Genomic DNA, 57,671 nt, shown 5'->3' with positions numbered 1-57,671 from the left:
AGACTCCAGGCCCGAAAAAGCCGGACTGTTACCGCAGTCCACCCGCTTGACGCTCGACTGATGCACCCAACATCACCGCGAAGAAACCTCGACATTCGGCTCATGGATGACTTTGAACGAACGCGCTCACACGGCGCCCCTCGAGTTTCTGCGCACGCTTAGCAAAGAAGAGAGAGTTAATCCGAATATGCCCACCCGCTCGAAGATCATCTATACCTTCACCGACGAAGCTCCCGCCCTCGCCACCTATTCACTGCTGCCTATCGTAGAGGCCTTCACCGCCTCCGCTGATATCGCCGTGGAAACCCGCGATATCTCTCTTGCAGGGCGTATTCTGGCCAGCTTCCCCGAGCAATTGGGTGACAAAGCCGTAGCCGACCACCTCGCCGAACTGGGCGACCTGGCCGTTACGCCTGAAGCCAACATCATCAAGTTGCCGAACATCAGCGCCTCGGTTCCGCAACTGCAAGCCGCGATCAAGGAACTGCAAGCCCAGGGCTTCGCACTGCCTGACTACCCGGAAACCGTAACCACCGACGCCGACAAGCTCGCCAAATCGCGTTACGACAAGATCAAGGGCAGCGCCGTGAACCCGGTTCTGCGCGAAGGCAACTCTGATCGTCGTGCACCGCTTTCGGTCAAGAACTACGCGCGCAAGCACCCGCACAAAATGGGCGCCTGGGCTGCGGACTCCAAGTCTCACGTCGCGCACATGAGCACCGGCGATTTCTACGGCAGCGAAAAAGCTGCCCTGATCGACGCCGCTGACGCCGTCAAAATCGAACTGATCGCTCAAGACGGCACCGCCACCGTCCTGAAAGAAAAAACCACCGTGCAAGCCGGTGAGATCCTCGATTGCGCGGTCATGAGCAAAAACGCACTGCGCAGCTTCATCGCTGCCGAGATCGAAGACGCCAAGCAAAAAGGCGTGCTGCTGTCGGTTCACCTCAAAGCCACCATGATGAAGGTCTCCGACCCGATCATGTTCGGCCAGATCGTTGCCGAGTTCTATAAAGACGCACTGGCCAAGCACGCTGACGTGCTGGCGCAGATCGGCTTCAACCTGAACAACGGCATCGGCGACCTGTATGCTCGCATCAAGGCCTTGCCGGCCGAGCAACAAGCGCAGATCGAAGCGGACATCCAGGCGGTCTACGCCGTTCGTCCGTCGTTGGCCATGGTCAACTCCGACAAAGGCATCACCAACCTGCACGTGCCGAGCGACGTTATCGTCGACGCCTCGATGCCGGCGATGATCCGTGACTCCGGCAAAATGTGGGGCACTGACGGTCAGTTGCACGACACCAAGGCTGTGATCCCGGATCGCTGCTACGCCACCATCTACCAGGCGGTGATCGAAGACTGCAAGGCTAACGGGGCTTTCGATCCGACTACCATGGGCAGCGTGCCAAACGTTGGCCTGATGGCGAAGAAAGCCGAAGAGTACGGCTCGCACGACAAGACTTTCCAGATCAAGGCCAACGGCGTTGTCCGCGTTACCGACAGCAAAGGCAGCCTGCTGCTGGAGCAATCGGTTGAAGCCGGCGACATCTTCCGCATGTGCCAGACCAAAGACGCGCCGATCCAGGACTGGGTCAAACTGGCCGTCAACCGCGCTCGCGCAAGCGCCACGCCAGCGATTTTCTGGCTGGACCCGATGCGCGCCCACGACGGCGTAGTGATCGAGAAAGTTCAGGCTTACCTGAAGGATCACGACACCTCCGGCCTGGACATCCGCATCATGTCGCCAGTCGACGCGATGGCGTTCACCCTGGGTCGCACCCGCGAAGGCAAGGACACCATCTCGGTGACCGGCAACGTACTGCGCGACTACCTGACCGACCTGTTCCCGATCATGGAACTGGGCACCAGCGCCAAGATGCTGTCGATCGTTCCACTGATGAACGGCGGCGGTCTGTTCGAAACCGGCGCTGGCGGTTCTGCACCGAAGCACGTTCAGCAACTGCTGGAAGAGAACTTCCTGCGCTGGGATTCCCTGGGCGAGTTCCTGGCCCTGGCCGCTTCCCTTGAGCACCTGGGTGTGACGTACAACAACCCTAAAGCTCTGGTTCTGGCCAAGACTCTAGATCAGGCCACCGGCCAGTTCTTGGACAACAACAAGTCGCCATCGCGTAAAGTCGGCAACATCGACAACCGCGGCAGCCACTTCTACCTGGCGCTGTACTGGGCTCAAGCCCTGGCGGCCCAGACCGAAGACACTGCACTGCAAGCGCAGTTTGGCCAACTGGCCAAGACCCTGACCGAGAACGAAGCAACCATCGTTACCGAGCTCAACGCTGTTCAGGGCAAGCCAGTGGACATCGGCGGTTACTACCACGCCAATGCCGAGCTGATCAGCAAGGCCATGCGCCCGAGCAACACCTTCAACGCCGCGATCGCTGCGCTGGTTTAAGGTTGTAAGGATGCAAAGAAGCCCCGGCCCTGTGCCGGGGTTTCTGTTTGTGGGCTTCACACCAATCAAATGTGGGAGCGGGCTTGCTCGCGAATGCGGTTTATCATTCAACATCTTCATTGGCTGACCCACTGCTTTCGCGAGCAAGCCCGCTCCCACATTAAACCGTGCTCCAACCTTCAAAATCGAGGAAGCGTCATGGACTGGAAACCCCACATCACCGTCGCCACCATCGTCGAAGACAACGGCCGCTTCCTGATGGTCGAAGAAACCAAGCACGGACGAACGGTGCTCAACCAGCCCGCCGGCCACCTCGACCCGGATGAAACCCTGATCGAAGCCGCGGTGCGCGAAACCCTGGAAGAAACCGGCTGGGACGTCGAGCCGACGGGCGTGGTGGGCATTTACCTCTACACCGCCCCGAGCAACGGTGTGACTTATCAGCGAGTCTGCTTCACCGCAAAACCCCTCAAGCATCACCCCGATTACCCACTGGACGACGGGATCGTCGGCGCAAAATGGCTGACACGTGACGAACTGCTGGAACAGCGCGCAAACTGGCGCAGTGAGCTGATCATCCGCTGTATCGATGATTATCTGGACGGCAAACACTTCAGTCTCGAACTGATCCGCCCTTCTCTTTAGCCTTGCGGGCTTCGGCCTGCTAGAATCGCGTCCTTTTTCAAGACACTCATTGAATCCCTATGCGTGATCCAGCCCCTTCTGACACACAAAAGAAGCGCGTCATTGTCGGCATGTCCGGCGGCGTGGACTCTTCCGTTTCCGCTCTTCTGCTGATCGAGCAGGGTTATGAGGTGGAAGGCCTGTTCATGAAGAACTGGGAAGAAGACGATGGAACGGAATACTGCACCGCCATGGATGACTTGGCGGACGCTCAAGCCGTGTGCGACAAGATTGGCATCAAGCTGCACACCGCCAACTTCGCCGCCGAGTACTGGGACAACGTGTTCGAGCACTTCCTGGCCGAATACAAGGCCGGTCGCACGCCGAACCCGGACATCCTCTGCAACCGCGAAATCAAGTTCAAGGCGTTCCTCGACTACGCCATGATGCTCGGCGCCGACCTGATCGCCACCGGTCACTACGTGCGCCGCCGTGATATCGAGGGTCGCACCGAACTGCTCAAGGGCCTGGACCCGAACAAGGACCAGAGCTACTTCCTGCACGCCGTCGGCGGTGAACAGATCGCCAAGACCCTGTTCCCGGTCGGCGAGCTGGAAAAACCCGAAGTGCGCGCGATTGCCGAGAAACACGACCTGGCCACCGCGAAGAAAAAGGATTCCACGGGGATCTGCTTTATTGGCGAGCGCCGTTTCAGCGACTTCCTCAAGCAGTACCTGCCGGCCCAGCCGGGCGAGATCAAGACCACCGAAGGTGAAGTCATCGGCCGTCACCACGGCTTGATGTATCACACCATCGGTCAGCGTCAGGGCCTGGGCATCGGCGGCCTGAAAGACGCCGGCGATGAGCCGTGGTATGTGCTGATCAAGGACCTGGAGCACAACGAGCTGATCGTTGGCCAAGGCAATGACCACCCTTACCTGTTCTCCCGCGCCCTGCTCGCTTCGGACATTTATTGGGTCAACCCGATCGACCTGACCGAGCCACGCAAGCTGACCGCCAAAGTACGTTATCGCCAAAGCGATCAGCCGTGCACGCTGGAAAAAACCGCTACCGGCTACCGCGCAACCTTTGATGACCCGCAGCGCGCGGTCACCCCGGGCCAGTCCGTGGTGTTCTATGACGGCGAAATCTGCCTCGGCGGCGGCGTGATTGAAGTCGCAGAGCCATGGAGCAGCAAGGCATGAGCCCCACTCAGGAGCAACTGACGGCACTGGGCGGCGTGTTTCTCGCCGCCGTCCTCGTCGACAAGATTGCCAAGACCGGCCAGACCACCGAAGCCGGCCTGACCTGCATGCTCGGCAGTTTGCTGATCCGCGACCCCAAGGACACCCTGGAAGTGTACGGCGGCGACGACATCAATCTGCGCGAAGGTTATCGCGCATTGATCGGCGCCCTGGAACGCGATCCGAGCACACTGCAGCGCGAACCGCTGCGCTACGCACTGGCGATGCTCGGTCTGGAACGTCAACTGGCCAAACGCGACGACATGCTCGACGTGATCGGCAAGCGTTTGCCGCAGATTCAATCCCAGGTCGAGCACTTCGGCCCGGCGCACGAAAACGTGATCGCGGCCTGCGGTGCGTTGTACCAGGACACCTTGAGCACCTTGCGCCAACGCATTCAGGTCCATGGCGACATGCGCAACCTGCAACAACCGAGCAACGCGTCGAAAATCCGCGCCCTGTTGCTGGCCGGTATTCGATCGGCGCGCCTGTGGCGGCAGTTGGGCGGTCATCGCTGGCAGCTGGTGATCAGCCGTCGCAAGTTGCTGAAAGAGCTTTACCCGCTGATGCGCAGCAGCTGAACCGCGCCCGCAAGACCTTTTGTAATTTGTAACGCGTAAGACGCTGGTCAGTTGGCAACGGACCTGCGGATTTTTTCATGTATGATACGCGCCCCATTTCGTTGCCCGACTGTCCGAGAACACCCCATGCAGCTTTCTTCGCTCACTGCGGTTTCCCCTGTTGACGGCCGCTACGCCGGCAAAACCCAGGCCCTGCGCCCAATTTTCAGCGAGTACGGCTTGATCCGTGCTCGCGTTCTGGTTGAAGTGCGCTGGCTCCAGCGTCTGGCCGCTCACCCTGGCATCAGCGAAGTGCCGGCGTTCTCCGCCGAAGCCAACGCGGTGCTGAACACCCTGGCGGACAACTTCGCTCTGGAGCACGCCGAGCGTGTCAAAGAGATCGAGCGCACCACCAACCACGACGTAAAAGCCATTGAGTACCTGCTCAAAGAGCAAGCGGCCAAGCTGCCGGAACTGGCCAAGGTCAGCGAGTTCATCCACTTTGCCTGCACCAGCGAGGACATCAACAACCTGTCCCACGCCCTGATGCTGCGCGAAGGCCGTGATGATGTGATGCTGCCGCTGATGCGCCAGACTGCCGAAGCCATCCGCGAACTGGCGATTCGTTTCGCTGACGTGCCGATGCTGTCGCGCACCCACGGTCAACCGGCCTCGCCGACCACCCTGGGCAAAGAGCTGGCGAACGTGGTTTACCGTCTGGAGCGTCAAATCGCCCAAGTCGCTGCCGTTCCGCTGCTGGGCAAGATCAACGGCGCTGTCGGCAACTACAACGCTCACCTCTCGGCCTACCCTGAGATCGATTGGGAAGAGAACGCTCGCGCCTTCATCGAAGACGAGCTGGGTCTGGGTTTCAACCCGTACACCACGCAGATCGAACCGCACGACTACATCGCCGAGCTGTTCGACGCGATCGCGCGCTTCAACACCATCCTGATCGACTTCGACCGCGACATCTGGGGCTACATTTCCCTGGGTTATTTCAAACAGCGCACCATCGCTGGCGAAATCGGTTCGTCGACCATGCCGCACAAGGTCAACCCGATCGACTTCGAAAACTCCGAAGGCAACTTGGGTATCGCCAACGCGCTGTTCCAGCACCTGGCGAGCAAGCTGCCGATTTCCCGCTGGCAGCGTGACCTGACCGACTCCACCGTGCTGCGCAACCTCGGTGTCGGCTTCGCCCACAGCGTGATCGCGTACGAAGCAAGCCTCAAAGGCATCAGCAAACTGGAGCTCAACGCTCAGAAAATCGCTGCTGACCTGGATGCGTGCTGGGAAGTATTGGCTGAGCCGATCCAGACCGTCATGCGTCGCTACAACATCGAAAACCCGTACGAAAAACTGAAAGAGTTGACCCGTGGCAAGGGCATCAGCCCTGAAGCGCTGCAAACTTTCATCGACGGTCTGGACATGCCAGCCGCAGCCAAGGCCGAGCTGAAACTGCTCACCCCGGCGAACTACATCGGTAACGCTGTAGAGCAAGCCAAGCGCATCTGATTGACCGCTTTACCCGTTTGAGACGCCCGGCAGCGCCGGGCGTTTTTATTCCCGTCTGAAAAGTGCTTTTTTTCAATAGGTTACACATGAATCCTGACATTCCTCTTCAACTTCTGGGCGGCATCACGGCGCGCGAATTCCTGCGCGACTACTGGCAGAAAAAACCCCTGCTGATCCGTCAGGCGATTCCTGAATTCGAAAGCCCGATCGACGCCGACGAACTGGCCGGCCTGGCGCTGGAAGAAGAAGTCGAATCGCGCCTGGTGATCGAGCACGGCGAGCGCCCTTGGGAATTGCGCCGCGGCCCGTTCGCCGAAGACGAATTCAGCAAACTGCCGGAGCGTGACTGGACCCTGCTGGTGCAAGCCGTTGACCAGTTCGTACCGGAAGTCTCTGAACTGCTGGAAAACTTCCGCTTCCTGCCTAGCTGGCGCGTCGATGACGTGATGATCAGCTATGCCGCGCCGGGTGGCAGCGTCGGTCCGCACTTCGACAACTACGACGTGTTCCTGCTGCAGGGCCACGGCAAGCGCAACTGGAAAATCGGCCAGATGTGCGACTCCGAGAGCGCGCTGCTGCCACATGCCGACCTGCGCATCCTCGCCGACTTCCAAGCCACCGACGAGTGGGTGCTGGAACCGGGCGACATGCTTTACCTGCCGCCGCGCCTGGCCCACTGCGGCGTGGCCGTCGATGACTGCCTGACGTACTCGGTCGGTTTCCGCGCACCGAGCGCCGCTGAAGTGCTGACCCACTTCACCGACTTCCTCAGCCAGTTCCTGACGGACGAAGAGCGTTACACCGACGCCGACGCCCTGCCTGCGGCTGATCCGCATCAGATCCAGCACGACGCCCTTGATCGCTTGAAAAGCCTGCTGGCCGAGCACATGAGCGACGAGCGCCTGCTGCTGACCTGGTTCGGCCAGTACATGACTGAACCGCGTTACCCGGAGCTGGTGGTGGGTCCGGAAGAGATCGAAGAAGACGACTTTCTCGCCAGCCTGGAACAAGGCGCGATACTGATCCGCAACCCGAGCGCACGCTTGGCCTGGTCCGAAGTCGATGATGACCTGCTGCTGTTCGCCAGCGGCCAGAGCCGTTACCTGCCGGGCAAGCTGCGTGAGCTGCTGAAACTGATCTGCGCTGCCGACTCGCTGCACACCGACAACCTGGGCGACTGGTTGAACGATGAAGACGGTCGCGGCCTGCTGTGCGAACTGATCAAGCAAGGCAGCCTGGGGTTTGCCGATGAATAAAATTCACGTACGTGTCGCAGACTGGCAGAAGGACATCGCCGAGATCCGGCGCATTCGTGAGACGGTGTTCATTGCCGAGCAATGCGTTCCACCCGAGCTGGAATGGGACGCCGATGACGCTACGGCGGTGCATTTCCTGGCCTTCGAAGGCGACTTTCCGATTGGCACCGCGCGCCTGCTGCCCGATGGTCACGTCGGTCGGGTGTCGGTACTGAAAGACTGGCGCGGCTTGAAGGTTGGCGATGCGCTGATGCACGCGGTGATCGGTGAAGCCGAGACGCGCGGGCTGAAGCAGCAGATGCTGAGCGCACAGGTGCAGGCCACGGCGTTCTATGAGCGCCTGGGCTTCAGCCTGGTCAGTGAGGAATTCCTGGAAGCCGGGATTCCACATGTGGACATGGTGCGTCATTCGGCTTGATTTCCTGTGGTGAGGGGATTTATCCCCGTTCGGCTGCGAAGCATTCGCCGAGACATGCGGTGCACCTGATGCACTGTGATTGATGTTTTGGGGTCGCTTCGCGACCCAACTGGGCGGTGCGACGTTTCGCTAAACCCCCTCGCCACAAGGCCCTGAAGAACACCACAAAACGCCCCGCCATCCTTGGATGCCGGGGCGTTTTGTTGTCTGCGATTCAACTTGCCCCACGCCGGGCCGACAAACTGGCAATATCAACACTTCAAGATGTCGGAGATAACGGATATGTCCCTACGCACCCTGCTCACCACGCTGTTGCTGACTTGCAGTTTTTCAGCCATGGCAGCCACCGAGATTGTGCCACTGAACTACCACACCAGCGCCGATATGCTGCCGATGGCACAGGATTTCATCGGCAAGGACGGCCAGGTCAGCGCCTACGGCAACCAACTTATCGTCAATGCCGATCAGCGCAAGATCGACGAACTTAAAGCCCTGATTTCGCAACTCGATACCCAACCCAAACGCCTGCTGATCACCGTCGACACCAACGAAAACAACTTCCAGGGCGACCAGGGTTACTCGGTGAACGGTGCCAAACCGAGCCAGACGCGCATCATCAATCGCAGCACCGACAGCCGCGATGGCGGCATCCAGCAGATTCAGGCCAGCGAAGGCGCACCGGCACTGATTCAGGTCGGCCAAAGCGTGCCGCTCACCAGCAGTCAAACCGACTCCTACGGTGATCTGCGCAGCCAAACTGAATACCGCAACGTTACCCAGGGTTTCTACGTCACTGCCAGCGTCACCGGCGACATCGTTCACCTGTCGATCAGTACCAACCGTGACCGCATCAGCCAGGAACGTCCCGATGTAGTGAATGTGCAAAGCACCGACACAACTGTCACCGGGCGACTGGGTGAGTGGATCACTCTGGCCGGCGTAAACCGCCAGACTCAGGCCGACAAACAGAGCCTGACCCACAGCTACTCGACTCAGGGCCGGGATGACATGACCCTGCGGGTGAAAGTCGATACTTTGGACTAAACCACCGAAAACTGACTGATTAGTCTTATTAGACCAAAGATGTAGTGCCTGAAAAAAAGCACTACAAAACGTTTGACGATCGAAAAAAGCAAAGGCATGATGGCCTCGCTCCCGCTAATCAGGGGCCCTGGCAAGGGCCTTCGAGGCGCTGCTCGCATCTACCCCGCGAGCCGTTTCGTGTCTGTACCGCCCACAAGGTGTGTTTGACGAGGTTGCCGACTGGAACGAAGTTGTCCCGAGGGACGGAAGCGTAATTAGGTAACCCGGCTCCACACTGAAGTTCGTATAAAGGCCCACGACGCCCGAATCCGCTCGCCAGTTCGCCCTTACCTGCTCACTTCCCCTCGAGCCCATCGTTCATCCCGTCGCCATCCCCGCCAAATCCGACTTGACCACCTAAGCTTCTGGTCAGCGAGCAGCCTTTTATGCCCTTTTACGCGTAACTGGCACGCAGGAATTGTCCACCCAGAACCACTTTCGATTAAAGACGCGACGAGGTTTATCTCCATGGCACTGACACGCGAACAGCAAATTGCAGCCCTCGAAAAAGATTGGGCTGAAAACCCACGCTGGAAAGGCGTGACACGCGCTTACTCCGCTGCTGACGTCGTCCGCCTGCGCGGTTCGGTTCAACCTGAGCACACCTTTGCAAAACTGGGCGCCGAGAAGCTGTGGAACCTGGTCACCCAGGGCGCCAAGCCATCCTTCCGCCCTGATAAAGATTTCGTCAACTGCATGGGCGCCCTGACCGGTGGCCAGGCTGTACAACAAGTCAAAGCCGGCATCCAGGCGATCTACCTGTCGGGCTGGCAGGTTGCTGCGGACAACAACTCCGCCGAATCGATGTACCCGGACCAATCGCTGTACCCGGTGGACTCGGTTCCAACCGTGGTCAAGCGCATCAACAACTCGTTCCGTCGTGCTGACCAGATCCAGTGGAAAGCCGGCAAAGGCCCGGGCGACGAAGGTTACATCGACTACTTCGCGCCGATCGTGGCTGACGCTGAAGCCGGTTTCGGCGGCGTTCTGAACGCTTACGAGCTGATGAAGAGCATGATCGAAGCAGGCGCCGCCGGCGTTCACTTCGAAGACCAACTGGCTTCGGTGAAAAAATGCGGCCACATGGGCGGCAAGGTACTGGTTCCTACCCAGGAAGCTGTACAGAAGCTGACCGCTGCTCGCTTGGCTGCTGACGTTGCCGGTACTCCGACCATCATTCTGGCCCGTACCGACGCTAACGCGGCTGACCTGCTGACTTCCGATTGCGACCCGTACGACAAAGAGTTCGTGACTGGCGAACGTACTCAGGAAGGTTTCTACAAAGTGCGCGCTGGTCTCGACCAGGCAATCTCCCGCGGCCTGGCCTACGCGCCGTACGCCGATCTGATCTGGTGCGAAACCGCCAAGCCGGATCTGGACGAGGCGCGTCGCTTCGCCGAAGCGATCAAAAAGGAATACCCGGACCAACTGCTGTCGTACAACTGCTCGCCTTCCTTCAACTGGAAGAAAAACCTGGACGACGCGACCATCGCCAAGTTCCAGCGCGAACTGTCCGCCATGGGTTACAAGCACCAGTTCATCACCTTGGCCGGCATTCACAACATGTGGCACAGCATGTTCAACCTGGCGCACGACTACGCCCGTAACGACATGACTGCCTACGTGAAGCTGCAAGAGCAAGAGTTCGCTGACGCTGCCAAGGGTTACACCTTCGTGGCTCACCAGCAGGAAGTGGGCACCGGCTACTTCGACGACATGACCACTGTGATTCAAGGTGGCTCGTCCTCGGTAACCGCACTGACCGGTTCGACGGAAGAAGAGCAGTTCCACTGATCTGATTCGCCTGAGCAAACGGCCGTTGCGGACCGAATAGAAAGCTAACCGCAACGTCGCACAACTGACGCCCCGACTGGTTCGGGGCGTTTTTTTGCCCGCGATTTAGTGAACACCACCACCCCGTAGGAGCGAGGCTTGCCCGCGAAGAATGCGCCGCGGTGCCACAGGGATACCGCGTCATCGTTCTTCGCGGGCAAGCCTCGCTCCTACGGGGTGGGCTGCGCGCTCAAAAAACATTGATCCAGAGCGGCATCACGATCAGAAAAAAGCGGTAAAACGTGCGTCGCCGCTACTTGCAATAACAGCTATATAAGACAACTTCCCGCTCACCCGCCCGTTAAACAGTTTAAAAACCATCGCAAACAATATTGATTATCATTTAGCCGCAACTATGTTCGTTACATTCCCTACAAAACAATATTGATGAAATCCCGGCTAATGCCCGCAACGCATGGGCTGCGAGGCTTTGGAGGTGCGCTATGTCCTTATTCCTATAAATAATTTCGCTATAGGAATTTTACTTGCACGGTGATGTGCCATAAAATCAGCGGGATTGATTGCTGCGACATATCGTCACTGCTTTGTTTCTTTTCAAGCTCAGAGACCTTTGCTCTCTGTTAAGGATTACCAGCATGCCCGAAGCGACAGGACTCATGGCCCACAACTGGGGCTTTGCTATTTTCCTTTTGGGCGTCGTCGGCCTTTGTGCCTTCATGCTCGGCGTCTCCAGCCTCCTCGGGTCAAAAGCCTGGGGCCGCAGCAAAAACGAACCGTTCGAGTCCGGCATGCTACCTACAGGTGGCGCCCGCTTGCGGCTCTCAGCCAAATTCTATCTGGTCGCGATGCTCTTCGTGATCTTCGATATCGAAGCCCTCTTTCTCTTTGCCTGGTCTGTGTCCGTCCGCGAAAGCGGCTGGACCGGATTCGTCGAAGCTCTCGTTTTCATAGCAATTCTGTTGGCAGGTCTTGTCTACCTGTTCCGAGTGGGCGCCCTTGACTGGGCTCCGGAAGCTCGTCGCAAGCGGCAGGCGAAGCTGAAACAATGAGGCTTTGGCAATGCAATACAATCTCACCAGGATCGACCCCGATGCTCCTAACGAGCAGTATCCGATTGGCGAACGGGAAACCGTTTCCGATCCGTTAGAAGATCAAGTTCACAAAAACATTTTCATGGGCAAGCTCGAAGACGTGCTTAACGGCACGATCAACTGGGGGCGCAAGAACTCCCTGTGGCCGTATAACTTCGGTCTTTCGTGCTGCTACGTGGAAATGACCACCGCCTTCACGGCGCCCCACGACATCGCGCGCTTTGGCGCCGAGGTTATCCGGGCATCGCCGCGTCAGGCGGATTTCATGGTTATCGCCGGTACCTGCTTCATCAAGATGGCGCCGATCATTCAGCGTCTCTACGAGCAAATGCTCGAACCTAAATGGGTTATCTCCATGGGTTCGTGCGCCAACTCCGGTGGCATGTACGACATCTACTCCGTCGTTCAAGGGGTGGACAAGTTCCTGCCCGTGGACGTCTACGTGCCTGGCTGCCCGCCCCGCCCTGAAGCTTTTCTGCAAGGCTTGATGCTCTTGCAAGAGTCGATTGGACAGGAGCGTCGTCCGCTTTCCTGGGTCGTCGGCGATCAAGGCGTGTACCGCGCCGAGATGCCTTCGCAAAAGGAACAGCGCCGCGAACAGCGAATCGCAGTCACCAACCTGCGCAGCCCCGACGAAGTCTGATCCAGATCTGCTTCTTTTATAGAACGAGACACTGGCTTCATTCTTTACGTTGACCGAAAGCGATAAATAACCATGACTACAGGCAGTGCTCTGTACATCCCGCCTTATAAGGCAGACGACCAGGATGTGGTCGTCGAACTGAATAACCGTTTTGGCCCCGAGGCGTTCACCGCCCAGCCTACCCGCACCGGCATGCCGGTGCTTTGGGTTGCCCGTGCCAAACTCGTCGAAGTCCTGACCTTCCTGCGCAACCTGCCCAAGCCGTACGTCATGCTCTATGACCTGCACGGCGTGGACGAGCGTCTGCGCACCAAGCGTCAAGGGCTGCCAAGCGGCGCCGACTTCACAGTGTTCTATCACTTGATGTCGATCGAACGTAATAGTGACGTAATGATCAAGGTCGCCTTGTCCGAGAGCGACCTGAGCGTGCCGACCGTGACCGGTATCTGGCCGAACGCCAACTGGTACGAGCGTGAAGTGTGGGACATGTACGGCATCGACTTTGCCGGCCACCCGCACCTGACCCGCATCATGATGCCGCCGACCTGGGAAGGTCACCCGCTGCGCAAGGACTTCCCGGCCCGTGCCACCGAGTTCGACCCGTTCAGCCTGACGCTGGCCAAACAACAGCTTGAGGAAGAAGCCGCGCGCTTCAAGCCTGAAGACTGGGGCATGAAGCGTTCCGGTGCGAACGAGGACTACATGTTCCTCAACCTCGGTCCTAACCACCCTTCCGCGCACGGTGCGTTCCGCATCATCCTGCAACTTGACGGTGAAGAGATCGTCGACTGCGTGCCGGACGTCGGTTACCACCACCGTGGTGCCGAGAAGATGGCCGAGCGTCAGTCCTGGCACAGCTTCATTCCGTACACCGACCGTATCGACTACCTCGGCGGCGTGATGAACAACCTGCCGTACGTGCTCTCTGTCGAGAAGCTGGCCGGCATCAAAGTGCCCGAGAAGGTCGACGTCATCCGCATCATGATGGCCGAGTTCTTCCGGATCACCAGCCACCTGCTGTTCCTGGGGACTTACATCCAGGACGTCGGCGCCATGACCCCGGTGTTCTTCACGTTCACCGACCGTCAAAAGGCGTACACGGTGATCGAAGCCATTACCGGTTTCCGTCTGCACCCGGCCTGGTACCGCATCGGTGGCGTCGCCCACGACCTGCCACGCGGCTGGGAAAAGCTGGTGAAAGACTTCATCGAGTGGATGCCGAAGCGTCTGGACGAATACCAGAAAGCCGCATTGGACAACAGCATCCTGCGTGGCCGGACCATCGGCGTCGCGGCCTACAACACCAAAGAGGCCCTGGAATGGGGCGTCACCGGTTCTGGCCTGCGTTCGACCGGTTGCGACTTCGACCTGCGTAAAGCTCGCCCGTACTCCGGCTACGAGAACTTCGAATTCGAAGTCCCGCTGGCGGCCAATGGCGATGCCTATGACCGTTGCATCGTACGTGTCGAAGAAATGCGCCAGAGCTTGAAGATCATCGAGCAGTGCATGCGCAACATGCCGGAAGGCCCGTACAAGGCGGATCACCCGCTGACCACGCCGCCGCCGAAAGAGCGCACGCTGCAGCACATCGAGACCCTGATCACGCACTTCCTGCAAGTTTCGTGGGGCCCGGTCATGCCGGCCAACGAATCCTTCCAGATGATCGAAGCGACCAAGGGCATCAACAGTTATTACCTGACGAGCGATGGCGGCACCATGAGCTACCGCACCCGGATTCGCACCCCAAGCTTCCCGCACCTGCAGCAGATCCCTTCGGTGATCAAAGGCAGCATGGTCGCGGACTTGATTGCGTACCTGGGTAGTATCGATTTCGTTATGGCCGACGTGGACCGCTAAGCATGAACAGCACGCTTATCCAGACAGACCGTTTCACCTTGAGTGAAACCGAGCGCTCGGCCATCGAGCACGAGCTGCATCACTACGAAGACCCGCGCGCGGCGTCGATCGAAGCCCTGAAAATCGTCCAGAAGGAACGTGGTTGGGTGCCTGATGGCGCGCTCTACGCCATTGGCGAGATCCTCGGCATTCCGGCCAGCGACGTTGAAGGGGTGGCTACTTTCTATAGCCAGATCTTCCGTCAGCCGGTTGGCCGTCACATCATCCGTGTCTGCGACAGCATGGTTTGCTACATCGGCGGCCACGAATCGGTTGTCAGCGAAATCCAGAGCAATCTGGGCATCGGCCTGGGTCAGACCACCGCAGACGGTCGTTTCACCCTGCTGCCGGTCTGCTGCCTCGGCAACTGCGACAAGGCGCCGGCGTTGATGATCGACGATGACACTTTCGGTGATGTGCAGCCTGCCGGCGTTGCCAAATTGCTCGAGGGCTACGTATGACCCTGACTTCCTTCGGTCCTGCCAACCGCATCAAGCGGTCGGCCGAGACTCACCCGCTGACCTGGCGTTTGCGTGACGACGGCGAAGCCGTGTGGCTCGACGAGTACCAAGCCAAGAACGGCTACGCGGCTGCGCGCAAAGCCTTCGCCGACATGGCCCAGGACGACATCGTCCAGACCGTGAAAGACGCCGGCCTTAAAGGTCGCGGCGGTGCAGGCTTCCCCACGGGCGTTAAGTGGGGCCTGATGCCGAAAGACGAATCCATCAACATCCGCTACTTGCTGTGCAACGCGGACGAGATGGAACCGAACACCTGGAAAGACCGCATGCTGATGGAGCAACTGCCTCATCTGCTGATTGAAGGCATGCTGATCAGTGCTCGCGCGCTGAAAACCTACCGTGCCTACATCTTCCTGCGTGGCGAATACACCACCGCCGCCAAGCACCTGAACCGTGCCGTGGAAGAAGCCAAGGCAGCCGGTCTGCTGGGTAAAAACATCCTGGGCAGCGGCTTCGATTTCGAGCTGTTCGTCCACACCGGCGCCGGGCGTTACATCTGCGGTGAAGAAACCGCACTGATCAACTCCCTTGAAGGCCGCCGCGCCAACCCGCGCTCCAAGCCGCCTTTCCCTGCCGCCGTTGGCGTGTGGGGCAAGCCGACCTGCGTGAACAACGTTGAAACCCTGTGCAACGTGCCGGCGATCATTGCCGACGGCGTGGACTGGTACAAATCGTTGGCACGTGAAGGCAGTGAAGACATGGGCACCAAGCTCATGGGCTTCTCCGGCAAGGTCAAGAACCCGGGCCTGTGGGAGTTGCCGTTCGGCGTCACCGGTCGCGAGTTGTTCGAAGACTACGCCGGCGGCATGCGCGACGGTTACACGCTCAAGTGCTGGCAGCCAGGCGGCGCCGGTACCGGTTTCCTGTTGCCGGAACACCTGGACGCACAAATGTACGCCGGCGGCATCGCCAAAGTGGGCACCCGTATGGGTACCGGCCTGGCCATGGCGGTGGACGACAGCGTCAACATGGTTTCCCTGCTGCGCAACATGGAAGAGTTCTTCTCCCGCGAATCCTGCGGCTTCTGCACCCCGTGCCGTGACGGCTTGCCGTGGAGCGTCAAGCTTCTGCGCGCCATCGAGAACGGTGAAGGGCAAGCCGGCGATATCGAGACCCTGCTGGGTCTGGTCGGTTTCCTCGGCCCTGGCAAGACCTTCTGTGCTCACGCACCGGGCGCCGTGGAACCGTTGGGCAGCGCAATCAAATACTTCCGCCATGAGTTCGAAGCCGGCATCGCGCCTACCAGCGCCGTCGTCCCCCCTCTGGCAAGGCCGATCGTAGTCGGCGCTTAACGCTTAAAAAAAAGCGAACGGTCCGTGCCGTTCGCTTTTCGCGCGATGACGCCTTTAACGGCTGTTTTGATTCGCGCGGATAACAAGATTCCATTAGCCACGCCCGCTGACACCGGGCCAACGAAGAACTTTGAACCATGGCCACTATCCACGTAGACGGCAAAGAGCTCGAAGTCGATGGGGCAGACAACCTGTTACAGGCATGTCTGTCGCTAGGCCTCGATATCCCCTATTTCTGCTGGCACCCAGCCCTAGGCAGCATAGGCGCTTGCCGCCAGTGCGCGGTCAAGCAGTACACCGACGAGAACGACAAGCGTGGTCGGATCGTCATGTCGTGCATGACGCCAGCTACCGACGGCAGCTGGATCTCCATCGACGACGAAGAAGCGAAAGTGTTTCGCGCCAGCGTCGTTGAATGGCTGATGACCAACCACCCTCACGACTGCCCGGTCTGTGAAGAAGGCGGTCACTGCCACCTGCAAGACATGACCGTGATGACCGGCCACAACGAGCGCCGTTATCGCTTCACCAAACGCACTCACCAGAACCAGCAACTGGGCCCGTTCATTTCCCACGAAATGAACCGCTGCATCGCTTGCTACCGCTGCGTGCGCTTCTATAAGGACTACGCCGGCGGCACCGACCTCGGCGTATTCGGCGCCCACGACAACGTGTACTTCGGTCGCGTTGAAGACGGCACCCTGGAAAGCGAGTTCTCAGGCAACCTCACCGAGGTCTGCCCGACCGGTGTGTTCACCGACAAGACTCACTCCGAGCGCTACAACCGCAAGTGGGACATGCAGTTCTCGCCGAGCATCTGCCATGGCTGCTCCAGCGGTTGCAACATCTCCCCGGGCGAGCGCTACGGTGAACTGCGTCGTATTGAAAACCGCTTCAACGGCTCGGTAAACCAGTACTTCCTGTGCGACCGTGGCCGTTTCGGCTACGGCTACGTCAACCGCGAAGATCGCCCGCGTCAGCCAAAGCTGGCCAACGGCGCCAAGCTGACGCTCGACGAAGCGCTGGATAAAGCCGCTGACCTGCTGCGTGGTCGCAACATCGTCGGTATCGGTTCGCCCCGTGCCAGCCTCGAAAGCAACTACGCGTTGCGCGAACTGGTCGGCGCCGAGCACTTCTACTCCGGTATCGAAGCTGCTGAGCTGGAACGCGTTCGTCTGGTGATGCAGGTGTTGAAAGACAGCCCGCTGCCGATCCCGAACATGCGCGACATCGAAGATCACGATGCGATCTTCGTTCTTGGCGAAGACTTGACCCAGACCGCTGCCCGTGTGGCGCTGTCCCTGCGTCAATCGGTCAAAGGCAAAGCCGAAGACATGGCCGATGCCATGCGCGTTCAGCCTTGGCTCGACGCTGCCGTGAAGAACATCGGTCAAAACGCGCTGAACCCGCTGTTCATCGCCAGCCTGGCTGAAACCAAGCTCGACGACATCGCTGAAGAATGCGTTCACGCCGCTCCAGACGATCTGGCGCGCATCGGTTTCGCCGTGGCTCACGCCCTCGACGCCAGCGCTCCAGCGGTTGAAGGCCTGGATACCGAAGCACTGGATCTCGCCAAGCGTATTGCCGACGCCCTGCTCGCAGCCAAGCGTCCGCTGATCATTGCCGGTACTTCCCTGGGCTCCAAAGCCCTGATCGAAGCCGCCGCCAACATCGCCAAAGCCCTGAAGCTGCGCGAGAAGAACGGTTCCATCAGCCTGATCGTGCCAGAGGCCAACAGCCTTGGCCTGGCCATGCTCGGTGGCAACTCGGTCGACGAAGCGCTGCAAGCCGTGATCGATGGCAAGGCCGACGCCATCGTCGTGCTGGAAAACGATCTGTACATCCGTACCGACAAAGCACTTGTCGATGCTGCCCTGAGCGCCGCGAAAGTGGTGATCGTGGCGGATCATCAGAAAACCGCTACCAGCGATCGCGCGCACCTGGTCCTGCCAGCCGCCAGCTTCGCTGAAGGCGACGGTACGCTGGTCAGCCAGGAAGGTCGCGCCCAGCGCTTCTTCCAGGTGTTCGACCCGACTTACCTTGACGCGAGCATCCTGGTTCACGAAGGTTGGCGCTGGCTGCATGCCCTGCGCGCAACCCTGTTGAACCAGCCGATCGACTGGACCCAACTGGACCACGTCACCGCCGCCTGCGCCGCCAGCACGCCACAACTGGCGCGCATCGTCGACGCGGCACCGTCCGCCGCGTTCCGCATCAAAGGCCTGAAACTGGCGCGCGAACCGCTGCGTTACTCCGGTCGCACCGCCATGCGCGCCGACATCAGCGTGCACGAACCGCGTACTTCCCAGGATAACGACACCGCGTTCTCGTTCTCCATGGAAGGTTACTCGGGCTCGGTCGAACCGCGTCAGCAAGTGCCATTCGCCTGGTCTCCGGGTTGGAACTCGCCGCAAGCCTGGAACAAGTTCCAGGACGAAGTCGGTGGTCACATCCGCGCTGGCGACCCGGGCACCCGCCTGATCGAAAGCACTGGTGACTCGCTGAACTGGTTCGCCAGTGTTCCGCGCGCGTTCAACCCGGCTCAAGGCACCTGGCAGGTTGTGCCGTTCTTCCACCTGTTCGGCAGCGAAGAGAACTCTTCCAAAGCCGCACCGGTTCAGGAACGCATCCCGGCCGCTTACGTCGCTTTGGCCAAATCCGAAGCCGACCGCCTGGGTGTCAATGACGGCGCCCTGCTCAGCTTGAACGTGGCCGGCCAGACCTTGCGTCTGCCGCTGCGCATCAACGAAGAGCTGGGTGCCGGCCTGGTCGCCTTGCCGGCCGGTATCGCCGGCATTCCGCCAGCGATTTTCGGCAAATCCGTTGACGGTCTGCAGGAGGCAGCTCAATGACCTGGTTCACGCCTGAAGTGATTGACGTGATCATCGCGGTCCTCAAGGCCATCGTGATTCTGCTCGCCGTGGTGGTGTGCGGCGCGCTGCTGAGCTGGGTCGAGCGTCGTCTGCTCGCCCTCTGGCAGGACCGTTACGGTCCTAACCGCGTCGGCCCGTTCGGCGCGTTCCAGATTGCGGCCGACATGATCAAGATGTTCTTCAAGGAAGACTGGACGCCGCCGTTCGCCGACAAAGTGATCTTCACGTTGGCGCCGGTCGTGGCCATGAGCTCGTTGCTGATTGCCTTTGCGATCATCCCGATCACCCCGACCTGGGGTGTGGCGGATATCAACATCGGTATCCTGTTCTTCTTCGCCATGGCCGGTCTGTCGGTTTATGCGGTGTTGTTCGCCGGCTGGTCGAGTAACAACAAGTTCGCCCTGTTGGGCAGCTTGCGGGCCTCGGCGCAAACCGTGTCGTACGAAGTGTTCATGGGCCTGTCGCTGATGGGCATCGTGATCCAGGTCGGCTCGTTCAACATGCGCGACATCGTTGAGTATCAAGCGCAGAACCTGTGGTTCGTGATTCCGCAGATTTTCGGTTTCCTGACCTTCTTCATTGCCGGCGTCGCCGTGACTCACCGTCACCCGTTCGACCAGCCGGAAGCGGAACAGGAACTGGCCGACGGTTACCACATTGAATACGCCGGCATGAAATGGGGCATGTTCTTCGTCGGCGAGTACATCGGCATCGTGTTGATTTCGGCGCTGCTGGTGACCTTGTTCTTCGGTGGCTGGCACGGTCCGTTCGGTATTCTGCCGCAGATCCCGTTCATCTGGTTCGCGCTGAAAACCGCGTTCTTCATCATGTTCTTCATCCTGCTGCGCGCCTCGATCCCGCGCCCACGGTATGACCAAGTGATGGATTTCAGCTGGAAGTTCTGCCTGCCGCTGACCCTCGTCAACATGCTGGTGACCGCTGCGATCGTGTTGCTCAACACGCCCGCCGTCGCGGCTCAGTGAGGATAGAGAATCATGAAGTACATTTTTGACATCGTGCATGGCTTCTTCACCCAGCTTCGCAGCCTGGTGATGATCTTCGGCCATGCCTTCCGCAAGCGCGACACGCTGCAGTACCCGGAAGAAGCCGTGTACCTGCCGCCGCGCTTTCGTGGGCGTATCGTCCTGACCCGCGACCCTGATGGCGAAGAGCGTTGTGTAGCCTGCAACCTGTGCGCCGTGGCATGCCCGGTCGGTTGCATCTCGCTGCAGAAAGCTGAAACCGAAGACGGTCGCTGGTACCCGGAGTTTTTCCGTATCAACTTCTCGCGCTGCATTTTCTGCGGCCTCTGCGAGGAAGCCTGCCCGACCACCGCGATCCAGCTGACACCGGATTTCGAGATGGCCGAGTTCAAACGTCAGGACCTGGTGTACGAGAAAGAAGATCTGCTGATCTCCGGCCCCGGCAAAAACCCTGATTACAACTTCTATCGCGTTGCAGGTATGGCGATTGCCGGGAAGCCGAAAGGCTCCGCGCAGAATGAAGCCCAGCCGATCAACGTGAAGAGCTTGCTGCCTTAAGGAAGAAAGATGGAATTCGCTTTCTATTTCGCATCGGGTATCGCTGTTGTGTCCACGCTTCGCGTGATCACCAACACCAACCCTGTGCACGCCCTGCTCTACCTGATCATTTCGCTGATTGCCGTGGCGATGACGTTCTTCGCCCTCGGCGCACCGTTTGCCGGTGTTCTGGAAGTGATCGCCTACGCTGGCGCCATCATGGTGCTGTTCGTGTTCGTGGTGATGATGCTGAACCTGGGCCCGGCCTCGGTTCAGCAAGAGCGCGTCTGGCTCAAGCCCGGCATCTGGCTCGGCCCGGTCGCCCTCGGCACCCTGCTGCTGGTTGAACTGCTGTACGTGCTGTTCAGCGACGCCAGCGGTCAGGCCATCGGCCACACCACTGTAGACGCCAAGGCCGTGGGCATCAGCCTGTTCGGTCCTTATCTGCTGGTGGTCGAACTCGCCTCGATGCTGCTGCTTGCCGCAGCCGTCACGGCGTTCCACCTGGGCCGCAACGAAGCCAAGGAGCAATGACGATGCCTGCTATCCCTCTCGAGCATGGACTCGCCGTTGCCGGCATCCTGTTCTGCCTCGGTCTGGTCGGCCTGATGGTCCGCCGCAACATTCTCTTCGTGCTGATGAGCCTGGAGATCATGATGAATGCCTCCGCACTGGCGTTCATCGTTGCCGGTAGCCGCTGGGGTCAGCCGGATGGACAGATCATGTTCATCCTGGTGATCAGCCTGGCAGCCGCCGAGGCCAGTATTGGCCTGGCGATTCTGTTGCAGCTGTATCGCCGCTTCCACACTCTCGATATCGACGCTGCCAGCGAGATGCGCGGATGAATCTTCTCTATCTGACTTTCGTATTCCCTCTCATAGGTTTCCTGCTGCTGTCGTTCTCACGCGGCCGCTTTTCGGAAAACCTGTCGGCGCTGATTGGCGTCGGCTCCATTGGCTTGTCTGCCATCGTCACGGCTTATGTGATCTGGCAATTCAACGTTGCGCCACCTGAAGGCGGTCACTACACCCAGGTGTTGTGGCAGTGGATGGCGGTGGAAGGCTTTACGCCGAACTTCGCGCTGTACCTGGATGGTCTTTCCCTGACCATGCTCGGTGTAGTCGTCGGCGTCGGCTTCCTGATCCACCTGTTCGCGTCCTGGTACATGCGCGGTGAAGCCGGTTACTCGCGCTTCTTCGCCTACACCAACCTGTTTATCGCCAGCATGCTGTTCCTGGTGCTGGGCGATAACCTGTTGTTCCTGTACTTCGGCTGGGAAGGCGTGGGCCTGTGCTCGTACCTGTTGATCGGTTTCTACTACAGCAACCGCAACAACGGTAACGCGGCACTGAAAGCCTTCATCGTCACCCGTATCGGCGACGTGTTCATGGCCATCGGCCTGTTCATCCTGTTCGCACAACTGGGCACGCTGAATATCCAGGAACTGCTGGTGCTGGCACCGCAGAAATTCCAGGCCGGCGACTTCTGGATGGTCATGGCCACCCTGATGCTGCTGGGCGGCGCTGTCGGTAAATCCGCACAACTGCCGCTGCAAACCTGGCTGGCGGATGCGATGGCCGGTCCTACTCCGGTTTCGGCACTGATCCACGCCGCAACCATGGTGACCGCCGGTGTTTACCTGATCGCCCGTACTCACGGTCTGTTTGCGTTGGCGCCGGACATCCTGCACCTCGTTGGCGTTGTGGGTGGTGTGACCCTGGTGCTGGCCGGTTTTGCCGCACTGGTGCAGACCGACATCAAACGTATCCTCGCCTACTCGACCATGAGCCAGATCGGCTACATGTTCCTGGCGCTGGGCGTTGGCGCGTGGGATGGCGCGATCTTCCACCTGATGACCCACGCCTTCTTCAAAGCGCTGCTGTTCCTTGCGTCCGGCGCGGTGATCGTTGCCTGCCACCACGAGCAGAACATCTTCAAGATGGGCGGCCTGTGGAAGAAACTGCCATTGGCTTACGCCAGCTTCATCGTCGGCGGCGCGGCGTTGTCTGCCCTTCCTCTGGTGACCGCAGGCTTCTACTCCAAGGACGAAATCCTCTGGGAAGCGTTCGCCAGCGGCAACCACGGTCTGCTTTACGCAGGTCTGGTCGGCGCGTTCATGACGTCGCTGTACACCTTCCGCCTGATCTTCATCGCGTTCCACGGTGAAGCGAAGACCGAAGCACACGCCGGTCACGGCATCGCTCACTGGCTGCCACTGTCGGTGCTGATCGTCCTGTCGACCTTCGTCGGCGCGATGATCGTTCCGCCACTGCACGGTGTGCTGCCACAAAGCGTTGGCCATGCCGGCGGCGAAGCCAAGCACAGTCTGGAAATCGCTTCGGGCGCCATCGCCCTGGCCGGTATCCTGCTGGCCGCGCTGCTGTTCCTCGGCAAGCGTCGTTTCGTCACTGCAATCGCCAACAGCGGCATCGGCCGCTTCCTTTCGGCCTGGTGGTTCGCTGCCTGGGGCTTCGACTGGATCTACGACAAACTGTTCGTCAAGCCCTACCTTGCGATCACCCACGGACTGCGCAAAGACCCGCTCGACCAGACTATCGGTCTGATCCCGCGTATGGCCAAAGGCGGCCACACCGCCCTGAGCCGTACCGAAACCGGTCAACTGCGTTGGTACGCGGCATCCATGGCTGCCGGCTCCGTGCTGGTCATCGGCGCCATCGTGCTGGTAGCGGTCTGATATGAACCTTGCGAACTTGCGAAAGGAATTGAGCCCGTCATGATTCTGCCTTGGCTAATCCTGATCCCCTTCATCGGCGGCCTGCTGTGCTGGATGGGTGAGCGCTTCGGCGCTACCCTCCCCCGCTGGATTGCGCTGTTGACCATGACCCTGGAACTCGCTCTCGGCCTCTGGCTGTGGGCCCACGGTGATTATTCATTTGCACCGGCACCTGGCGCCGATCCGACCTGGGTGCTTGAGTTCAAGCACCTCTGGATCGAGCGCTTCGGCATCAGCGTGCACCTGGCCCTCGACGGCCTGTCGCTGTTGATGATCCTGCTGACCGGTCTGCTGGGTATCCTCTCGGTACTCTGCTCGTGGAAAGAGATCCAGCGTCACGTTGGCTTCTTCCACTTGAACCTGATGTGGATCCTGGGCGGTGTCGTCGGCGTGTTCCTCGCCCTCGACCTGTTCATGTTCTTCTTCTTCTGGGAAATGATGCTGGTGCCGATGTACTTCCTCATCGCGCTCTGGGGTCACAGTTCTTCGGACGGCAAGAAAACCCGGATCTACGCGGCGACCAAGTTCTTCATCTTCACTCAGGCTTCCGGCCTGATCATGTTGGTGGCGATCCTGGGTCTGGTACTGGTCAACTTCAACGACACCGGCGTGATTACGTTCAACTACGCCGATCTGTTGAAAACCAAGATGTCGCTGACCACCGAGTACATCCTGATGCTCGGCTTCTTCATCGCCTTCGCGGTCAAGTTGCCAGTCGTGCCGTTCCACTCCTGGTTGCCTGATGCTCACGCCCAGGCGCCGACGGCGGGTTCGGTCGACCTGGCCGGTATCTTGTTGAAAACGGCGGCTTACGGTCTGCTGCGTTTCGCCCTGCCGCTGTTCCCGAATGCCTCGGCCGAGTTTGCGCCGATCGCCATGACCCTGGGTCTGATCGGGATCTTCTACGGTGCGTTCCTGGCCTTTGCACAAACCGACATCAAGCGTCTGATTGCCTACTCCTCCGTTTCCCACATGGGTTTCGTGTTGATCGGCATCTACTCCGGCAGCCAACTGGCGCTGCAGGGCGCAGTGATGCAGATGCTGGCGCACGGTCTGTCGGCCGCGGCACTCTTTATCCTCAGTGGTCAGTTGTACGAGCGCACCCACACCCGCGACATGCGTGAAATGGGTGGCCTGTGGTCGAAGATCGCTTACCTGCCGGCCATCAGCCTGTTCTTCGCAGCCGCGTCCCTGGGCTTGCCGGGTACCGGTAACTTCGTCGGTGAGTTCCTGATCCTGATCGGCTCGTTCCCGAGCGCCCCATGGATCACTATCATCGCGACGTCCGGTCTGGTGTTCGGTTCGGTCTACTCGCTGATCATGATCCACCGTGCCTACTTCGGCCCATCCAAATCGGACGCGGTGTTGCATGGCATGGATGGTCGCGAACTGATCATGGTGGTCGGTCTGGCGGCATTGCTGATTTACATCGGCGTGTACCCGCAACCGTTCCTCGATACCTCTGCTGCGACGATGCATGGCGTGCAGCAATGGCTCGGCACCGCCTTCACTCAACTCGCTTCGGCCCGGTAAGAGCGCTATGGAATTCACGACTCAACACTTTATCGCGCTTGCGCCGTTGTTGATCACCAGCGCCACGATCATCGTGGTGATGCTGGCGATTGCCTGGCGCCGCAACCACTCGCAGACCTTCCTGATTTCCGTGGCGGGTTTGAACCTGGCATTGCTGTCGATCCTGCCAGCCCTGAAAGTCGCGCCTCTGGCCGTGACCCCGTTGCTGCAGATCGACACCTTCGCTTGCCTGTACATGGCGCTGATCCTGGTCGCCACCCTCGCTTGTGTGACCCTCGCCCACGCCTACCTCGGCGATGGCGGTTCGGGTTATCCGGGCAACCGTGAAGAACTTTACCTGCTGATTCTGATGGCCGCCGCCGGTGGCCTGGTGCTGGTCAGCGCGCAGCACCTGGCCGGGTTGTTCATCGGTCTGGAACTGCTCTCGGTACCGGTTTACGGTCTGGTGGCTTACGCCTTCTTCAACAAGCGTTCGCTGGAAGCCGGTATCAAGTACATGGTGCTGTCGGCCGCCGGTTCCGCGTTCCTGTTGTTCGGTATGGCCCTGCTGTATGCCGACTCCGGCAGCCTGAGCTTCGTCGGTATCGGTCAAGCGCTTGCGGCTACTGGCCTGCCAAGTTCGCTGGCGCAACTGGGCCTGGGCATGATGCTGATCGGTCTGGCGTTCAAGCTGTCGCTGGTACCGTTCCACCTCTGGACCCCTGACGTTTACGAAGGTGCTCCGGCACCGGTGGCGGCGTTCCTGGCTACCGCTTCGAAAGTGGCCGTGTTCGCGGTCATGGTGCGTCTGTTCCAGATCTCACCAGCGGCGAGCAGCGGTGTACTGAGCGACGTGCTGACCATCATCGCCATCGCGTCGATCCTGTTCGGTAACCTGCTGGCACTGACCCAAAGCAACCTCAAGCGTCTGTTGGGTTACTCGTCCATCGCTCACTTCGGTTACCTGCTGATCGCCCTGGTGGCGAGCAAGGGTCTGGCCGTGGAAGCCATCGGCGTGTACCTGGTCACCTACGTGATCACCAGCCTCGGCGCGTTCGGCGTGATCACGCTGATGTCCTCGCCGTACAACGGCCGTGATGCGGACGCCCTGTACGAATACCGCGGCCTGTTCTGGCGCCGCCCGTACCTGACCGCCGTACTGACCGTGATGATGCTGTCCCTGGCCGGCATCCCGCTCACCGCAGGCTTCATCGGCAAGTTCTACATCATCGCCACCGGTGTCGAGTCGCACCAATGGTGGCTGGTCGGTTCCCTGGTACTGGGCAGCGCCATCGGCGTCTTCTACTACCTGCGTGTGATGGTCACCCTGTTCCTGATCGAGCCGAACCTGCGTCGCCACGATGCGCAACTGCACTGGGAACAACGTGCAGGCGGTGTGATGCTGCTGGCCATCGCCGCACTGGCGTTCTTCCTCGGGCTGTATCCGCAGCCGTTGCTGAATCTGGTTCAGCAGGCGGGGTTGGCGGGTTGATCGCTTAAGCGATACTCGGCAGAAAACAGAAACGGCACCTTCGGGTGCCGTTTTTGCGTTTGTGGGATTTGTTACTGCTGCCCTGCCCTTCTTCTGCAATCTCCGATGCTCTCGCCGAATTGTCCGCTTCGTCCTACAGCTTTATTGCCTAACCTGTGGCGCGCGGATAAATCGGATTTCCCCTACGCCTAAAACAGAATCACCCGGCATTCAAACTTGAGGCTGCTCGCCAAAGTCCCCCGTTTTACGGATCGGGACACGAACGTGACCAGACTCATCCCCAAAAGTGAACTCCATGGCCAACGCGACCAAGAACTCGACACCTCCCAAGCCATGGAAGACTTCCGACAGGCACTGAACCGCCCGGACGATCTGCCAGGCTTCGACGAACTGCTAAACGCAGTGGGCCTCAATCGCTCCAACTACATGCAAGGGGCCAACCAGCGAAAACTCATCGATGCCGTCAGTAACGGTGACTGGGCAATGGTGAAGCCGCGCGTCGCTGCGGATAACGGCGGAGCCTCCTGGAACGCCTTCAAACCTAAACCCGAGCCAGCACCGGCAGAGCATCTGGTGGAAGAACACGCCTTCACCCTGCCCAAACCGGCAGAGTCCGGCTTCCACATCGTCGAGACACCCATGACCCTCGAAGCGCTGGAACGCGCGCTGTACGAAATCACACCCAGCGATGTGCTGCGCCGCGAGTTCCGCTCGCTCAATCGCCATCTCGGTGAACGGGTAAGCCAGGGCAAATGGTTATCTTCAGCGAATCGCGCAACTACATGTGCCGTCGCGAAGAAGCGCAAATGATGGCGGCGGCGGAGAAAGTGAATGAAGCGCTTAAGGATCTGACGGATGAAGAGGCTTCGTTCATGGTTGAGCACCATGAGGTGATTGAGCCGTTTGTCGAAGTATCGGCAGGCTCACTGGGCGTTGCTTCTTATATGGTTGCACAGCATCTGGAAGGTTTGAAAAAAGCCCTACGAGATATGGAGGAACTGCACCAACAGCAATACCGCCAGCACGGGCATCTTCACTCTCCAGAATTTTTTGCACGGCGCAAACGTATTTTTGCGAAGCTTGGTAGCGGTCTTGGATCGCTGATACGCAGAGGAACCGGAATTGCGGATCATCCTAAACTCAAGCGAGCTCTGGGATTGTCGAGTCGCAGAACAATTCACCACTGGGACAAGGCAGGAGCGCCGACACAACTACCCGGGTATGCCTCCAACATCGCAGGTGTCTCACGGGCAGCAAAATTTATGCAGGCCGGAGGTTATGTAGGAATCGGCTTGGCAACGGGCGCCGCAGGCATGCGAATCAACGAAGTGTGCCGAACAGGAACAGACGAACAGTGCCAGAAAGTTAAATTCATTGAGGGGAGCAAACTGGCGGGCAATGTTGGAGTCACTGCAGCAGCAACCACCTACACCGCCCCCATTACCATGGAGTATTGCGCTGGCGTTGCTTTGAGAACACGAGGAATCGGCGGTGCGATTTGTGTATTGATCATAAGTGGCGCGACGGCCTCTATTGCAGGTAATACAGGATCAAAACTTGGCGATTCTGTAGGTGAGATTCTTTACGAAGCAAATACCCATGATTGACATGAAACTTTTGTTCGCTGCCATCGCAATTGCTTTAATGACAATGCTCCTGTCCAACTTCGTGATGATGTTGTACGTCATTCTTTTCAAGTTGGCAGAAATTGAGTCCCATCTCAAAAACTGTCACCTCGTTCAAAGTAACAGCCGGAATAGAGGAGACGGCTTTTGGGGGCGTCGGTACAGACTGACTCTGATCACTGCGATCCTGCGCAAGCGGCCCTCTCGACTTTTGCTGGATGATCCTCGCGCGATTGAAGATGTCAGGAAACTCCCAGCACATCTGCGACGGTGGATCGAGATCCCTTACCGGATGAATGCATGCTTCCTGATCGGCATTCTGGCTCTCTATGGATGGGCCGAATTTGCAGGTCTGGTTTAGTTGACTCCTCGGAAACATGTTCTCGGCCTATCTAAAAAAAAATGCGGCACTTCGTAGAGCCGCGTTTTTTGCCTCTTTGCGATCCGTCGTGGCGACTTACCCTGCCGGCTCAACGTTATCCAACGCCTGATTCACCGCCAACTCTCCCAGCATCACCACTTGCGCAATGCCCAGCAGGGTCTTGCGATGGGTGCCCTCCAGTAGCGCGGCGAAGTCACCGAGCATGACCGTAGCCGAGGACAATGACTCGCTGGCATTGGCCAGCAGGGATTCGGTGTCGGTTTTGGAGTTGGCGAAAAACATCTGATTGGGGGTGTAGGGCGTGGCCATGATTTCGGCAGCGGGATTGAGGTAGTCATCGAGCACGCGTTCGGCGGCGTCGGGGCGTTTTTGGGTGTCGATGGAGGCGTCGGGGGACGTTGCGTCGGCTTCTGTTTCGGGAGGGTTGGGTGTTGGTTTTTTCATGGTGAAACTCCACTGAAAAGTTGGAGCTGCCCCATTCGGTTTCCGGACGAAGAGGTGGCAGCTGTACGCAGGTTGGAAACCCGGGCAGCGGCGACCCGGTCGACCCGAAGGTCTCCCACGCACAGCCGCCATAACGGAGTGCACACATTCAAGGTGCGCAAGGATACGTTATGAAAGGCGTGTTGGCGCCACTGTTACTAATCGGGGTTTCCAGTCCCGGTCGCTGAATTGGCAGCGACGTGCACAGGCTAGAGACCGGACGTCCGACGGACAACCTGAAAACATTGTGGGAAGGTTCTGTATTTCCAACTCAACTTTTAAACATTCCGAATTGAAATACGCATTGTGTAGATACCGTTTTGAACCTCCCCGATATCCAGAATCGCCTCGCGGGTGAATCAGCCGCGTCCTACATCCCGATCCTGCCTTCGACTTTAACGTAATGGCTTGACCGAATTGGGCAGGCACAGAAGCCTTGACCTATTCGATTCTTGTGATAGAAATATACGCAGGTAACGTACAGAACATGGACGCTCTTTTTATCGAATTAACCGTATTTCAAAAGCATCGAAGTGACTACCTGGATGATGATCTGTTTCACCGGTTCCAGCAGGAGTTGCTGCAAAACCCGGAAGCGGGAGATGTCGTCGAAGGCACCGGAGGTCTGCGCAAAATTCGAGTGGTGGATGAGCGGCGAAACAAGGGCAAGCGCGGTGGGCTGAGGGTGATTTATTACTGGTGGTCCGGTTTCGACCAATTCTGGCTCTTTACCTTGTATGGCAAGAACGAGCAGGACGATTTGACGCCACAACAGAAAAAACTGCTTAAAGAAATGCTTTATCGAGAAATCAAAGCGAGAACGAGCGATGAAACGTGACATTTTTTCCGAGCTGGTAGAGGGTTTTGAAGCCTTGGCCGATGAGCGCCAAGGTAAAGTCACTCTACGCACGCACAAAGTAAAACTGGCCAAACTGGCTCCGATTACGGCAGAGGAAGTGATTGGCATCCGCCAGCAACTGAATCTCTCCCGGCCGGTGTTTGCGATGTACTTGCGCACCAACACCCGGACGCTGGAGAACTGGGAGCAAGGACGGGCGAAACCTAATGCCCAGGCGACAACGCTTATCCGGCTGGTTGAGCGCTTTCCGGAGACGGTTCAACAACTGGCGGCGTTGACTTAGGTTCAGGTGGTTTTTTCAGAATCAAAAGATCGCAGCCTTCGGCAGCTCCTACATAGATTTCGTATTCCCTGTAGGAGCTGCCGAAGGCTGCGATCTTTTGATCTTCATCTATAGAGACCGGCACAAATAAGAACGGCACCTTTCGGTGCCGTTTGCCTCACACAAACCCGCGATTACTTACGCGCCGCCTCCCACGATTTAAGCAGTTCGGCATAGCTCACGGTTTCGCCTTTAGGCTTCTCGTTCGCCAGTTTTGCTTTCGGCGCACCCGGCTGATCGAACCAGTACTGCGCATCCCGCTCCGGATTCATTTTCGGCCCGCAGGTCGGTTGTACCTTGGAGCGTTCCAGACGGGTCATGATCGCATCCTGATCCTTGGCCAGACCATCCAGTGCCTGTTGTGGCGTTTTCTCTCCACTGGCCGCTTCGGCGATGTGGCTCCACCACAGTTGCGCCAAGCGCGGATAGTCCGGCACGTTGGTCCCGGTCGGGGTCCATTGCACGCGGGCCGGGCTGCGGTAGAACTCCACCAGCCCACCGAGTTTCGGCGCCAGGTCGGTCATGGCTTGCGAGTTGATGTCCGACTCGCGGATCGGGGTCAGGCCGACGATGGTTTTCTTCAGCGACACGGTTTTCGAGGTCACGAACTGCGCGTACAGCCAGGCCGCCAGTTTTTGCTTCTCGGGCGTGGATTTGAGGAAGGTCCAGGAACCGGCGTCCTGATAACCGAGCTTCATCCCCTCTTCCCAGTACGGGCCTTTTGGCGACGGCGCCATCCGCCATTTCGGCGTACCGTCGGTATTCATCACCGGCAAGCCCGGTTTGGTCATGTCGGCGGTAAACGCGGTGTACCAGAAGATCTGCTGGGCGATGTTGCCCTGGGACGGTACCGGGCCAGACTCGGAGAAGGTCATGCCCGCCGCTTCCGGTGGCGCATATTTTTTCATCCAGTCAACGTATTTGGTGGTCGCATACACCGCCGCCGGACCGTTGGTGTCGCCGCCGCGGGTCACGCTGGAACCGACCGGGTGGCAGTCCTCGACGCGGATGCCCCACTCGTCCACCGGCAAACCATTGGGGATGCCTTTGTCGCCGGCTCCGGCCATGGAGAACCAGGCATCTGTGAAGCGCCAGCCTAGAGACGGGTCTTTCTTGCCGTAGTCCATGTGACCGTAAACGCGTTTGCCGTCGATTTCCTTGACGTCTTCGCTGAAGAACTTGGCGATGTCTTCATAGGCCGACCAGTTCACCGGTACGCCCAACTCGTAGCCGTACTTTTCCTTGAACTTGGCTTTCAGGTCCGCGCGTTCAAACCAGTCGGCGCGGAACCAGTAGAGGTTGGCGAACTGCTGGTCGGGCAACTGATAGATCTTGCCGTCCGGCGCGGTAGTGAACGAGATGCCAATGAAGTCTTTAATGTCCAGCGTCGGCGAGGTGTAAGCCTTGCCTTCGTTAGCCATCAGGTCGGTGATCGATTCGGTCTTGCCGTAGCGAAAGTGCGTACCGATCAGGTCTGAGTCGTTGACCCAGCCGTCATAGATGTTCTTGTCCGATTGCATCTGGGTTTGCAGCTTTTCCACCACGTCGCCTTCCTGCAGCAGGTCGTGGGTCAGCTTGATCCCGGTGATTTCGGTGAAGGCCTTGGCCAGCGTTTTGGATTCATATTCGTGGGTCGCGATGGTTTCCGAAACCACCTTGATGCTCATCCCGCGAAACGGCTCGGCGGCCTTGATAAACCACTTCAGCTCTTCGAGCTGCTGCTCTGGCGTGAGGGTGGACGGTTTGAACTCGCTGCCAATCCATTTCTTGGCGGCGTCTTCATAGGCATCGGCCCAGGCCGCAGCGCTCAACCCGCTGAGTGCCAGCATGGCTGCCAATGAAACGCTATGTCGCAGCTTATTGTTTTTGTCGAACATAGAGACCTCCTGTTTGAGTTTCGGAGCAACATTGCCGATCGATTTCGACTAGCCCCAACGCATCACAGCCAACAGCCACACCAGGGACAACGCGAACGCAACCCAGATGCTCCAGTCGGTGACGCCGATTACCAGCAAATGCAGGTAGGCGCTGCCGAGAAGACCGATAAACAGCCGATCGCCACGGGTGGTGGCAATCGGCAGAAAACCACGCCGAGGGACACTCGGCGAACGTAATTCCCAAGTCGTCATGCCCGCCAGAATCAGGCCAATGGCGATGAAAAACGCCGCTGTGGGGACAGTCCAGCTCATCCATTCCATCATCAGCTCCTCAGACCCGGCCCAGGGCAAAGCCCTTGGCCACATGGTTGCGAACAAACCAGATCACCAGCATGCCTGGCAGGATAGTCAACACCCCCGCCGCCGCCAGCACGCCCCAGTCGATGCCAGACGCCGAGACTGTTCGGGTCATCACCGCCGCGATGGGTTTGGCGTTCACCGATGTCAACGTTCGCGCCAGCAGCAGTTCGACCCAGGAAAACATGAAGCAGAAAAATGCCGTCACACCGATCCCGGAGCCAATCAGCGGAACGAAAATCTTCACGAAGAACTTGGGGAAACTGTAGCCGTCAATGTAGGCGGTTTCGTCGATTTCCTTCGGAACGCCAGACATGAACCCTTCCAGAATCCACACCGCCAACGGCACGTTAAACAGGCAATGAGCCAGCGCCACCGCAATGTGGGTGTCGAACAGACCAATCGAGGAATACAGCTGGAAGAACGGCAGCAAAAACACTGCCGGCGGCGCCATGCGGTTGGTCAGCAGCCAGAAAAACAGGTGCTTGTCACCGAGAAAGCGGTAACGCGAGAACGCATAAGCCGCTGGCAACGCCACGCTCAGGGAAATGATCGTGTTCAGGCTCACGTAATACAGCGAATTGAGGTAACCGGTGTACCAGGCCGGATCGGTGAAGATCACCTTGTAGTTGGCGAAGGTGAAATCCTGCGGAAACAGCGTCAGGCCGCTGAGGATTTCGGTGTTGCTCTTGAAGGACATGTTCAGCAGCCAGTAGATCGGCACCAGCAGGAACAGGATGTAGATCAGCAACGGAATAAGCTTTCTTTTACTCATGGCAGACCTCAGCGGTTGGCGTCAGAGTGAGTCATGGCGGTGTAGAACAGCCAGGACACCAACAGGATGATCAGGAAGTACACCAGCGAGAAAGCCGCCGCGGGGCCGAGGTCGAACTGCCCGATGGCCATTTGCGTCAGGGTCTGGCTGAGGAACGTCGTGGCATTCCCCGGACCACCGCCCGTGAGCACGAATGGCTCGGTGTAGATCATGAAACTGTCCATGAACCGCAACATCACCGCGATCAGCAACACGCTCTTGAGCTTGGGCAACTGGATATGTCGGAAAACCGCCCAGGCCGACGCGCGATCAATCCGTGCCGCCTGGTAATAGACGTCCGGAATCGCCCGCAACCCGGAGAAACACAACAGCGCCACCAACGACGTCCAGTGCCAGACGTCCATCACCAGCACCGTGACCCAGGCATCCATGGTGTTTGCCGCATAGTTATAGCTGATGCCCATCGCGTTGAGGCTCGAACCCAGCAGGCCGATGTCGGCCCGACCGAAGATCTGCCAAATGGTCCCGACCACGTTCCACGGGATCAGCAGCGGAATCGCCAGGATAATCAGCACCAGCGACGACCAGCGGCCCTTGGTCGGCATGGTCAGGGCGATGCCGATGCCCAGCGGGATTTCGATCAGCAAGACGCAGGCGGAATAGATGAATTGCCGCAGCAGCGAGTCGTGCAGGCGGGGATCAAGCAGCACCTGCTTGTACCAGTCGGCGCCGACGAAGTAGCGGCTGGACTGGTCGAAGATGTCCTGCACCGAGTAATTGACCACGGTCATCATCGGGATCACCGCACTGAACGCCACCAGCAGAAACACCGGCAGGACCAGCCACCAGGCCTTGTTGTTCTGCACCTTGTTCATGGCTGCGTCTCCAGCAGGTAATCGTCGGCATAGACCATCAACCACTGTGCCGGGAAGTTGATGTAGGCGATTCCCTCAGGCACTGGCTTGTCTTCGGCCAGGCGCACTTTCAGCGGGGCGCCATCAAGGTTCAGGGTCATGATCTTGTAGGTGCCGAGGTCCTCGACGTGTATGACGTGTGCCTGCATCGCGTCATCGAGCGGCTCGTCCCACACATGCACGAACTCGGGACGGATGCCGACCTTCAGGGTTTTCCATTGCGACTCGGCGATGCGTTTCTGTTGCGCGTCAGACAAAGGCAGAAGCGTCGACGCAAACCCTACGCCGCCCGGTTGTGGCTGCACCTCGATCAGGTTCATCCCCGGACTGCCAATGAAATAGCCGACAAAGGTGTGGGTCGGACGCTCGAACAACTCGCGCGGGGTGCCGAATTGCACGATCTGCCCGCCGTACATCACCGCAATTTTGTCGGCGAAGGTCGAGGCTTCGAGCTGATCGTGGGTGACGTAGACCATGGTGATGTTGAACTGCTCGTGGATCTGCTTGAGCTTGCGCCGCAGTTTCCACTTCAGGTGCGGGTCGATCACGGTCAGCGGTTCATCAAACAGGATCGCCGAGACGTCGTCGCGCACCAGCCCACGGCCCATGGAGACTTTCTGTTTTTCGTCGGCGGTGAGGTTGCGCGCCTTTTTGCTCAGCAGCGCCTGAAGGTCGAGGACCTCGGCGATTTCCTGCACCTTGCTGTGAATTGTCGCCTCGGCCATGCCCTGATTGCGCAGCGGGAAGGCCAGGTTGTCGAACACCGTCATGGTGTCGTAGACCACCGGAAACTGGAAAACCTGAGCGATGTTGCGCTTCTCGGGAGTCAGGTCGTTGACCGCTTTGCCATCGAACAGGACATGGCCCTGGGACGGGCTGAGTAACCCGGAAATGATGTTGAGCAACGTCGACTTACCGCAGCCCGAAGGCCCGAGCAAGGCATAAGCACCGCCCTGCTCCCAGACGTGGTCCATTTCGCGGATCGCGTAATCCTCGGGGCCGGTGGGCGTGCTGGTGTAGCTGTGGGCGAGGTTCTGCAAACGGATTTCGGCCATCAGGCAACCCTCGCGATGCGGCGACCGGGCGCCTGGACCAGCCGCCCCTGCGCATCGAACACAAACAGTTTATGGGTCGGGATATAGATGCGAATCGGCGCATCGACGTCGTATTCGTGGACCCCGGGCAAGTGCAGTACCAACAGGAAATGCTCGTTGCGCACGTGCAGGAAAGTTTCCGAACCGCTGATCTCGGCCACCTCGACAGTCACGGCGAGTTCGAGGTCATCGTCGTTGCTCGGCACCAGGGAGATATGGCTCGGGCGCACGCCGAAGCGGAACTCGCCCTCGCCGACCGGGCGCAAATCAACGTTTAATGGAAAGTGCACGAAATTGGCGAAGCTCACTTCGTTGCCGGCGATACGGCCCGGCATCAGGTTGATCGGCGGCTCGGAGAACAGCTCCGCCGCCAGCACCGTTTGCGGCTGGTGATAGACCTCGGAGGACTTGCCGCTCTGGACCACTCGGCCTTCGTGAAGAATGGTGGTGGTGCCGCCCAAGGCCAGCGCTTCATTGGGTTCGGTGGTGGCGTAAATCGCAATCGTGTGCCGGGCCTTGAAAAGCTCGCGCATTTCCTGACGCAGTTCTTCGCGCAACTTGTAGTCGAGGTTCACCAGCGGCTCATCGAACAGGATCAGCTCGGCATCCTTGACCAACGCCCGGGCCATCGCGGTGCGCTGTTGCTGGCCGCCCGAGAGTTCCAGCGGATAGCGCTGGAGGAATTTCTCGATGCGCAGCATCTTGGCGGTTTCCAGCACTTTGCTCTGGATCAGCTCATTGGAGACACCGCCCTGGCGCAAGGGCGAGGCGATGTTCTCGAACACGGTCATGGTCGGGAAATTGATGAACTGCTGATAGACCATCGACACATTGCGCAGACGTACCGGGCGCTGCGTGACGTCGACGCCGTTCATCAGGATGCGGCCGCTGTCGGGCTTGTCCAGGCCGGCCATCAGGCGCATGAGACTGGTTTTGCCGGACAGCGTGCGCCCGAGCAAAACGTTGAAGGATCCGGGTTCAAAACTAAGGCACGCATCGTCGATCCAGGTCTGGCCCTCGACGGTACGGCTGACGTGCTCCAGGGTTAATGACATGGCTCGGCCTTTTTATTATTTGGAGTCAAGCGACCGGAGCAGTAGAGCGAGTTTCATGCCAGAAATTGCAAGCTGTTGATCTGGTTTGAAAATCCTTCAATCAAATGAAAAACCGGGTTCGTTGCTGAACAGAAATGAACAACTGCGACTGAACAATTGAACAATCCAGCCGTTGACAATGAACAATAGTGAACAACACTCTATAAACACTTTTCAGCCGCACATTGCCCCTGTAGGAGCCAGGCTTGCCGGCGAAGGCAATTTCAAGGACGCCTTCGCCGGCAAGCCTGGCTCCTACAGTTATCTGGCGTTTGAACGAGATGCAAAACCCATAAAAACAATAAAAGCTTGCTCAGAGATCGACTGCCATGGCCGTACCCGCCTCGCCGCTCTCCCACGACGCCATCATCCAGGACTCCTGGTCCCGCTGCCGAGCGTTCGGCCTCAATCATCAAAGCGCACCAGCGTTCGATCAGTTGCCGGCCGAGGGCATCGCCCAGTTGCTGGAGAGCCAGCATTCCCTGGTGCAAACCACGCATCAGGAAGTCCTGCCGTATTACGAAAACATCCTGAGCAATTCCAACTGCCTGATCATGCTGGCCGACAATCAGGGCCAGGTGCTGACGTCCTGGGGTACCCAGCGTTTCATCGAACCGAGTCTGACCCGCGGTTTCAGCGCTGGCGCCAGCTGGATGGAGCGTTGCAGCGGCACTAACGCCATTGGCACCGCGCTGGCCTGCGAGCAAGCGGTGCACATCGAGCACGATGAACATTTCCTCAAGGCCAACCGCTTCATGACCGGTTCTGCCGCGCCGATATTCGATGCCGAGCGCAAGGTGATCGCGGTGCTGGACGTGTCCAGCGACAGCTACCTGCCGCCGTCCCACACCCTCGGCATGGTCAAGATGATGAGCCAGACCGTGGAAAACCGGCTGATCCTCAACCTCTTTCACGGCCAGCATTTCCAACTGACCTTCAACACCGGACTGAACAACCTCGACAGCCAATGGGCCGGTTTGCTGATCTTCGATGAAACCGGTCAGGTGCTGTCGGCTAATCGCCGGGCCGATAATTTGTTGGGTATCAGCCTGTCGCGTATCAGTGTCGAGAGCCTGTTCAAGGTCTCGTTGCTGGAACTGCTGAACCAGCCGGATGACCTGCCGTTCGCCCTTCAAGCCTCTGGACGCAACCGCTTTCAATGCCTGTTGAAACGGCCGAAACAGGTGCCGATTCAGGCCCGAGTCTTTGCGGAACCAGCGGTTATCGCCCCCACTGCGATCAGCCTCAACACCCTGCATTTCGGCGACAGTCGCGTGGAAAAAGCCGTGCGCCAGGCCGAACGCTTGCTGGAAAAAGACATTCCGCTGTTGATCCACGGGGAAACCGGGGTTGGCAAGGAAGTCTTCGTCAAAGCCTTGCATCAGGCCAGTTCCCGGAGCAAACAGTCATTCATCGCCGTCAACTGTGCAGCGATCCCCGCCGAACTGGTGGAGTCCGAGCTGTTTGGCTACGAGAAAGGCGCGTTCACCGGCGCCAACCAGAAAGGCAGCATCGGGCTGATCCGCAAGGCGGACAAAGGCACCCTGTTCCTTGATGAAATAGGTGATATGCCGTTGCCGACCCAAGCGCGGTTGCTGCGGGTGTTGCAGGAACGTTGCGTGCAACCGGTGGGCAGTAGCGAGTTGTTCCCGGTGGACATTCGCATCATCTCGGCGACCAACCGCTCGTTGCGTGAGCAAGTACAGTTGGGCCGGTTTCGCGAGGATCTTTATTACCGGATCGGTGGCTTGACCCTGGAATTGCCGCCGCTCAGGGAACGCAGCGACAAACAGGCGCTGTTCGAGCGCCTGTGGGAACAGCATCGCGAGCCATCGCAGTGGGCCGGGTTAAGTCGGGAGGTATTGGAGTTATTCGGCCGCCACCCGTGGCCGGGGAATTTAAGGCAGGTCAGCAGCGTGATGCAGGTGGCACTGGCCATGGCCGAGGAACAACCGGTGCGGCCGGAGCACTTGCCGGATGATTTTTTTGTGGACTTGGAGATGGAACCGGTGGATTCGCCAGAGCCACTGGCGGTGGATTTGAATGATGTGGAGGATTTGAATCGGCAGTTGCAGGCGGCTGGGGGGAATATCTCGCACCTGGCCCGCAGGCTTGGGGTTAGTCGCAATACCCTTTACAAGCGATTGCGCCAGGCTGAGTGACAGGTGAACCGCACCGTCGGTGTTCGGCTTGAGACCATCGCGAGCAGGCTCGCTCCTACAGGGGAATGGTGTCGAGCACAGAACTCAAACCTGGCGAAGACCCAATGTAGGAGCGAGCCTGCTCGCGAGGCGCCAGTCTAGGCGCCACCAGACTTGCAGCTGCCCAAAAACAAAAACCCGCACAAGGCGGGTTTTGTTTTGCAGCAAACACAGCAATCAGTCAGCCAATCGCCAGGTCGTACCACCCTTCCCGTCTTCCAGCACCACGCCCATCGCGGTCAGCTGGTCGCGGATACGGTCGGACTCAGCCCAGTCTTTACCGGCACGAGCCGCCAGACGCGCAGCAATCAATGCATCAACTTCAGCCGCATCAACTCGCCCTTCAGCGCCGGCCTGCAAGAAGTCATCCGCCTCAAGCTGCAACACGCCCAGCACACTGGCCAGTTCCTTCAAGCGAGCCGCCAGACCCGCCGCCGCATCGAGATCAGTCTCGCGCAGACGGTTGATCTCGCGAACCATCTCGAACAGCACCGCGCAGGCTTCCGGCGTACCGAAGTCGTCGTTCATCACCTGGGTGAAACGCTCGACGAACGCTTCGCCACCGGCCGGCGCCACCTTCGGCAGGCCTTTCAGCGCGTGGTAGAAACGCTCGAGTGCGCCTTTGGCGTCCTTGAGGTTGTCTTCCGAATAGTTGATCGCGCTGCGGTAATGGCTCGACACCAGCAGGTAACGCACGACTTCCGGGTGGTACTTTTCCAGCACGTCGCGAATGGTGAAGAAGTTGTTCAAGGACTTGGACATCTTCTCGCCATTGATGCGAATCATGCCGCAATGCATCCACGCGTTGGCGTAGGTCTTGCCGGTGGCCGCTTCGCTCTGGGCGATTTCGTTTTCATGGTGCGGGAACTCGAGGTCGCTGCCGCCGCCATGAATATCGAAGGTCTCGCCCAGGCAGCAGGTGGACATCACCGAGCACTCGATGTGCCAGCCCGGACGACCGTCGCCCCAAGGCGAAGGCCAGCTCGGCTCGCCCGGCTTGGCGCCCTTCCACAGCACGAAGTCCAGCGGATCCTGCTTGGATTCGTCGACTTCGATCCGCGCGCCGATGCGCAGGTCTTCGATCTTCTTGCGCGACAGCTTGCCGTAGCCCATGAACTTGGCGACGCGGTAGTAGACGTCGCCATTGCCCGGGGCGTAGGCGTAACCCTTGTCGATCAGGGTCTGGATCATCGCGTGCATGCCGGGAATATACCCGGTGGCGCGCGGTTCCATGTCCGGCTTCTTGATGTTCAGGCGCGCTTCGTCTTCGTGCATCGCCGCGATCATGCGCTCGGTCAAGGCTTCGAACGACTCGCCGTTCTCATTGGCCCGATTGATGATCTTGTCGTCGATGTCGGTGATGTTGCGCACGTAAGTCAGGTCGTAGCCGCTGAACCGCAACCAGCGGGTCACCAGGTCGAACGCGACCATGCTGCGGCCATGGCCCAGGTGGCAATAGTCGTACACGGTCATCCCGCAGACGTACATGCGCACCTTGTTGCCATCCAAGGGTTTGAAGACTTCTTTGCTCTTGGTGAGCGTGTTGTAGATAGAAAGCACGTTAGGTTCCTTGAATCACTGGCCCCACGAATCACGCAAGGTCACGGTACGGTTGAATACCGGAGCACCTGGTTTCGAGTCCTTGATATCCGCGCAGAAGTAACCTTCGCGCTCGAACTGGAAACGGTCTTCCGGCTGTGCATTGCCCAGCGAGGGTTCAGCACGACAACCGGTGAGCACTTGCAGCGAATCAGGGTTGATATTGTCCAGGAAACTGGCGCTGTCTTCGGCCTTCTCAGGGTTGGCCGAACGGAACAGGCGATCGTACAGACGCACTTCGCACTCGACGCTGGCAGCGGCCGGCACCCAGTGCACGACGCCTTTGACCTTGCGGCCTTCAGGGTTCTTGCCGAGTGTTTCCGGATCGTAGGAGCAACGCAGTTCGACGATGTTGCCATCGGCGTCCTTGATCGCTTCGTCGGCACGGATCACATAACTGCCGCGCAGGCGCACTTCGCCATTCGGCTCCAGGCGTTTGTAGCCTTTTGGCGGCTCTTCCATGAAGTCTTCACGGTCGATGTAGAGCTCACGGGCGAACGGCAGAACGCGCACGCCCATGTCTTCTTTCGGGTGGCATGGCAGTTCGAGGTTCTCGACCTGGCCTTCCGGGTAGTTGGTGATCACAACTTTCAGCGGACGCAGCACGCACATGGCACGCGGGGCGCTGTGGTCGAGGTCGTCACGGATGCTGAATTCGAGCATGCCGAAGTCGACCACGCCGTCGGAACGGTTAGTGCCGATCATGTCGCAGAAGTTGCGGATCGATTTCGGCGTGTAGCCACGGCGGCGGAAGCCGGACAGCGTGGACATGCGCGGATCATCCCAACCGAGAACGTGCTTTTCATCGACCAGTTGCTTGAGCTTGCGCTTGCTGGTGATCGTGTAGTTCAGGTTCAGACGGCTGAACTCGTACTGACGCGGTTGCGCCGGCACGGGCAGGTTCTCGAGGAACCATTCGTACAGCGGACGGTGGCTTTCGAACTCCAGGGTGCAGATCGAGTGGGTGATGCCTTCGATGGCGTCCGACTGACCGTGGGTGAAGTCGTAGTTCGGGTAGATGCACCACTTGTCGCCGGTCTGGTGGTGGTGAGCGTGACGGATGCGATACATGATCGGGTCGCGCAGGTTCATGTTCGGCGAGGCCATGTCGATCTTCGCCCGCAACACGCGTGCGCCATCCTTGAATTCACCGGCCTTCATGCGGGCAAACCAGTCCAGGTTCTCTTCCACGGAGCGATCACGGAACGGGCTGTTCTTGCCCGGCTCGGTCAGGCTGCCACGGTATTCCTTGGCCTGCTCAGGGCTCAGGTCGTCGACGTAGGCCTTACCGGCCTTGATCAATTCAACGGCCCAGTCGTGCAACTGGTCAAAATACTGCGAGGCATAGCGCACTTCGCCGGACCATTCGAAGCCCAGCCATTTGACGTCGCTTTCGATCGCGTCGATGTATTCCTGGTCTTCCTTGGCAGGGTTGGTGTCGTCGAAACGCAGGTGCGTGACGCCGCCAAACTCCTGGGCCAGGCCGAAGTTCACACAGATCGACTTGGCGTGACCGATGTGCAGGTAGCCGTTGGGCTCAGGCGGGAAACGGGTGACGATCTGCGTGTGCTTACCCGAGTCCAGGTCCGCCTGGATGATCGGGCGCAGGAAATTGACCGGCACGGCAGGGCCGGTCTTGGAATTCGAGGTAGGGTCGACAGTGGGCTTGCTCATAGGATCCTTGAACGTACAAGTGCGCGGCCAGTTGGCCAAATCAAAGCGGCTGTTAAAACAAAGGGGCTTATCATAGCCGATGCCGTCAAGTCGCTGACAGAGCAGGCCCGAAAACGGTTGCATTTAATCGGATGCAAATGAAAAACAGCCTCGAAATTCGCGCCCGGCACGCTAAACTGCGCATCTTGGCCAAAATTGGCCGGACCGGTTGAGGGCTGCAAAGCCCCGAAACCCACGAATTCATTGAAAGAGTACCGATCATGACCCAAGTCAAACTGACCACCAACCATGGCGACATCGTCCTGGAACTGAACGCTGAAAAGGCACCGCTGACCGTTGCCAACTTCATCGAGTACGTCAACGCCGGTCACTACGAAAACACTGTTTTCCACCGCGTCATCGGTAACTTCATGATCCAGGGCGGCGGTTTCGAGCCAGGCATGAAAGAAAAGAAAGACAAGCGCCCTAGCATCCAGAACGAAGCCGACAACGGCCTGCCGAACGAGAAGTACACCGTGGCCATGGCTCGCACCATGGAACCGCATTCGGCTTCCGCCCAGTTCTTCATCAACGTGGCTGACAACAGCTTCCTGAACCACAGCGCCAAGACCACTCAGGGCTGGGGCTACGCGGTATTCGCCAAAGTCGTTGCAGGCACCGACGTCGTCGACAAGATCAAAGGTGTTTCCACCACCATGAAGTCCGGCCACCAGGACGTACCTGCAGAAGACGTGATCATCGAGAAAGCCGAGATCATTGAGTGATACTGCTGATTTCAGACTTACATCTGGAAGAGGAGCGCCCGGACATCACCCGGGCGTTTCTGGATTTGCTCGCCGGACGCGCCCGCTCGGCGAGTGCGTTGTACATCCTGGGCGACTTTTTCGAGGCGTGGATTGGCGACGATGCCATGACGCCCTTTCAGCGTTCCATCTGCCAGGCCCTGCGCACCCTCAGCGACAGCGGCACGGCCATTTTTCTGATGCACGGCAATCGCGACTTCATGCTCGGCCAGGCCTTTTGCAAACAGGCCGGCTGCACGTTGCTGAAAGATCCGAGTGTCGTGCAGTTCAACGGCGAGCCGGTGCTATTGATGCACGGCGACAGCCTCTGCACCCGCGACGAGGCTTACATGAAGCTGCGTCGCTACCTGCGAAACCCGATCACCTTGTTTATCCTGCGGCACTTGCCGTTGCGCACTCGCCATAAACTGGCGCGCAAACTGCGCAGTGAAAGCCGTGCGCAGACGCGGATGAAGGCCAATGACATTGTGGATGTCACGCCGGAAGAAGTGCCGCGGATCATGCAGGAATATGGCGTGAAAACGTTGATCCACGGGCACACCCATCGCCCGGCCATTCACAAGTTGCAGGTTGGCGAGCAGGCGGCCAAGCGGATTGTGCTGGGGGATTGGGATCGTCAGGGGTGGGCGTTGCAGGTGGATGAGCAAGGGTTTGCGCTGGCGCCGTTTGATTTTATGCCGCCGCCGCAACTGGCATTACCCGGCAACTAACTACCGAACACAGAACCCATGTGGGAGCGGGCTTGCTCGCGAATACGGTTTTTCATTCAACATTAATGTCGACTGATCTACCGCCTTCGCGAGCAAGCCCGCTCCCACATTATTGACCGCGTTGTGCTTAGTGCCCTGCCGAAGCAGGCCCCGCCTTCGCCGCAAACGGCGGTTTCGCCAGCCACACCAGCACAATCAAGCCCATGAATGCCCACCCCAGCAACGTGAAGTAATCCACGGTGGAGAGCATGTACGCCTGACTGGTCAGCACATGATCCAATTGCGCATACGCCGGATTGCTCGCCCCGCCCAAGCTGTTCAGGGCCTCACGGGTCGCCGGCTCATAGGTGCTGATGCTTTCGCTCATATAGGCGTGGTGCTGATCGGCCCGGCGAATCCAGATCCACGTCGTCAATGACGCCGCAAAACTACCGCCCAAGGTCCGCAGGAACGTCGCCAGGCCCGCGCCGTCGGCGATCTGGCTCGGCGGCAGGTCCGACATCAGAATACTCAAGGTCGGCATGAAGAACAGCGCCACGCCAATGCCCATGAACAGCTGCACCAGCGCGATGTGCTGGAAGTCCACTTCGTTGGTAAACCCAGCGCGCATGAAGCAACTCAGGCCGATCGCCAGAAACGCCAACCCAGCCAGCAGCCGCAGATCAAACTTGTGCGCGTACTTGCCGACAAACGGCGACATCAGCACCGGCAGAATCCCGATCGGCGCAACCGCCAGCCCCGCCCAGGTCGCCGTGTAACCCATTTGGGTTTGCAGCCATTGCGGCAGGATCAGGTTGATCCCGAAGAACCCGGCGTAACCCAGCACCAACACAATGGTCCCGATGCGGAAGTTGCGGTAAGCGAACAGCCGCAGATTGACCACTGGGTGTTTGTCGGTCATTTCCCAGATCACGAACACCGCCAGTGCAATCACGGAAATGGCCGCGCCAATGAGGATGAAGTTCGACTCGAACCAGTCCAGGTCGTTGCCCTTGTCGAGGATCACCTGCAACGCGCCGACGCCAATGATCAGCGTGATCAAACCGACGTAATCCATCGGCTGGTAGCTGGTTTCCACCGGCCGCGCCTTGAGTTGCTGGCGCACCACCATCACCGCAAAGATGCCGATCGGCACGTTGATGAAGAAGATCCACGGCCAGCTGTAACTGTCGGTAATCCAGCCGCCGAGGATGGGACCTGCAATCGGTGCGACCACCGTGACCATCGCCAGCAATGCCAGGGCCATGCCACGCCTGGCCGGCGGATAGACCGCGATCAGCAGCGTCTGGGTCATCGGGTACAACGGACCGGCCACCAGGCCTTGCAGCACCCGGAAGCCAATCAGCTCGGGCATCGAGGTCGAGATACCGCAGAGAAACGAGGCCAGTACAAACAGAACAGTCGCCCAGAGAAACAGCTTCACTTCACCGAAGCGCCGGCTGAGCCAACCGGTCAGCGGTAGCGCGATGGCGTTGCTCACCGCAAACGAAGTGATCACCCAGGTGCCCTGCTCCGAACTCACGCCCAGGTTGCCGGAAATCGTCGGCAGCGCCACGTTGGCGATGGTGGTGTCGAGCACTTGCATAAAGGTCGCCAGCGACAGGCCGATGGTGGCGAGCAGCAGGCTGGGCGGCGTGAAAGACGCGTTATTGCTCATCGCAAATCCTTTGGAACCTGATTGGCGCAGCGCCTGTTACAGACGCAGCTGACCTTGTAGGAGTGAGCCTTTGTGGTGAGGGGATTTATCCCCGTTGGGTCGCGAAGCGGCCCCAGCACTTCAAAGTCCAATCGCATTAATGAGCTGACGTCTGCTTCGCAGCCGAACGGGGTGGTGCGGCATTCCGATAAATCCCCTCACCACAAAGGCTCGCTCCCACAGGGTCGGTGGTGTCAGCGCTGCACGGTTTTGCTGACCGCAGCGCTGTTGTCGTGGATCAACTGAGTGATCATCGCGTCGGCCTCGGCCAACTGACGGTCGTAGACGTTGGTGCTGAACGACGCCTTTTGCGGCGGCTGTTGCGCCAGCACCGGGCCGCTCTGGTCATGCAGATTCACGTCGACCTGGGTCGACAGCCCCACCCGCAACGGATGCTTGGCCAGTTCTTCGGCGTTGATGTGAATCCGAACCGGCACCCGCTGCACGATCTTGATCCAGTTACCGGTGGCGTTCTGCGCCGGCAGCAGGGCAAATGCGCTGCCGGTACCGGCGCCGAGGCTATCGATGGTGCCGCTGAATTTCACGTCGCTGCCGTAAAGATCGGCCTCGATGTCCACCGGCTGACCGATGCGCATGTCACGCAGCTGGGTTTCCTTGAAGTTGGCGTCGATCCACAGCTGATCCAGCGGAATGACCGCCATCAGCGCCGTACCCGGCTGGACGCGCTGGCCCAGTTGCACGGAGCGTTTGGCGACGTAACCGGTGACCGGCGCAATCAAGGTGCTGCGGGAGTTATTCAAGTAGGCCTGACGCAATTGCGCGGCAGCCGACATCACGTCCGGATGCGACGAGACCACGGTGTCATCCACCAGCGCGCTGGTGGTTTTCAGTTGCTGCTTGGCGTTGGCCAGGGCGTTTTGCGCCGAGGTCAGGTCGTCGCGGGCGTGGGACAGCTCTTCCTGGGAGATCGCGCCGCCAGCGGCGAGGTTCTTCCGGCGATTGAAGTTGTCCTGGGCCTTCTGTACTTCGGCTTGCTGGGCGTTGACCTGGGCTTTCATGCCGTCGACGTTGCTGTACAAGCCGCGAACCTGGCGCACGGTGCGGGCCAGGTTGGCCTGGGCACTTTGCAGAACGACTTGGGCGTCATTCGGGTCGAAATTGATCAGCACCTGGCCTTCATGGACCAGGTCACCATCATCGGCTCCGATGCTGACCACAGTGCCGGTGACCAACGGAGTGATTTCCACCACGTTGCCGTTCACATAGGCATCGTCGGTGCTTTCATTCCAGCGCCCGTAGAACTCGTGATAACCCCAGACGCCGACACCGGCGAGGATCACCACAATCGCCAGCACCACCAGCATGATTTTGCGTTTGCGCGGGTTGCTGGTGTCTGGTGCGTTGTCAGGGGTTTGTGTTGTCGTTTCGGCAGTGGCCATGACAAATACCTTGAATTAGTTGTGCTGCGTGGCTGGGAGTGCGTTGGCTGCGGTCAAGGTTTCGCCCTGGAAGCCGCCACCCAGCGCCTGCATCAGTTGGATCGTCAGGTCGATCTGCTCGGCATTCAGGTTGGCCAGCTGACGCTGGGCCTGGAGCAATTGCTGCTCGATGCTGAGCACGTCCAGGTAGTTACCGATGCCGGAACCGTAGCGCTGGACCACGGTGTTGTAAGAATCCTGGGCAATGTCGGTGGCGCGCTGCTGGGCGCCGAGCTGCCGGCCGATATCGCGCAGCTGGTTGATGGTGTCGCTGACATCACCCAGCGCTTTCACCAGGCTTTTGTTGTACTGCGCCACGGCGAGGTCGTAATCGGCGTCGCGGGAATCGAGGTCGGCGCGCAGGCGGCCGCCGTCGAAAATCGGCACGGAGATCGTTGGCGCTACGTTGAAGAAACGGCTCGCCGAACCAAACATCGCATCCCCCAGCAACGACTCGGCACCGGCCGCGGCACTCAGGTTGAGGTTGGGGTAGAACTGGGTTTTGCCGGCGGCGATGTTCTTGCTCGCAGCCTCGACTCGCCAGCGTGCGGCCACCAGGTCTGGTCGACGACCCAGCAACTCGGCCGGCAATACCGATGGCAACGCCACGGCGCTGGCTTGGAGGATCTTCGGCCGGGCGATTTCATTGCCGCGATCCGGGCCTTTGCCGAGCAGCACGGCCAACGCGATTTTCGCGCTTTGCAGGCGTTTTTCGGCGTCGATCAGGCTCGCTTCGGAGCTGGCTTCCAGGCTTTCGGTTTGCTGGAACTGGTACTGGCTGTCGATCCCCGAGCTCAGGCGACGCTGGCTCAGGTCGAGCATCTGCCTGGTGCGCTTGAGGTCTTCGTTGGCCAGGTCGTAGACGATGTGCGCCTGACCCAGGTCGCTGTAGGCGCGAGCAACGTCGGCGGACAAGGTCAACTGTGCGGCTTGCTGATCGACTTCGGCAGCACGGGCCTCGCCCAACGCGGCTTCCCAGGCATCCCGCTGACCGCCCCAGAGGTCGAAGTTGTAATTGAAACTGGCACCGATGTTACGCACGGTGGAATACGTGCCGCCCTGCCCGCTCGGGTCCTGGTCGCGGGCCAGACGCGAACGGCTGACGCCAGCGCTGGCATCGAGGGTCGGCATGCGCGCGGCGTCGGCGGCATACGCGGCGGCGCTGGCCTGGTGGGCGCGAGCGTCGGCGATTTGCATGTCGGGGCTGTCGTGCAGGGCTTCGCGGATCAGGCCATCCAGTTGCGGGTCGCCGAGGCTTTTCCACCAATCACTTTTCGGCCAGGCCGCGGGCGAGAGGGTCACGCCATTGAGCGATTGCCCGGCCTTGAGGTTTTTCGCATCGAGGCTGACGCCTTCGGTGGTCAGGCCGCTGTAACTGGCGCAACCGGCCAGGGTCATGGCCGCCAGCACCAGGCTCAGTCCGGTCCGCGGGGTTTTGCTGCTCATTTGTCACCTACCCGCAGCAACGTGATCGAGTCACCGGCCGCTACCAGGATTTTCTTGAGGATCTGTTCCAGGGTTTTCAATTCTTCCGGGGTGATCGCGCCGGCCAGTTCATTCATGGCGTCGGCGCCGATCTCCGGGAGGCGGTCAGCCAGTTGCTGGCCTAATTCAGTCAGCACCAGTTGAACCTGACGCCGATCCGCCTCGGAACGTTGGCGGGCGAGGAAACCTTTCTGTTCCAGACGATCGAGCATGCGGGTCATCGAACCGCTGTCCAGCGACAGGTGACGGCACAGCTCGGCCGGGGTATCGACGCCGAACTGGGCCATGATGATCAACACTTTGAACTGCGCCGCGGTGATGCCGTGGGGTTCCATGTGCGTGTCGATGATCCGGTCCTTGAGCAGCGCAGCACGCCCGAGCAGGAGGCCGAGATGGCAATTGTGGAATGCGTCTGGGGTGAAATGTTTCATCTGATCACCAAATAGCTGCCTAGGCAGAGAATGTGTGACGAGATGTTACTGCTTAGGCAGAGAATGTCAACGCAATAGTTAGGTTGCTTTCTATTTAGCTGATAAATGGCGCGGATTTTGTGGCGAGCACACTGACGCCTTCGCGGGCAAGCCTCGCTCCTACAGGGGTTACACCAAACCTGTAGGAGCGAGGCTTGCTCGCGAAGGCAGCGACTCGGTTCAGGAAGGAACGGGGATTTAGAAATCCCGCTTGTAGAAGATGTCCAGCGAACTGGCTACGCCGCCGGCGGCTTCGAGGTAGACCTTTTTGCTCAGCTTGTAGCGCAAGGCAATGGTGTTGGCCGGCTCGAACACGCCAACGCCGTAACGCAGGCTGAGTTTTTCCGACAGGTTGCCGCTGGCCACGACGCTGGTGGTGTTGCCGCTGCCCTGGGTGTCGAGCTGGAAATCCTGAATCCCCAGATCGTTGGCCAGTTTGCCGGTCACCCCGGAACTGCCCATCAAGCCCAACCCGAGCGCCGCCTGGGCCAGCATGTTGTTGTCTTCACCGTTGGTGCTCAGCGGACGCCCCAGCACCAGATAAGACAAGGCCTGTTCCTGGCTCATCGCCGGCTCGGAGAAAATCTGCGTGGTCGGCTGTTCGGCGCTGCCGCTGAGGCGAATGCCGGCGATCACGTCGTCGGTCTGGCGAATGGCTTCGATGTCCAGATACGGCTGGTCAATCGGGCCGGCGAACAGCAGCCGCGCACGCCGTACCGTCAGTCGCTGACCGTATGCCCGATAACGCCCATCGTTGAGCCAGAGCTCGCCACGGGTGTCCATGTTGTCGCCGATGTGCACATGCCCTTGCAGGTTGGCGGTCAGGCCAAACCCGGCAAAACTGAGTTTGTCCTCACCCACCACCACGTCGATGTCCATCTTCATGGCCAGCGGCGGCTTGCCCTCTTCGGTCTGCTGGCCGACGATCACCGTGTCATCGGAGACCTTGACCGTCGACGGCGGCAACTCGCGCACGGTGATTTCACCCTTGGGCACCAACACTTTGCCGGTGATCGCCAGTTTGTCGTCCTTCATCGAGATCTTCAGGTCCGGTGCCACTTCGAGCTTGGCATACGGTTCGACGGTGACGGGTAACTGCGTGCCCTTGAGCGTCAGATCCACCACCAGCGCCTGGCCCCAGGCGATGTTGCCGTTGAGACTGCCCTGCCCGCTTTTGCCGCTTTTCCAGCCACCGTTCAATTGCACGGTTTCGCCGGCGATCTGCGCTTGAAGCTGCAAGCCCTGCAACTCCATCGGCAATTCGGGTCCGGACACTTCCCCGTCAGTGAGTAGCAGGTTGCCGTTGACCAGCGGCGCCAGCAGATCGCCGGAGAGCGTGCCACTGCCGTTCAAACGCCCGGTGAGTTTCTCGACCATCGGCACAAACGGCCGCGCCACCGACAGATCCAGGCCACTGAGACGGAACGACCCCGTGAGCGGTTTGTTTTTCGGCAGCGGATTGATTTGCGCCTGCACCATCAGCTCGCCGAGCTTGCCGCCGACAAAGTTGAGGTCGGTGTCGATGCGTTTGGGCGTGAGTTTGCTGGTGAGCTTCAGGGTCTGGTACGGGAAGTCCAGCCACTGATCCTTTTCCTTCATGCGCAACGTGCCACCGCTGGCATCGACGCTGACCTGGCCGTTCGGGCCGCTGGCCGGCAGGTCCAGTTGCAGGTCGGCGTTAAGTTTGCCCTTCCAGGCGAAATCTTTCGGCAACCATTGCGCCAGGCTTTCGATCGGGAATTGCTTGAGGTGATAACGCAGCTTGGGTTCCGGCATCAAACGCTGGTCTTCGCCACACAGACTGGCCGGGCCGGAGATCCAGCAATGGGCGCCGAAGTTGATCTTGCCGTCCGCCAGCCGTTCAAGTTTCGCCGGGGCTTGCAGCTTCCAGTCCTGACCGCCGGCCTGGATATCACCGCTGGCCAGGCGTCCGCGCCAGTTGCCCTTGTCCAGCGAACCGTCAAGGCCGAGCGCCAGTTTCAGCTTCGGCCCTTGCAGATCGAGGGCAAGTTTCTGGTTTTTGATATCGCCCTGGCCGCTGGCCGTCAGTGTGCCCAGCGAGGTGTCGCCGGCCTGAATGCCGCTGCCCTTGAGGTCGACTTTCGCCCGTTGCGCGCCGTCGAGGGTCGCGTCCAGGTTCAGGCTTTGCAGGCGATTGTCCTCGAAGGCCAGTTGCGTGCCTTGCAGCTCGAGCTTGCCTTGCGGCGCCTTCAGCGTACCGGCGACATCGACGCGACCGTTAAGCTGTCCGCGCAGTTGCGGCCAGAGTTGAGCCAGCCGTGGCAGCTTGATGTCGATCTGGCCGGTGAGCTTCTGTTGCAGGCTGCCCTTGCCGTTGATGCTGTTGTCACCGAGGCGAATTTGCAGTGCGTTGAGGCTCCATTGCTCACCGCCACCATCGGCCTTGGCCTGGATCACCGCCGGTTGACCGCGCAGTTTGCCTTTCAAATCGAGGTCGGCGCTCAGGCTGAGTTTTTCATTCTTCATCTCGCCTTTGCTGCGCAACGGCCCGGCCAGGTTACCCGGCAACTCCGCGACCCAATACGCAGGGTTGATCGCCGACAGGTCAAGCGCGGTGTCCCAGGCAATGCCATCGGCAAATTGCAGGTTCAGATGCCCGACGGCCTTGCCCTGCCCGGCTTCGAGTTGAATCTGTTGCAGATAGATTTTCGTCAGATCGCCGCTGAACGGGCTCTCGAGGCTGAACGCACCTGCCGGGCCATCGAGGGCCGATTTGAAGTGGCCGATGTACTTTCCGTCGGTGTAGGAGACTTCACCGTTGAAACTGCGCAGCGCCACTTCGGGCTCGTCGATCAGCGGGTAGAGACGGTGCCAGGGGAAATCCAGCCAGTCGATCTTCGCGTCGGCGCTCAGGCCTTTGCTCCAGTCGAGGTTGCCGGTGAGCTTGAGGGTTTGCTTGTCGTTGGCGGTCAGGTCGAGGCCGGCAATCTGCGCACCGTTGGCGTCGACCTTGCCTTGCAGCAACAGGGCGACCGGGCCGAGCTCTGCGGGCAACGTGGCTTTGCCGAGCAACTGGTAACCGTTTTTCAGGTCGCCGTCGCCAGTGAGTTCCAGTTGATTGAGTTGCAGCGTGTCCGGCAGATCGGCGCTGGGTTTGAAGCCGTCGGCGGTGATCCTTACTTTGGCCGGAAGGTTGTCGACCAGCGGTTGCAGCTCACCGGTCAGTTGCCCGTTCAAGTAACCGCTGCTGGCGGCTTTCAGGTGCAGGGTTTTCAGCAGGTCGCCATCCAACTTCAGGGCCAACGCCCAAGGTTCTGGGGCCGGCAAGGTCAACGTGCCTTCGGCCTTCAGCGGCCAATTGCCGCTGGGTTGCAGCAGGCCGGACAGATTCAGGCTGAACTCATCACGCTGCAACTTCACCGAGTCGATCTGCAACCCTTGCGCCGTCCAGTGCGCGGCCAGTTGCAAGCCTTTGAGTTCTTCGCTGCCATTGAACAGCAGACTGCCGACTTGCACATCGCCCAGTTCGATCGCCAGAGGCAAGTTCAGGTCCGGAAGCGTGATCGGCCCGCTGCTTTCATCTTCAGTGCCCGGCGGGAACTGCAGGCTGACCTGATCGGCCTTCAATTGCTCGATGCACAAGGTCATGCGCGTCAGGCACAGCGGCGACCAGGCGAATATCGGTTTGCTCAGCTCAACCCGGCGGGTGTCCTGCTGCCACAACAGATGATCAGCACTCCACTGCCCGCCCAATCGGCCCTGGAAATTCTCCACGGTCAGGCCCGGCACAAAGCCAAGCGCCCAACGGCTGCCCGTCGCCGTGCCCAGCACCGTGGTCACGGCCAGGACAACCAGCATCAGCAGCGCCAGAATCGCCAGAAGCGCTATTTTCAAACCACGATTCACAGCTCAGGCCCCATGGAAAAGTGCAGTCGAATGCCGCCGTCGTCGTCCATCGCGTGGGCCAGGTCAAGGCGAATCGGCCCCACGGGTGAAACCCAGCGCACGCCGATGCCGACGCCGGTCTTGAGGTTCGGCAGTTCGAGTGTATTAAAGGAGTTGCCCTGGTCAACGAAGGTTGCGACCCGCCATTTTTCAGCGACGGAGTACTGATATTCGACGCTGCCGGCGATCATGTAGCGACCACCGATGCGGTCGCCTTCGGAGTTTTCCGGAGACAGGCTCTGATAGTCGTAGCCGCGCACGCTCTGATCGCCACCGGCGAAAAACCGCAACGACGGCGGCACGGACTTGTAGCCGTTGGTGGCGCTGCCGCCGACCTGCACCCGACCGAGGAAACGGTGTTTATCCAAGACCGTGGTCAAGCCTTTGACCAGGGCGGTGCCGTAAACCAGGTTGTTGTCCGAACCCAGACCTTCCTTGGCCACTTTGGTCTCGAATTCCAGGCGATAGCCGTTGTGCGGGTCGATGCGGTTGTCGCTTTTAAGGTAGGAATAACTGACGCCAGGCATCAGCAATGTGCTGAGCCCCGAGTCGTCGCCGAGCCGGTATTCCTCGCGCTGCCACTTGAGCGACACCACGCGCTGCCATCCGCTGGGCAACTTGCTGTGCCACTCGGGACCGATAGTCAGGAGTTTGCTGAGAGAGTCTTTGTCGGCGATTTCTTCGTTTTGATAACCGCCGGCAAAGCGCAGTTTGTCGGTCAGCGGCGGGTCCAGCGGGATGTCGTAGAACACCCCGACGTTCTGCCGTGGTGCCGAGATTTCAGTCTCCCAGCCGTAGCTGTGCCCCTGCGGGTTGACCCAGTGCCGCGTCCAGTTGGCCTTGACCCGAGGGCCGACGTCGGTGGAATAGCCAAGCCCCAGGCCCATGGTCCGTGGTTTGCGGGTTTCGAGTTTGACGTCGACCGGGATTACATCGTTCTTGGACGCCGTCGGTGCCGCATCCACCCGCACACTTTCGAAATAGCCGCTCGATTGCATGGCCTGATTGAGTTCGGCGATCAGTTCGGAGTCGTAAGGCGCGCCTTCCTTGAATGGCACCATGCGTCGCAGCAGGTCTTCATCGAACGGCGTGTCGCCCTCGAAACTGACCTTGCCCAGGGCATAACGCGGGCCGCTGTCATAGACGAGGTCGATGTCGGCGACGCCGGCGCGCGGGTCCACCGACAATGTCTGATGAGTGAAGTGACCACTGAAAAAGCCATAGCGCGAGGCCTGATTCTGGATCAGTTTCTTGGCGTCTTCATAACGGCCATGGTTTAGCACCGCGCCGGTTTTCAGCGCAGCGCTTTTGGGCACACGAAAGGATTTGAGCGAGGCTGCCGGGCCGTCGACGCGAATCGTGACATTGCGCAAATGCACCGGCTCGCCGGGATCGATGTTGAGTATCAGGCGCGGCGTCTTGCCGCCCTTCACGTCGCTGTCAATCTGCGGCTGGTAGTAACCCAAGGCCTGGGCGGCCTTGCGCGCCTGTTCCTCGGCGCCACGACTGAAGCGCAGCAAGGCTTCTTCGTCACGATCGCCGAGGCTGCCAATATAGCCCTCTATATTGGCTTTCAGTTCATCGTTGGACGGTTTGATCCGCACATCCAATTCACTTTGCGCCAGTGCCGCGCAGCTGGTTAACAGCATCAGCACGCCACTGGTAATTCTTCCTGGAAACTTCATAGGCGCGGATGCTATCACGAGCGTGGGAGCGTGATAGAGCCTGGCGTGGCTTGAAAGTTCTACCTTTAGGCCGTTGCTGTTTGTAACACCTGGGGATTGGCGTGGAAAAACACGTGTTCGCGAATGGGTCCTACGGCGACCTCGCCAATTTCCTCATAGCCCTGACGCTTATAAAACTCAAGATAACGAGGATTCCCGGTATCAAGGATCACGCCCTGGGAAGTTTCATCCACGGCGCACCAGTTGTGCACCGCTTGCAGCAGTTGCTCGCCGAAGTGTTTGCCCTGGAACTGCGGATGAATCCCCAGCAACGGCAGGACGTGCACCGAGTCGGACGGCACGCAGGCGGCAACGGCGGCGTGGTAATCGAGGTAACGGCGGGTGCAACGAAAGCCGGTGCTGAGCACCATGCGCAGACGCCAGGCCCAACTTTCAGTGATGCCCAGTCGACGTTGCGGCGGGGCAATCAGGGCGATGCCGATCAGGCGGTCGTTGACCAGCAGGCCGATGGCCGGCAAATCCTGAAGAAAGTGTTGTTTGACCAGCTCGCGCACAGTCGCCCGTACACGATGTTCATAGCCGGGACGCTCGGCCTCGAACAAGTAGCCAAAGGTCGGTTCGTGCCGGTAAGCGTGGTAAAGCAGGGAGCGCGCTTCGTGGGCGTAGCCGCTGTCGAGCATGTGAATATCGGCAATGGCGGTCGAGGTTTCGGGCATAACGGCAGATCTCCCCGGGGCGCCGCTCAAAATGGCGGCGCTCTTATTGGTACGAGCCTTTGGGTGGTAATACAGTTCCCCCACAGGTATAGACCAAGGCTGGATCTTCATCGACTGGACTGGCCTCTTTGCGGGCAAGCCACGCTCCCACAGGGTTCACGAGCGAACACAAAATTTGTGGACGCTACAGAAACCTGTGGGAGACCAAGGCTGGATCTTCATCGACTGGTCTGGCCTCTTCGCGGGCAAGCCACGCTCCCACAAGGTTCTCGAGCGAACACAAAATTTGCATACGCCATAGAACCTGTGGGAGCGTGGCTTGCCCGCGAAGAGGCCAGCGAAGACAACACATCTCTGACAGGACAAGGTAACTCCCCCTGCCTCAACACTGGCCCGATTCCTACAGGTCAGCTAGCATCGCCCTTTTGCCAGGACTGCCGACCATGAAGATCGTCTCCTTCAACATCAATGGGCTGCGCGCTCGCCCCCATCAGATGGCGGCGCTGATCGAAAAGCACCAGCCGGACGTGATCGGGCTGCAGGAAACCAAGGTTCACGACGACCAGTTCCCGCTGGCCGAGGTTCAGGCACTGGGTTATCACGTATATTTCCATGGGCAGAAAGGCCATTACGGCGTCGCCCTGCTCTCGCGTCAGGAACCGATTGCGCTGCATAAAGGGTTCGCCACCGACGACGAAGACGCCCAGCGGCGCTTCATCTGGGGCACTTTCGCCGACGCCAATGGCGTGCCGGTGACCATCATGAACGGCTATTTCCCACAGGGTGAAAGCCGCGATCACCCGACCAAGTTCCCGGCCAAGGAACGTTTCTACGGCGACCTGCAGCAATTGCTGGAAAGCCAGTTCAGCAGTGAACAGCCGGTGGTGGTGATGGGCGACGTGAACATTTCCCCGGAAGACTGCGACATCGGCATCGGCCCGGACAACATGAAGCGCTGGCTGAAAACCGGTAAATGCAGCTTCCTGCCGGAAGAACGCGAGTGGATGGCCCGCTTGAAGAACTGGGGCCTGGTGGACAGTTTCCGCCACTTGAACCCGGACGTGGCCGACCGTTTCAGCTGGTTCGACTACCGCAGCCGCGGCTTTGAAGACGAGCCTAAGCGCGGGCTGCGGATTGACCTGATCATGGCGTCCCATGGGTTGTTGCCACGGGTCAAGGATGCGGGTGTGGACTACGAACTGCGCGGGATGGAAAAACCATCGGATCATGCGCCGATCTGGCTTGAGTTGAGCTGATTCCCCAGGCATTACACAGAACAAATTGTGGGAGCGGGCTTGCTCGCGAAGGCGTCGTGTCAGTCGATACTGATGTTGAATGACACACCGCCTTCGCGAGCAAGCCCGCTCCCACAAGGGTAACTGTCATCTTGCGGACATCTTACTGACTTATTCTCCCGACACTTCCTTTGGCCAAATAAGGTGCCGGCATGACGCTGCGCATGTTGTTCCTGTTGATGCTGTGCGCCTGTTTGCCATTGACGGCGTCGGCGGGCGATTTGCCGACACCCGACAACGGCCCGGTGCTGCGCATCCAGGGCTCCAACACCATCGGCGCCGCACTGGGGCCGGCGCTAGTCGAAGGACTGTTGCGCGAACAGGGCCTTCTCAAGGTCCACAGTGAAGTCCCGGATAAAGCCAACGAACAACGCATCGTCGGCGAAACCGCACAGGGACGCCGGGTGGTGGTGGAAGTTGCGGCCCATGGTTCCAGCACCGGGTTCGGCGCCCTGAAAACCGCCTCCGCCGACCTCGCCGCCTCCTCGCGCCCGATCAAGGACAGCGAACGGGCAGACCTCAAAACCCTGGGCGACTTTAAAAGCCCCGGCGCCGAGCAAGTCATCGCCATCGATGGACTGGCGATCATCCTTCATCCACAAAATCCGCTGAATCAACTCAACACCGAACAACTGGCGCACATTTTCAGCGGTGAGGCAAAAACCTGGGAAGAACTCGGTAGCAGTGGTGGGACGATTCACCTGTATGCGCGGGATGATCAATCGGGCACCTACGACACCTTCAAGGAATTGGTCCTTAGTCGTCGTGGGAAAACGCTGCATAGCGCCGCGAAACGCTTCGAATCCAGCGAGCAATTGTCCGACGCTGTCAGCCAGGATCCGCAAGGCATCGGTTTTATCGGTTTGCCTTACGTGCGACAGGCCAAAGCCGTGGCGATTGCCGATGGCCAATCCCAGGCCATGTTGCCGCTCAACAATCTGATTGCGACGGAGGATTATCCGCTGTCCCGACGGCTGTTCTTTTACCTGCCGCCAAACAGTAAAAATCATTGGTCGCAAGCGCTGGTGGCGTTCGCGCAAAGCAGCAAAGGCCAGGCGATTGTCGCGGCCAACGGCTTTATCGCGCAGACCGTGCAGGCCATGAGCGTCACGCCCAACGCTTTGATGCCCGAGGGTTATCAGGCGCTCAGCCGCCATGCGCAGCGGCTGTCGGTTAATTTCCGTTTTGAGGAAGGCAGCGCGACGCTGGACAACAAGGCCCGACAGGATTTGTCGCGAGTGCTCGACTATATAAAGCAGCGCGACAAAACCAATCGACAGGTGACGCTGGTGGGGTTCGGTGATGCGAAGAGCGATCCGGCGCGTGCCGACCTGTTGTCGAAGCTGCGGGCGATGGCGGTACGACGGGAACTGGTGAAAAGCGGTGTGGTGTTTCGCGAGATTCGTGGCTTTGGTGCAGAGATGCCGGTGGCGGCGAACAGCGCGGATGAGGGGCGGATCAAGAATCGGCGGGTTGAGGTTTGGGTGTATTGAACCTGATGTTGCTGTGTTGAATGGGCGGATGCCTTCGCGAGCAAGTCGGATCGCCGCACCGCTCGCTCCTACAGGGTTCGGTGATCTGTAGGAGCGAGGCTTGCCCTAATGCCAGTCAGTTAAGCCCTCCAGCCCTCTTTTTGGGGTATTTGACTGGTCTAGGCTTGACCACTCTTGGGTAACTTCGCTCTCGTCTGGCTGGCAGTATGAAGTGCTGAGCCTGGATTCTCAGT

At 59.4% G+C, this 57,671-nt stretch carries 48 protein-coding genes; 32 read left to right on the top strand and 16 right to left on the bottom strand.

From position 1 onward, the window contains the following. Positions 1-187 precede the first annotated feature (187 nt). The 25 genes from EYC95_RS23035 to EYC95_RS22915 all read left to right on the top strand — a co-directional run bounded on the left by EYC95_RS23035 (position 188) and on the right by EYC95_RS22915 (position 28,470). On the top strand, positions 188-2,413 hold the full coding sequence (locus EYC95_RS23035) for an NADP-dependent isocitrate dehydrogenase (protein ID WP_131062370.1): 2,226 nt from the start codon (positions 188-190) through the stop codon (positions 2,411-2,413). A gap of 198 nt (positions 2,414-2,611) precedes the next feature. Next, a complete protein-coding gene (locus tag EYC95_RS23030; protein ID WP_131062369.1) occupies positions 2,612-3,058 on the top strand; it encodes an NUDIX hydrolase in 447 nt (148 codons plus the stop codon). A 59-nt stretch (positions 3,059-3,117) separates the two neighbouring features. Beyond that, a complete protein-coding gene (mnmA, locus tag EYC95_RS23025; protein WP_131062368.1) occupies positions 3,118-4,242 on the top strand; it encodes a tRNA 2-thiouridine(34) synthase MnmA in 1,125 nt (374 codons plus the stop codon). Continuing rightward, on the top strand, positions 4,239-4,862 hold the full coding sequence (hflD, locus tag EYC95_RS23020; protein WP_131062367.1) for a high frequency lysogenization protein HflD: 624 nt from the start codon (positions 4,239-4,241) through the stop codon (positions 4,860-4,862). Before mnmA ends, hflD begins: the two co-directional genes overlap by 4 nt. 126 nt (positions 4,863-4,988) lie before the next feature. Next, positions 4,989-6,359: an adenylosuccinate lyase gene (gene purB / locus EYC95_RS23015; protein WP_090185637.1), complete on the top strand. Its 1,371-nt coding sequence runs from the start codon at positions 4,989-4,991 to the stop codon at positions 6,357-6,359. Positions 6,360-6,445: 86 nt separating this feature from the next. After that, on the top strand, positions 6,446-7,615 hold the full coding sequence (locus tag EYC95_RS23010) for a cupin domain-containing protein (RefSeq protein ID WP_131062366.1): 1,170 nt from the start codon (positions 6,446-6,448) through the stop codon (positions 7,613-7,615). Continuing rightward, complete coding sequence (locus EYC95_RS23005; protein WP_131062365.1) at positions 7,608-8,033, top strand: GNAT family N-acetyltransferase; 426 nt, start codon at positions 7,608-7,610, stop codon at positions 8,031-8,033. Before EYC95_RS23010 ends, EYC95_RS23005 begins: the two co-directional genes overlap by 8 nt. Positions 8,034-8,315: 282 nt before the next feature. Beyond that, the gene (locus EYC95_RS23000; RefSeq protein WP_131062364.1) at positions 8,316-9,077 is read left to right on the top strand and encodes a secretin N-terminal domain-containing protein; all 762 of its coding nucleotides are present in this window, start codon (positions 8,316-8,318) and stop codon (positions 9,075-9,077) included. A gap of 507 nt (positions 9,078-9,584) precedes the next feature. Further along, positions 9,585-10,910, top strand: coding sequence for an isocitrate lyase (gene aceA / locus EYC95_RS22995; RefSeq protein ID WP_131062363.1), 1,326 nt, complete (start codon positions 9,585-9,587; stop codon positions 10,908-10,910). A gap of 635 nt (positions 10,911-11,545) precedes the next feature. Then, positions 11,546-11,959 (top strand): NADH-quinone oxidoreductase subunit A, encoded by a 414-nt coding sequence (locus tag EYC95_RS22990; RefSeq protein WP_003223812.1) that lies wholly within the window; start codon positions 11,546-11,548, stop codon positions 11,957-11,959. A 10-nt stretch (positions 11,960-11,969) separates the two neighbouring features. After that, entirely contained in the window at positions 11,970-12,644 is a 675-nt protein-coding gene (locus tag EYC95_RS22985) for an NADH-quinone oxidoreductase subunit B family protein (protein WP_008146035.1), read from the top strand. A gap of 72 nt (positions 12,645-12,716) precedes the next feature. Continuing rightward, entirely contained in the window at positions 12,717-14,501 is a 1,785-nt protein-coding gene (gene nuoC, locus EYC95_RS22980) for an NADH-quinone oxidoreductase subunit C/D (protein ID WP_131062362.1), read from the top strand. Positions 14,502-14,503: 2 nt separating this feature from the next. Next, positions 14,504-15,001, top strand: coding sequence for an NADH-quinone oxidoreductase subunit NuoE (gene nuoE / locus EYC95_RS22975; RefSeq protein WP_007946422.1), 498 nt, complete (start codon positions 14,504-14,506; stop codon positions 14,999-15,001). Beyond that, complete coding sequence (gene nuoF / locus EYC95_RS22970; RefSeq protein ID WP_131062361.1) at positions 14,998-16,353, top strand: NADH-quinone oxidoreductase subunit NuoF; 1,356 nt, start codon at positions 14,998-15,000, stop codon at positions 16,351-16,353. The genes nuoE and nuoF overlap by 4 nt, the downstream gene beginning before the upstream one ends. A 137-nt stretch (positions 16,354-16,490) precedes the next feature. Further along, positions 16,491-19,205, top strand: a complete 2,715-nt coding sequence (gene nuoG / locus EYC95_RS22965) for an NADH-quinone oxidoreductase subunit NuoG (RefSeq protein WP_131062360.1) — start codon at positions 16,491-16,493, stop codon at positions 19,203-19,205. Next, on the top strand, positions 19,202-20,209 hold the full coding sequence (gene nuoH / locus EYC95_RS22960) for an NADH-quinone oxidoreductase subunit NuoH (protein WP_131062359.1): 1,008 nt from the start codon (positions 19,202-19,204) through the stop codon (positions 20,207-20,209). Before nuoG ends, nuoH begins: the two co-directional genes overlap by 4 nt. A gap of 12 nt (positions 20,210-20,221) precedes the next feature. Then, positions 20,222-20,767: an NADH-quinone oxidoreductase subunit NuoI gene (nuoI, locus tag EYC95_RS22955; protein ID WP_218244332.1), complete on the top strand. Its 546-nt coding sequence runs from the start codon at positions 20,222-20,224 to the stop codon at positions 20,765-20,767. A gap of 9 nt (positions 20,768-20,776) precedes the next feature. Further along, entirely contained in the window at positions 20,777-21,280 is a 504-nt protein-coding gene (nuoJ, locus tag EYC95_RS22950) for an NADH-quinone oxidoreductase subunit J (RefSeq protein ID WP_007905076.1), read from the top strand. 2 nt (positions 21,281-21,282) lie between these two features. After that, positions 21,283-21,591, top strand: a complete 309-nt coding sequence (nuoK, locus tag EYC95_RS22945; protein WP_010458852.1) for an NADH-quinone oxidoreductase subunit NuoK — start codon at positions 21,283-21,285, stop codon at positions 21,589-21,591. Then, positions 21,588-23,441, top strand: coding sequence for an NADH-quinone oxidoreductase subunit L (gene nuoL, locus EYC95_RS22940; protein ID WP_131062358.1), 1,854 nt, complete (start codon positions 21,588-21,590; stop codon positions 23,439-23,441). The genes nuoK and nuoL overlap by 4 nt, the downstream gene beginning before the upstream one ends. Before the next feature lie 39 nt (positions 23,442-23,480). Next, complete coding sequence (gene nuoM, locus EYC95_RS22935) at positions 23,481-25,013, top strand: NADH-quinone oxidoreductase subunit M (protein WP_131062357.1); 1,533 nt, start codon at positions 23,481-23,483, stop codon at positions 25,011-25,013. Positions 25,014-25,020: 7 nt separating this feature from the next. After that, positions 25,021-26,484: an NADH-quinone oxidoreductase subunit NuoN gene (gene nuoN / locus EYC95_RS22930; RefSeq protein WP_131062356.1), complete on the top strand. Its 1,464-nt coding sequence runs from the start codon at positions 25,021-25,023 to the stop codon at positions 26,482-26,484. Positions 26,485-26,748: 264 nt separating this feature from the next. Further along, positions 26,749-27,294 carry a hypothetical protein gene (locus EYC95_RS22925; protein ID WP_131062355.1) on the top strand — a complete coding sequence of 182 codons (546 nt, stop codon included), beginning with the start codon at positions 26,749-26,751 and terminating at the stop codon, positions 27,292-27,294. Then, a complete protein-coding gene (locus EYC95_RS22920) occupies positions 27,237-28,091 on the top strand; it encodes a hypothetical protein (protein WP_165557496.1) in 855 nt (284 codons plus the stop codon). The genes EYC95_RS22925 and EYC95_RS22920 overlap by 58 nt, the downstream gene beginning before the upstream one ends. Next, positions 28,084-28,470 (top strand): hypothetical protein, encoded by a 387-nt coding sequence (locus EYC95_RS22915; protein WP_131062353.1) that lies wholly within the window; start codon positions 28,084-28,086, stop codon positions 28,468-28,470. Before EYC95_RS22920 ends, EYC95_RS22915 begins: the two co-directional genes overlap by 8 nt. A gap of 96 nt (positions 28,471-28,566) precedes the next feature. Here the strand turns inward: EYC95_RS22915 and EYC95_RS22910 are convergent, their stop codons facing one another. Beyond that, positions 28,567-28,935, bottom strand: coding sequence for a DUF6124 family protein (locus EYC95_RS22910; protein WP_131062352.1), 369 nt, complete (start codon positions 28,933-28,935; stop codon positions 28,567-28,569). A gap of 526 nt (positions 28,936-29,461) precedes the next feature. Between EYC95_RS22910 and EYC95_RS22900 the strand changes: the two genes are divergently transcribed. Further along, the gene (locus EYC95_RS22900; protein ID WP_131062350.1) at positions 29,462-29,812 is read left to right on the top strand and encodes a toxin; all 351 of its coding nucleotides are present in this window, start codon (positions 29,462-29,464) and stop codon (positions 29,810-29,812) included. After that, positions 29,802-30,116, top strand: a complete 315-nt coding sequence (locus EYC95_RS22895; RefSeq protein ID WP_131062349.1) for a DNA-binding transcriptional regulator — start codon at positions 29,802-29,804, stop codon at positions 30,114-30,116. Before EYC95_RS22900 ends, EYC95_RS22895 begins: the two co-directional genes overlap by 11 nt. 173 nt (positions 30,117-30,289) lie before the next feature. Here EYC95_RS22895 and EYC95_RS22890 read toward each other — a convergent pair whose 3' ends face one another. Genes EYC95_RS22890 through EYC95_RS22865 form a run of 6 tightly spaced genes read right to left on the bottom strand, consistent with a single transcriptional unit; the run spans position 30,290 to position 36,227 of the window. Beyond that, positions 30,290-32,032: an ABC transporter substrate-binding protein gene (locus tag EYC95_RS22890; RefSeq protein WP_131062348.1), complete on the bottom strand. Its 1,743-nt coding sequence runs from the start codon at positions 32,030-32,032 to the stop codon at positions 30,290-30,292. Between the two features lie 48 nt (positions 32,033-32,080). Beyond that, a complete protein-coding gene (locus EYC95_RS22885) occupies positions 32,081-32,353 on the bottom strand; it encodes a DUF2160 domain-containing protein (RefSeq protein WP_109629387.1) in 273 nt (90 codons plus the stop codon). A 10-nt stretch (positions 32,354-32,363) separates the two neighbouring features. Continuing rightward, positions 32,364-33,164, bottom strand: a complete 801-nt coding sequence (locus EYC95_RS22880) for a carbohydrate ABC transporter permease (RefSeq protein ID WP_131062347.1) — start codon at positions 33,162-33,164, stop codon at positions 32,364-32,366. A gap of 8 nt (positions 33,165-33,172) precedes the next feature. Next, entirely contained in the window at positions 33,173-34,039 is an 867-nt protein-coding gene (locus EYC95_RS22875) for a carbohydrate ABC transporter permease (protein ID WP_131062346.1), read from the bottom strand. Continuing rightward, entirely contained in the window at positions 34,036-35,133 is a 1,098-nt protein-coding gene (locus EYC95_RS22870; protein WP_131062345.1) for an ABC transporter ATP-binding protein, read from the bottom strand. The genes EYC95_RS22875 and EYC95_RS22870 overlap by 4 nt, the downstream gene beginning before the upstream one ends. Beyond that, the gene (locus EYC95_RS22865; protein ID WP_131062344.1) at positions 35,133-36,227 is read right to left on the bottom strand and encodes an ABC transporter ATP-binding protein; all 1,095 of its coding nucleotides are present in this window, start codon (positions 36,225-36,227) and stop codon (positions 35,133-35,135) included. Before EYC95_RS22865 ends, EYC95_RS22870 begins: the two co-directional genes overlap by 1 nt. A gap of 368 nt (positions 36,228-36,595) precedes the next feature. Here EYC95_RS22865 and EYC95_RS22860 point away from each other — a divergent pair, with 368 nt between their 5' ends. Then, entirely contained in the window at positions 36,596-38,428 is a 1,833-nt protein-coding gene (locus EYC95_RS22860) for a sigma-54-dependent Fis family transcriptional regulator (RefSeq protein ID WP_131062343.1), read from the top strand. A 216-nt stretch (positions 38,429-38,644) separates the two neighbouring features. Here the strand turns inward: EYC95_RS22860 and cysS are convergent, their stop codons facing one another. Then, positions 38,645-40,027, bottom strand: coding sequence for a cysteine--tRNA ligase (cysS, locus tag EYC95_RS22855; RefSeq protein WP_131062342.1), 1,383 nt, complete (start codon positions 40,025-40,027; stop codon positions 38,645-38,647). Between the two features lie 15 nt (positions 40,028-40,042). Then, entirely contained in the window at positions 40,043-41,740 is a 1,698-nt protein-coding gene (locus EYC95_RS22850) for a glutamine--tRNA ligase/YqeY domain fusion protein (protein ID WP_131062341.1), read from the bottom strand. 260 nt (positions 41,741-42,000) lie between these two features. On the opposite strand from EYC95_RS22850, the gene EYC95_RS22845 reads away from it, so the two are divergent. Continuing rightward, positions 42,001-42,504, top strand: a complete 504-nt coding sequence (locus tag EYC95_RS22845) for a peptidylprolyl isomerase (RefSeq protein WP_131062340.1) — start codon at positions 42,001-42,003, stop codon at positions 42,502-42,504. Then, the gene (lpxH, locus tag EYC95_RS22840) at positions 42,501-43,253 is read left to right on the top strand and encodes a UDP-2,3-diacylglucosamine diphosphatase (protein WP_131062339.1); all 753 of its coding nucleotides are present in this window, start codon (positions 42,501-42,503) and stop codon (positions 43,251-43,253) included. The genes EYC95_RS22845 and lpxH overlap by 4 nt, the downstream gene beginning before the upstream one ends. A gap of 127 nt (positions 43,254-43,380) precedes the next feature. Here lpxH and EYC95_RS22835 read toward each other — a convergent pair whose 3' ends face one another. From EYC95_RS22835 to EYC95_RS22805, 7 genes are all read right to left on the bottom strand, one after another. Next, complete coding sequence (locus EYC95_RS22835; protein ID WP_131062338.1) at positions 43,381-44,910, bottom strand: DHA2 family efflux MFS transporter permease subunit; 1,530 nt, start codon at positions 44,908-44,910, stop codon at positions 43,381-43,383. A gap of 233 nt (positions 44,911-45,143) precedes the next feature. Continuing rightward, positions 45,144-46,349 (bottom strand): efflux RND transporter periplasmic adaptor subunit, encoded by a 1,206-nt coding sequence (locus tag EYC95_RS22830; RefSeq protein ID WP_131062337.1) that lies wholly within the window; start codon positions 46,347-46,349, stop codon positions 45,144-45,146. A 15-nt stretch (positions 46,350-46,364) separates the two neighbouring features. Next, on the bottom strand, positions 46,365-47,834 hold the full coding sequence (locus EYC95_RS22825) for an efflux transporter outer membrane subunit (RefSeq protein WP_131062336.1): 1,470 nt from the start codon (positions 47,832-47,834) through the stop codon (positions 46,365-46,367). Next, positions 47,831-48,304 (bottom strand): MarR family winged helix-turn-helix transcriptional regulator, encoded by a 474-nt coding sequence (locus EYC95_RS22820; RefSeq protein WP_131062335.1) that lies wholly within the window; start codon positions 48,302-48,304, stop codon positions 47,831-47,833. The genes EYC95_RS22825 and EYC95_RS22820 overlap by 4 nt, the downstream gene beginning before the upstream one ends. Positions 48,305-48,541: 237 nt before the next feature. Next, positions 48,542-52,210, bottom strand: coding sequence for a translocation/assembly module TamB domain-containing protein (locus tag EYC95_RS22815; RefSeq protein WP_131062334.1), 3,669 nt, complete (start codon positions 52,208-52,210; stop codon positions 48,542-48,544). Then, positions 52,207-53,934, bottom strand: a complete 1,728-nt coding sequence (locus EYC95_RS22810; protein WP_131062333.1) for an autotransporter assembly complex family protein — start codon at positions 53,932-53,934, stop codon at positions 52,207-52,209. Before EYC95_RS22810 ends, EYC95_RS22815 begins: the two co-directional genes overlap by 4 nt. A gap of 65 nt (positions 53,935-53,999) precedes the next feature. Continuing rightward, positions 54,000-54,650, bottom strand: coding sequence for an N-acetyltransferase (locus EYC95_RS22805; RefSeq protein WP_027925074.1), 651 nt, complete (start codon positions 54,648-54,650; stop codon positions 54,000-54,002). A gap of 443 nt (positions 54,651-55,093) precedes the next feature. On the opposite strand from EYC95_RS22805, the gene xthA reads away from it, so the two are divergent. Both xthA and EYC95_RS22795 read left to right on the top strand, forming a co-directional pair. After that, the gene (xthA, locus tag EYC95_RS22800; protein ID WP_131062332.1) at positions 55,094-55,906 is read left to right on the top strand and encodes an exodeoxyribonuclease III; all 813 of its coding nucleotides are present in this window, start codon (positions 55,094-55,096) and stop codon (positions 55,904-55,906) included. 191 nt (positions 55,907-56,097) lie between these two features. Next, entirely contained in the window at positions 56,098-57,438 is a 1,341-nt protein-coding gene (locus EYC95_RS22795; protein ID WP_131062331.1) for a substrate-binding domain-containing protein, read from the top strand. Positions 57,439-57,671: the final 233 nt, after the last annotated feature.

This window comes from Pseudomonas sp. BGI-2, assembly GCF_004310295.1.
In the GTDB taxonomy this organism is placed as follows: Bacteria; Pseudomonadota; Gammaproteobacteria; order Pseudomonadales; family Pseudomonadaceae; genus Aquipseudomonas.
This window is presented reverse-complemented; position numbering and strand designations above follow the sequence as displayed.

Bases quoted from the DNA above. Each gene is read 5' to 3' on its own strand.
- EYC95_RS23035 (WP_131062370.1), top strand. From the start codon at position 188: ATGCCCACCCGCTCGAAGATCATCTATACCTTCACCGACGAAGCTCCC.
- EYC95_RS23030 (WP_131062369.1), top strand. From the start codon at position 2,612: ATGGACTGGAAACCCCACATCACCGTCGCCACCATCGTCGAAGACAAC.
- mnmA (WP_131062368.1), top strand. From the start codon at position 3,118: ATGCGTGATCCAGCCCCTTCTGACACACAAAAGAAGCGCGTCATTGTC.
- hflD (WP_131062367.1), top strand. From the start codon at position 4,239: ATGAGCCCCACTCAGGAGCAACTGACGGCACTGGGCGGCGTGTTTCTC.
- purB (WP_090185637.1), top strand. From the start codon at position 4,989: ATGCAGCTTTCTTCGCTCACTGCGGTTTCCCCTGTTGACGGCCGCTAC.
- EYC95_RS23010 (WP_131062366.1), top strand. From the start codon at position 6,446: ATGAATCCTGACATTCCTCTTCAACTTCTGGGCGGCATCACGGCGCGC.
- EYC95_RS23005 (WP_131062365.1), top strand. From the start codon at position 7,608: ATGAATAAAATTCACGTACGTGTCGCAGACTGGCAGAAGGACATCGCC.
- EYC95_RS23000 (WP_131062364.1), top strand. From the start codon at position 8,316: ATGTCCCTACGCACCCTGCTCACCACGCTGTTGCTGACTTGCAGTTTT.
- aceA (WP_131062363.1), top strand. From the start codon at position 9,585: ATGGCACTGACACGCGAACAGCAAATTGCAGCCCTCGAAAAAGATTGG.
- EYC95_RS22990 (WP_003223812.1), top strand. From the start codon at position 11,546: ATGCCCGAAGCGACAGGACTCATGGCCCACAACTGGGGCTTTGCTATT.
- EYC95_RS22985 (WP_008146035.1), top strand. From the start codon at position 11,970: ATGCAATACAATCTCACCAGGATCGACCCCGATGCTCCTAACGAGCAG.
- nuoC (WP_131062362.1), top strand. From the start codon at position 12,717: ATGACTACAGGCAGTGCTCTGTACATCCCGCCTTATAAGGCAGACGAC.
- nuoE (WP_007946422.1), top strand. From the start codon at position 14,504: ATGAACAGCACGCTTATCCAGACAGACCGTTTCACCTTGAGTGAAACC.
- nuoF (WP_131062361.1), top strand. From the start codon at position 14,998: ATGACCCTGACTTCCTTCGGTCCTGCCAACCGCATCAAGCGGTCGGCC.
- nuoG (WP_131062360.1), top strand. From the start codon at position 16,491: ATGGCCACTATCCACGTAGACGGCAAAGAGCTCGAAGTCGATGGGGCA.
- nuoH (WP_131062359.1), top strand. From the start codon at position 19,202: ATGACCTGGTTCACGCCTGAAGTGATTGACGTGATCATCGCGGTCCTC.
- nuoI (WP_218244332.1), top strand. From the start codon at position 20,222: ATGAAGTACATTTTTGACATCGTGCATGGCTTCTTCACCCAGCTTCGC.
- nuoJ (WP_007905076.1), top strand. From the start codon at position 20,777: ATGGAATTCGCTTTCTATTTCGCATCGGGTATCGCTGTTGTGTCCACG.
- nuoK (WP_010458852.1), top strand. From the start codon at position 21,283: ATGCCTGCTATCCCTCTCGAGCATGGACTCGCCGTTGCCGGCATCCTG.
- nuoL (WP_131062358.1), top strand. From the start codon at position 21,588: ATGAATCTTCTCTATCTGACTTTCGTATTCCCTCTCATAGGTTTCCTG.
- nuoM (WP_131062357.1), top strand. From the start codon at position 23,481: ATGATTCTGCCTTGGCTAATCCTGATCCCCTTCATCGGCGGCCTGCTG.
- nuoN (WP_131062356.1), top strand. From the start codon at position 25,021: ATGGAATTCACGACTCAACACTTTATCGCGCTTGCGCCGTTGTTGATC.
- EYC95_RS22920 (WP_165557496.1), top strand. From the start codon at position 27,237: ATGGTTATCTTCAGCGAATCGCGCAACTACATGTGCCGTCGCGAAGAA.
- EYC95_RS22915 (WP_131062353.1), top strand. From the start codon at position 28,084: ATGATTGACATGAAACTTTTGTTCGCTGCCATCGCAATTGCTTTAATG.
- EYC95_RS22910 (WP_131062352.1), bottom strand. From the start codon at position 28,935: ATGAAAAAACCAACACCCAACCCTCCCGAAACAGAAGCCGACGCAACG.
- EYC95_RS22900 (WP_131062350.1), top strand. From the start codon at position 29,462: ATGGACGCTCTTTTTATCGAATTAACCGTATTTCAAAAGCATCGAAGT.
- EYC95_RS22895 (WP_131062349.1), top strand. From the start codon at position 29,802: ATGAAACGTGACATTTTTTCCGAGCTGGTAGAGGGTTTTGAAGCCTTG.
- EYC95_RS22890 (WP_131062348.1), bottom strand. From the start codon at position 32,032: ATGTTCGACAAAAACAATAAGCTGCGACATAGCGTTTCATTGGCAGCC.
- EYC95_RS22885 (WP_109629387.1), bottom strand. From the start codon at position 32,353: ATGGAATGGATGAGCTGGACTGTCCCCACAGCGGCGTTTTTCATCGCC.
- EYC95_RS22880 (WP_131062347.1), bottom strand. From the start codon at position 33,164: ATGAGTAAAAGAAAGCTTATTCCGTTGCTGATCTACATCCTGTTCCTG.
- EYC95_RS22875 (WP_131062346.1), bottom strand. From the start codon at position 34,039: ATGAACAAGGTGCAGAACAACAAGGCCTGGTGGCTGGTCCTGCCGGTG.
- EYC95_RS22870 (WP_131062345.1), bottom strand. From the start codon at position 35,133: ATGGCCGAAATCCGTTTGCAGAACCTCGCCCACAGCTACACCAGCACG.
- EYC95_RS22865 (WP_131062344.1), bottom strand. From the start codon at position 36,227: ATGTCATTAACCCTGGAGCACGTCAGCCGTACCGTCGAGGGCCAGACC.
- EYC95_RS22860 (WP_131062343.1), top strand. From the start codon at position 36,596: ATGGCCGTACCCGCCTCGCCGCTCTCCCACGACGCCATCATCCAGGAC.
- EYC95_RS22850 (WP_131062341.1), bottom strand. From the start codon at position 41,740: ATGAGCAAGCCCACTGTCGACCCTACCTCGAATTCCAAGACCGGCCCT.
- EYC95_RS22845 (WP_131062340.1), top strand. From the start codon at position 42,001: ATGACCCAAGTCAAACTGACCACCAACCATGGCGACATCGTCCTGGAA.
- EYC95_RS22835 (WP_131062338.1), bottom strand. From the start codon at position 44,910: ATGAGCAATAACGCGTCTTTCACGCCGCCCAGCCTGCTGCTCGCCACC.
- EYC95_RS22830 (WP_131062337.1), bottom strand. From the start codon at position 46,349: ATGGCCACTGCCGAAACGACAACACAAACCCCTGACAACGCACCAGAC.
- EYC95_RS22825 (WP_131062336.1), bottom strand. From the start codon at position 47,834: ATGAGCAGCAAAACCCCGCGGACCGGACTGAGCCTGGTGCTGGCGGCC.
- EYC95_RS22820 (WP_131062335.1), bottom strand. From the start codon at position 48,304: ATGAAACATTTCACCCCAGACGCATTCCACAATTGCCATCTCGGCCTC.
- EYC95_RS22810 (WP_131062333.1), bottom strand. From the start codon at position 53,934: ATGAAGTTTCCAGGAAGAATTACCAGTGGCGTGCTGATGCTGTTAACC.
- EYC95_RS22805 (WP_027925074.1), bottom strand. From the start codon at position 54,650: ATGCCCGAAACCTCGACCGCCATTGCCGATATTCACATGCTCGACAGC.
- xthA (WP_131062332.1), top strand. From the start codon at position 55,094: ATGAAGATCGTCTCCTTCAACATCAATGGGCTGCGCGCTCGCCCCCAT.
- EYC95_RS22795 (WP_131062331.1), top strand. From the start codon at position 56,098: ATGACGCTGCGCATGTTGTTCCTGTTGATGCTGTGCGCCTGTTTGCCA.